Raw genomic sequence first — 55,884 nt, 5'->3', positions numbered from 1 at the left:
TCGATCATTATCAGTACACTCATTCATAATGAGTTTTCACTTGGGGTGGGTGCGATTGTGGGGAGCGCGATTTTTAATCTGCTCGTGATTCCGGCAGCCTCAGCAGCGGTCAGCGAAAAGTTCAGTACGACCAGAGATATCGTTCATAAGGATGCGCAGTTCTACATCATTAGCATCCTTGTGCTATTTTTAACGTTTGCACTCGGTGCGACCTATATTGAAGGCGGAACAGACACAGAAGCAATACTAACCCGTCCGCTCGTTCTCATTCCACTGCTTACCTATGGTGTCTACGTCTTTTTACAGTTTCAAGATACGCGGGATTATGTGTCACCAGTGACACCGGATATTGAACTCAAAAAAGAGTGGGCAACACTGATTGTTGGGCTTGCAGTCATTGCGATCGGTGTTGAAGGAATTGTCCGTGCGGCACTTGGCTTTGGGTCGTTGTTTGGTGCATCCCCATTTCTTTGGGGGCTGACTGTTATCGCAGCCGGAACGAGTCTCCCTGATGCGTTCGTGAGCGTCCGTGCAGCTAAACAAGATGAGGATGTGACAAGCCTGACAAATGTCCTTGGCAGCAATACGTTCAATCTGCTTGTCGCAATTCCTGTCGGCGTTCTCATCGTGGGGACAACAACGGTGAATTTTGCGCTTGCGATCCCGATGTTAGGCTTTTTGGCATTTGCAACGATCGTCTTTGTTGTCTTCACTCGCACTGATCTTGAGATTACCAACGCAGAGGCGGCGACATTTATTGGCCTCTATCTGTTGTTTTTGTTGTGGATGTTCCTCGAAACTGCTGGGATAGTTAATACCGTTCAAGGAATTTAGCGCTGCCAGTGCAGCGGTGTATTTGGCTTCTCACCGATCGTATTCGTTAATGTTCCAACACCGTCATACGTAATCTCGATCGTATCACCGGGCACAACAAGCCCCGGATTTGCCGGACTCCCAAATGCAATCGCGTCCCCCGGCTGAAACACGAACCGCTCGGAGAGATAAGAGACGATCTCGAACGGATCAAACAGCATGAGTTCAGTGTTTGCTTCTTGGCGACGCTCACTGTTAATATCAGTGTGCATGTCGATCGAAGTTGGATCCAACTCAGTTTCGATCCACGGCCCAAGCGGCCCTGAGCCGGTGAACGCTTTTCGAGCAGTCCGACCCTGCTGATCTAGCGCATCAAGATCGTTCATAATCGTGTAGCCACGGATCACATCTTTTGCGTCCGCTGGCGAGACTCGATGGCACTGCTCATCAATCACCGCGACAAGTTCGCCAGCGTATGTGAGTTCGTCGGTGAACGACGGATACGCAATCGTTGTATTCGGCCCGGTAAGCGATGCGGACGGCTTGATAAAGAAATCAGGCTCCTCCGGGCGATCGTACGACATCTGCTCCAGCGTTTCCGCGTAGTTCCGCCCGACACAGTAGATTGCGGTCGGATCGCATGGCGAAAGCAGTGTTGCCTCTGCTCCAAGCTCATACGTCCCATCCTCGGTGTGGACCTGCGTCTCGCTTAGTTCGCCTGTCTGTATCCCATCCGCTGTTTCGACCCGTGCAATGCGCATACCACCTATTATATAGAACGTTCAAAAATGATACTGGTCTCTGCTCAGTTCAATCGACTACATGATTTAACACGATTAATAACAAGGTTTACTGCATGGCTGTCGAGCACGCTCCGACTGAGCACATACACGTTGATACCACACCGTCACCAGCGTGGGACGATGCTGCTGCAGCACTCAACACGGAGCTTTCCGGCGAGGTTCGATTTGATGAGTATGCACGCGTGTTATATGCCACTGATGGGAGCATCTATGGTGCCCAACCCGCAGGTGTTGTCTTTCCACACGATACCGCGGATGTGCAATGCGCACTAAAAATCGCCGATCGGTTCGGTCTCCCTGTCCTTGCCCGTGGTGCAGGAACATCGCTTGCAGGACAAGCCGTCGGTCCCGGCTGTTTGGTGCTTGATCTCTCACGGCATCTCAACGACATTATCTCGATCGACCCGAAAAACAGACGGGTAACAGTCCAACCGGGAGTGGTTCAAGATGATCTAGACGCGGCACTCGCGCCGCATGGACTCAAATTTGCGCCGGATCCGGCATCTTCAGCGCGAGCAACCGTTGGTGGCGGTATCGGGAATAACTCAACAGGCGCACATTCGGTTCGGTATGGGATCACTGACGCCTACACCGAGTCGTTGACAGTCGTTCTTGCAGATGGCTCTGTCATCGAAACAAGGGAGGTGATCTTGGATAGCGACGAGTGGGAGTCGATCGTCTCACAATCCACGTTGGAAGCCCAGCTATATCAGACGGTCAGAGAGCTTGTTGAGTCAAATCAAGCGGAGATTGATGCCCGCTATCCAACGCTGAAGCGATCGGTCTCCGGCTACAACCTCCACAAAGTGGTATATGAAACCGAGTCAGGCGATCGCGCAATCAACCTCTCAAAACTCTTTGTTGGCGCGGAAGGAACGCTTGGCGTCGTTGTTGAAGCGGAGCTCTCACTTGTCACAAAACCTGAACACACTGCGCTTGCGCTGTACTGTTTTGATGATCTAATTGCCGCCATGGCTGCGGTTCCAGTCGCGCTGGAGCATCCGGTAAGCGGTGTTGAGTTGATGGATGAGGAGGTGTTTGCGCTTGCAGAAGACTCCACTGCGTATCGTGAGTATGCCGCACAGATTCCAGATGGGACTGCCGCGTCCTTGCTAATCGAGTTTGACAATGAGGTCATTGGTTCCGGCGATCGATCGGCATTTTCGGATGCGATCGATGCACTCAGTGCGGAGCTGCTTGTTTCCGGCGATGCATTCGATGTGGTTGAGGCATACGACGACGCCGAACAGACCGATCTGTGGAATCTGCGAAAGGCTGCAATCCCACTTCTGATGAGTCTCGAAGGTGATGCCAAGCCGTATCCGTTCATTGAGGATGCATCAGTTCCTCCTGAAGAGCTCGCAACGTACGTAGCTGAATTCCGCGATATTCTCGAAGACCACGGTACATCTGCAGCGTATTTCGCGCATGCTGGAAGCGGGACGCTTCATATCCGTCCGATCCTCTCGTTGAAAGAGACTGATGGGATCGAAACGATGCATTCGATTACTGATGCCGTAACCGATCTTGTGTTAGAACACCATGGCGCGTTCTCAGGTGAGCATGGCGATGGGCTTGCCCGTACGGAGTTCAACCCCAAAATGTACGGTGACACGCTATGGACTGCGTTCCAAGATCTCAAAACAGCATTTGATCCGGAGTGGCGAATGAACCCAGGAAAAGTTGTCTACACCGACTCGGACCCGACAGATATGCGGGAGCATCTTCGATACGGCTCCGAGTATAAGACTGTGGGCTGGGAGACAACGCTTGATTTCTCCGAGGAGGGTGGCTTCTCACACCTTGTCGAACTCTGCAACGGCTGTGGAACCTGTAGACAGACCGGCTCCGGAACGATGTGTCCGACCTACCGAGCGACCAAGGATGAACAGCAAACAACGCGCGGTCGGGCAAATATGATTCGAGCCGCAATCAGTGGGGAGCTTCCGTCGGATGCGCTTCATTCAGCGGAATTTCACGATACCATTTTGGATATGTGCATCGGCTGTAAGGGCTGTAAACGAGACTGTCCAACTGGTGTGGATCTGGCTAAACTTAAAGCCGAAATCAAACACAAAACACACGAAGAACGAAGTCCATCGATCCGCGATCGACTCTTTGCAGATATCGAACGCTTCTCGAACCTTGCAAGTACGCTTGCACCGCTCTCTAATATCGGTCCGAAGCTCCCCGGCGCTCGCTGGGTCATGGAACAGACACTGGGCATTGCACGCGAGCGTGAGCTGCCATCGTTTACCCAAACCACGCTTGTGGATTGGTTTGAGACTCGAGGTGGATCCACGGTCTCAACGTCGGATGCAACCGATCGTGTACTGCTGTTTCCGGATACCTACACAAACTACAGCTATCCGGAGCCAGGAAAAGCAGCGGTCCGGGTGCTTGAAGCCGCAGGCGTCTACGTCGAGATTCCAACGCATCTCGAAGTAAGCGGTCGTGCTGCGTACTCACTGGGCTTTTTGGACCGCGCACAAGCTGCTGCGCAGACGAATGTTGAGCTGCTCCGCCCGTTTGTTGAAGATGGCAGGTCGATCGTCTTTGTCGAACCATCGGACGCAGTTATGTTCCAAGATGAGTACCAGTCACTCGTTTCAGGTGAAGACACCCAATTGGTCGGGGCAAACGCCTACGGTGTTTTGGAGTACCTTGATATCTACAGACGAGATGAAAACGTCTCCGTGACTCCACCAGCGGAATCTATCGCCTATCATGGTCACTGCAACCAGAAAGCGCTCTCAAAAGATCACCACGCACCTGCGGTGCTCGATCGGCTCGGATTTGACGTATCAGTGCTCGATTCGGGCTGCTGTGGGATGGCGGGCTCGTTCGGCTACGAAACAGAGCACTATGAACTCTCACAGTCCATCGGGTCAATACTGTTTGCGCAGGTCGAAGAAAACGGTGCAACAACAGTGACTGCCCCGGGCGGATCGTGTCGATCACAGCTTGGCGATCGAGGACAGGAAGCGATGCCACCGCACCCGATCGAACTTATCGATCGTCACATCTCGCTGTAGGATGGGCCCAGTTATATAATCTGAGAATCGGTGCATATCATATTAATATGCGATGCAGTCTACCCGATGATATACACTGCCGTGGTTTCGCTATCTATGAATTCGGGTCAACAGCTGATGGAGAACGATGAACGTGGGATGCTATCGACGACAGCAGTTGTAATCTTGTTTATCATTTGTATTTCGATCGCCTTTGTCGTCGCTATTCACATCTTTTTTTAACAGCGTTAGATCCAGCCTTCTTCAACAAGCAGCTCACCGTTGAGCACGCTTGCACCGGCTGCGCCGCGAACTGTGTTATGTGCTAAACAGTTGTATTTGAGGCCTTGTGGCGTCTCCGTAATGCCCCCTGCGGAGATCTGCATTCCGTTCTCTCGATCGCGATCGAGTCGTGGCTGTGGGCGATCCGGTTGATCCTCACCAAAGACATGAATAAGCTGTTCAGGTGCGCTTGGAAGATCAATTCCGGGATAGTTCTCCATTGCGTTGCGAGCATCTTCCGGTGTGACGTCGTCTGCAAGATCAACAAAGACGCTTTCGAGATGGCCATCAAGCGTTGGGATTCGGTTACAGGAGGCGTTTACTTCTGCACCGTGCATCGACAGCTCTGCACCATCGAAGGATCCAAGCAGCTTGCGCGATTCCGTCTCCATCTTTGGCTCCTCGCCACCGATATGTGGAATTGCGTTATCAATGATCTCCATTGACGTTACGCCTGAGTAGCCTGCACCAGAGACTGCCTGAAGCGTTGTGACGTGCACGCGATCGAGCCCAAACTCATCAAGCGCTGCAAGCGTCGGCACCATCGTGATCGTTGAGCAGTTTGGGTTTTTAATGAGTGCGCCATCCCAGCCACGGTTATCGCGCTGGACTTCAATGAGGCCGAGGTGATCACCGTTAATTTCTGGGATCGTCAACGGAACATCTTCGGCCATTCGATCGTTCGAAGAGTTCGATGAAATAACAAATCCTTCTTCGAGGAACTGCGGTTCAACCTCTGCGGCAACACCTGATGGAAGCGAGGAAAACAGCAGATCAATATCATCCGGAACGTCAGCAGGGTCTGTTCGTCCGACCACAATCTCTGCGACATCCTCCGGGATTGGCGTGCTCACGCGCCATTTTGCCGCTTCTTTGTAGGTTTTACCTGCACTTGCTTTGCTTGCAGTGAGCGCTCCGATTTCAAACGTTGGGTGCCCGTCGAGGAGCTGGATGAACCGCTGTCCGACTGCGCCCGTTGCACCGAGAATACCGACTCGTACTGTCATTGTATGTGGATGGGTGGCATGGGATAAGTGGGTTCGGATTCGCGCCTTTTTCACCAAAAAATCGGGAAGGTTGACAGAATCATCGGCATCTACCGCTCAAAATATTACATTTTATATCGAAGGCCGATTCGCGCTGATAAACTAACGGCAAGTGGTACGTTTTTCTGAATTGACTGTATTGCTTTGCTGAAAAAGTGTTACCACGAAACACAGTGACATAGTCAGCATGTCTGAGTTTGGCGCACTATCGTTGGTACCACCGCTGTTGGCAATTATACTGGCGATCGTCACCCGAAAAGCGATCCTTGCACTCTTTTTAGGTGTCTGGTCAGGAGGTGTGATCTTCACTGGGAGTGTGGGACTGGTACAGACGTTTGACTGGATCGTTGCGGCGATCGCTGACGAGTTCCACGTTCAAATTCTCATGTTCACCCTCTTTTTGGGCGCTGGCGTGGCGTTTTTGTGGCGATTGGGTGGCTCCTATGCGATCCGCGATTGGGCGATCGATCGGCTTGATTCCCAACGGAAGGTTGGGCTTGCGGCATGGGTTCTCGGTATTGCAATGTTCTTTGATGATTACGCAAATACGGCGATCGTTGGCTCTTCAATTAAAGATGTCTCAGATCACATGCGCGTCTCTCGCGAAAAGCTCTCATATATTGTCGATTCTACGGCTGCCCCGGTTGCAACCCTTGGAATCTCCTCGTGGGTTGCCTTTCAGCTCTCGTTGATCGGTGATGGGTATGCGGAAGCAGGCTTCGAACCTGGCGAGCATCCAGCAGCGTTTGAGGTATTTATTCAGTCGATCCCGTTCAATGCGTATTCGCTGCTTGCGATCTTTATGGTCGCTCTAATTGTCATCTCGCGGCGTGATTTTGGTGAGATGCTGACCGCAGAACACCGATCCTGGCAGTCCGGTAATGTGAACCGTGAGGGTGCACGGCCAATGCAGGATGTTGAAGCAGAGCTTGGAGAGCCGAATATTGAGAATCCGATGCTCCGATCGTTCTTTGTCCCGATTGGTGTCTTGCTCGTCGTAACACTCTCAACCGCAGTCTGGACTGGCTATGCTGCCGGTGCTGCTGACCTGCAGGGGGCGATCGTTGATGCAGATTACGCTGCTGCGTTGGTGTATGGCTCATTTGCAATGATTGTCAGTGCAATCGTGATTGGGCTTGTGTATGGGTTGCTTTCGATCGGAGATGCAGTCGAGACCGTTGTTGATGGCTTTGGCCTCATGCTGACTGCAGTGACGATTTTGGTACTTGCGTGGTCGATCGGTGAGGTTGTCTCCGCACTAGAGACTGGTGCGTATGTTGCAGCCATTGCAGATGAGACGCTGCCACCGGCGCTGTTACCCGCTGTTGTGTTGCTCCTTGCGGCGTTTATTGCGTTTTCAACTGGCACTTCGTGGGGAACAATGGGGATTTTGACACCGATCGCAATTCCAGTGGCATGGTCACTTACTGGAGACCATACAATGGTTGCAGCAGTTGTTGGAACGATCTTCTCTGGCGCAATCTTCGGCGATCACACATCTCCGATTTCAGACACGACAGTGCTATCGTCAACCTTTACCGGTGCAGATCTGATCGATCACGTCCGCACACAGATGTATTACGCGGTGACCGTCGCGGTTGTGGCGATCGGACTGCTTATTGTATGGGGCACAACGGGGATTTCGATGTTCATCCTGTTGCCGATCGGTGTGGTGCTGCTCGTTGGGCTTGTGTATGGACTCTCGACAGTAGATGCACGGCGAAAAGGAGTGACACCAGTCGCAGTTGCTGCCGACCGCACCGAGCAGAATGAAGACAGTCGGTGACGGAAATGATATACACCGTCACCGTCAACGTACGTTTGCGTGCCCTAGTCCCCGGCGTAGTAGTCCCAGATGGGAGCGATGACCGCACGGAGAACCCAGGCGCGCAACAGACGGCCGTTGCACCGTAACGCAACTACCTGGCACGAGGGTTTCCCGGCTGACGCGGCATGCCGCCTCGGGATGATGCTGGACGTTAGTGTCCTGGGTAACATTTTAGACTGAAGTCACCAGAGTAAAAAAGTACGTTTAGCAACCGGAGTGTCTCAGTTGCTTACAACAGGACTGCCTGCGCCAGTCCGAGGAAGACGAAAAAGCCAAGCACATCAGTGGCGGTGGTTATAAAGATCGTCGCAGACGTGGCGGGATCGTATCCTATTCGATCGAGTATCAGTGGGGTGAGTGCACCGAAGAAGCCCGCAATAACAAGGTTTGCGACCATTGAGATGCCGATAACTGCCCCGAGTAAGAGACCAAACTCGCCGAAGGAAAAAGCGATTGCGATCACAGCAACGAGCAACCCAGTGATCATACCATTGACGGCACCAGCAACAACTTCATTGAAGATGACACGCTTGCCAGTGTTGAGCGATACTTCACCGAGTGAAACCCCACGAACAGTGACCGCCATCGCTTGTGTGCCTGCATTACCACCCATTCCCGCAACAACTGGCATGTATGCTGCCAAGATTGCGACCGCCGCGATCGTTGACTCGAACAAACCAACTACCGCTGCGGCCATGAACGCGGTTCCGAGGTTGAGGATCAACCATTTATATCGTCGGCGCACCTTCGCTCCCGGACCGTCAAGAACGCTTTCTTCTTCAGCGACGCCCGTGAACTCATACAGCGTCTCACCCCGTGCCTGTTCGACCATCCGTAACAGGTCTTCGGCATGAATTACACCGAGAATATCTTCGTCTTCATCGAGTACAGCAACGGCACGCTCAGGGTTTTGTTTGAACACTTCAATGACTTCCTCGTCATCACGATCGTAGCGGATGTGCGGTGTCTCTCGGACATAGTCGGTGAGCGTCTCAGTTTCGTCGTCGGCCACGGACAGCACTGCACCGGGAAGTTCGCCTTGTAATTTTCCATCGGCAGTCACAAAGATCGTCGGAACCTCGCCCGTTCTGTCTTCGAATCGACGAACGCGTTCAATCACTTCGGAGAATTCCTGTTTTTCATCGACAGTGACGTAGTCGAGGCTCATCAACCCGGCCGCACTTTCGGGGCTAAAAGAGAGCAAAAAATCGACTTTTTCACGGCGTGTATTATCAAGGGTGGCCAGCAGCGCTTCACGTGTCTCTTCATCAGTAAACCAAAGAACTGCAGTCACCTCGTCCGGATCGAGCCGGTCGATAAACGTCTCCAACTCAGACTGGCTCATGTCAACGACAAGATGTTCTTGTACCTCTTCAGGGAGTGCAAAGAATACGTTCCGCCACTCGCTTGGTGGTAACTCTGTGAACGGATTCGATGGCTCCGAAGACATCGCAATTGTCTCCTGTATGTCCGGTGCGTGCGGAGTCATGTGCATGGCAAACAACGGAAGCAATAAAATATGACTGATAACGGTATAATATGAGTATCGGCAGACAACATTCTGTAGTCAACTAATCTATATTTACTACTTACAGACAGATTAATACCAACTACTCACAACATTTTGGAGCAATTTTGGAATAAACTCGGAGGTACTTGGGTTGAAGTTGGGAAATATGTCATATATGTGTCAACCGTATCGATAGGTGACCGTTATGGTTGATATAAAACGACGTGCAGTACTTACTGCTAGTGGTGTGGTTCTCGTTGGAACGCTTGCTGGATGTAGCGGTGCAGACAATGGGAATGGATCTGGAAACGGTGATACCGAGCCAGAGCCGACAGAAACTGAGACGCCCGAAGAGACGCCCGAGCCCGAAGAGGAGGCAACGGTTCGCGTCGCGCATCTCTCACCGGATGCGCCGGACGTCGATGTCTACGTTGATGGCGACGCCATCCTCGAGGATGTTCCGTTCCGTGCAGTGAGTGAGTATCTCGATCTTCCTGTCGGAAGCTATGAGGTGACAATCACCGCTGCAGGCGACCCTGATACGGTTGCATTCGAGGATACACTAGACGTACCGGAAGGCGACTTTACGGTTGCCGCGATCGGTGAGCTTTCTGAGGAGAATCATCCGTTCTCCCCACTGGTTCTTGAGGACGATCTCTCCGATCCAGGCGATGAAGCACGAGTACGTGTCGTTCACGCATCTCCAGATGCACCAGCAGTCGACGTGACCGTCGAAGAGACGGGTGACGTACTTGTCGAAGATGCAGCCTTCGGTGATGCAGCCACAGTAACGGTCCCAGAAGGCGAATACACGCTTGAGGTGAGACCTGCAACCGAAGACAACGACGGTGACGTTGTTGCAACGTTCGATGTTGCAGTTGCAGAGGGAAGTGTGTACACCGCCTTTGCAGTTGGCTACCTTGACCCTGACAGTGCCCCCGCTGACGAGGCCTTCGATCTCGAAATCACGCTTGACGCTGGTTCAGGTGGTGAGCCAGCGGAAGATGCAGACGCATCACTCCGAGCAGCACATATGTCCCCTGACGCACCAAATGTGGATGTGTACGTCGATGGAGATGCCGTCTTAGAGGATGTTCCATTCCGAGCAGTGAGCGACTACCTCTCACTCGAAAGTGGCGAGTATGAGGTGAAGATCACCGCTGCCGGAGATACGGATACGGTTGTCTTTGATTCGGATGTCCCGCTTGAAAGTGGAATGGCATACACTGCTGCAGCGATCGGTGAGCTGTCCGAGGAGAACCAACCGTTCGAGGTTGCGTTACTTGAGGACGATCTCTCCGATCCTGGTGAAATGGCACGGGTCCGTGTGGTCCATGCATCACCGGATGCACCAGCAGTTGACGTGACCGTCGAAGAGACAGGCGACGTGCTTGTCGAAGATGCGGCCTTCGGTGACGTGGCAACTGTCGAAGTACCAGAAGGAGCGTACACACTTGAGATCCGACCTGCAACCGAGGACAACGATGGTGACGTTGTTGCAACATTCGATGTTGAACTGAGTGCTGGGTGGGTGTACACAGCATTCGCAGCAGGCTATCTCGAGCCTGAAGATGCTCCTGCTGATGAGGCGTTTGATCTTGAGATTGCTGTCGATCTGGAGCCGGACAACGAATAGCAATCAGTCTCAAAGTAGTCTGTCATGTGTGCTGTCGTGTTCGAACGGTAATTGTTCCGTTCACACAAGCGTTTAGGTTGTTCCCCCTCGTTTGTTGAAATGAATGGAGGGTGTACTGTGGTACCTGCTTGCAAGCTCACGAGGGGCAAAAACCCGAGTCCGACTGCTTCGTGCGCTGGAACACCGACCACAGAATGCAAATCAGCTCTCGAACGCGCTTGAGATGGATTATAGCACAATTCGACACCATCTCAAGATCCTCGTCGAGAATAATATTCTCCAGTCGGCTGGGAACGGTTATGGTGAAGTGTATCTGTTCACTGAACAAGCAAAACAGAACTGGGACACAGTTGAGCGGATACTCAACACAGTGGAAGGTGAGGAGTAATGGGTGGGGAAAGACGCAATACAGCGGTTGATGGTGGTAGGTACGTATGAGTCTCTTACTGGATATTGCGCGTGTTGCAGCGATCGTCAATATCGTACTGTTGCTCTCGTTAGTGTACGTTTGGCTGCCAAACTACCGCCGGCATGGCGCACCGCATACGCTTGGCCTGTTGGTGTTTTCGGTGTTTTTGCTCTTGCAAAACAGCCTGTGGATCTATCTGTATGGATTTCACGGAGAGTTCATCGGCTGGTTCCTCCGATCAGACCTCGATATCCAGGTTGGCGTAACACTGCTATGTGCGCTTGAAACGCTCGCCCTACTCTTTTTGGTTCGAATAACGTGGCGGTAACCGGTAACCGGTCGAACTAGCCCCGACGTGTAATCGACCACCCAACAACGGCCATGACCAACACTGTACTCGCCAATCCGAGAATCACCCAGATGCGTGGGCGCTCATAAGGCGATGATTCGTCTGCGCCCGCAACGGCTTCGGTTTGCGTGTCATTTTCTTCGCCGGTTGCCACATCTGTTGGGGTTTCATCCGTTTGTGTCTCTGTGTGAGTCGGAGTTGCCTCCTCAGTTGGCGTTTGAGTGTCTGTCTCGACTGTCTCTGCTAGTTGGAGCACAACAACAACCTGCCCGTGTGAAGCATCCGGCTCGTAGGTCCATCCCCCACCAGCGTCCTCGTATGAGACCGCATCGTCGATCGGATGAACATCCGTGTTCCATGCACTGTGTGCGTGTTGAATGTAGCCTACGACTTCGATCTGATCTGAGTATGGTCCATCAATTTCAACCTCGCCGTAGCTAACTGTTCCATCTTCTGGGAGACCATGGAACTCAATACAGTGACTATCGAGATAGCCATCACCTTGTGGGAGATCATCAGCTGTACCGAACTGATCTGCATCAAGAGGCCGTGAGTACTGCTCTGTCAGGGGATACTGAACAGTCATTGGATCCGCAGCACTGTGCCATGACAGGGAGTCGCCTGTTGGAACTGTCACCGTTGTACCGGGGACTGACTCGCCAACGATCGGCTCACCTGCCTGATTGTAGAGCGCGACACAGATCTTTCCGGACCCATCTCCAAGATACGGGCTTCGGTATTCATCACGCGGGTTGACGTAGCTAACCCAACTACCATCGCTGGCTGCGGCTTCAAAATACGGTTCACCACGTTCTGGAACCTCCTCATAGTATCCGTCTTCCGAAACGGACTCATTCTCTGTCATCTGTTGCGTTACTGGTGTAGCGGAGTCTGCTGCACCACCGACTGTTGTAACACCCAGCAGGCAGACCAGCAGCACAACAACGAGTACACCAACGTAACTCGGGTTTCGCAATCGTGTCTTGGTTATGGGTTGTTCTTCAGTCATGTCGTTTTATGTAGAGGTGCAATCCGATGCCGCAAACAAGCCCAAGCAACCCAAAAGTAGGTAGTAGGCCAGTGGTCCGATCGATCTCGGTTGAAAGTGGTTCACTGTCTTGTGACTCCTCAGTGGCGGATTGCTTAGCGATGTCGTCTGTGGGTTTATCTTCTTGATTTGAGTGCGACATATATTGGATATGGGCACAGATCCCCTGTGTCCCGGAAGTTCAGTTAGCGAACGCACACTCACGCGTACGTTCACCGACGATTCGAACTGAATCGATCCTCAACAGGTAGGTAGATAGGTATAAATTAACTACTATAACTGTAGGAACTGACTGTGAACAATATGTATCTGAGTAGTAACTAGCTACAACGTACCAGCCTATCCAAAACGGTCGTTTCAACGGGGTGCGTCCCTAAGCCACAGCGGAACGTTCATCACGTTCTCACGCCGAACTGTGGCATGGACCGGAGCCGCTTCGTCACACTTGCGCTCGCTTCATTCGGGCTCATTTTTCTGAGTTTCATCATTCGGGGGACAACCCGGATTTTCCTCCCATATTCTATCTCGCTCGCGCTTGCTGCGCCGATCGTACTCCTCGCGTTTGGACTGATGTGTTATCTGTTTATCTGGGGCCTTCTCGACATCACCGGAATCAGATCAATTGACTAAGTAATGTGATGGAAACGGTTTTTCGACGCCCTCTCCAAGCGAGTGTATGAACGTTACGACGATTGCTGATCTGTCTCCATCCGAACGGAGCGCGTTTTTTGAGCGTGATGCAGGTATTGATGCCGTTCGGGGAGATGTTCGCGATATTATCGATCGCGTTCGAACGGAGGGTGATGTTGCGGTTCGACAGTTTTCTCGGGAGTTTGATGGCGTCGAGGTTGGCAATATTGATGTGACTGACCAGGCCGAACGCGCATATACTGAAATTGATACGGAAACTCGAGCAGCGATCGAACACGCCGCCGCAAACATCCGCGAGTTTCACGAACGACAACGGCCAGCAGACTGGCGAGAATCGTTTGACGGTCGGGAGTTAGGCCGACGCTATCGACCGCTTGAACGTGTGGGTGTGTATGCCCCGGGTGGGACCGCAGCATACCCATCCAGCGCGCTGATGGGTGTTATTCCAGCGAAGGTTGCAGGGGTTGAACACGTTGCTGTCGCCACCCCGCCAGCTGAGCCAATAAATCCGGTCACGCTTGCAGCGATTCACGTTGCGGGTGCTGATGCAGTGTATCAGGTTGGTGGCGCACAGGCGATCGGTGCGCTTGCATACGGAACCGAAACCGTGACTGCAGCGCAGAAAGTTGTTGGGCCAGGGAACAAATGGGTGACTGCCGCGAAGGCAGCGGTTCGAGGCGATGTCGAGATTGACTTCCTTGCAGGCCCATCTGAGGGACTGGTACTTGCTGATGAGACTGCTGATGCGACGACCGTTGCTTCAGATCTGGTTGCCCAAGCCGAACACGACCCAAACTCCTCGGTTGTTGCAGTGACAGATGATGCGTCGCTTGCAGCCGAGATTGCCACTGAGGCCGATCGCCAAGCAGGCGAGCGTGACCGATCAGAGACGATTCGAGCAGCGCTGACAAACGATGCAAGCGGTGTGTTGCTTGCCCGATCGATGTCAGAAGCGGTGCTGTTTGCTGAAGAGTATGCCGCGGAGCACCTCTCGATTCAGGCAGCGGATGATGAAGCCCTACTCGACCGGATCGACTCTGCGGGCAGTGTCTTTTTAGGGCCGTTTACGCCGATCGCCGCCGGCGACTATGCATCCGGCACAAACCACGTACTGCCAACGAACGGTGGTGCGAAACGGTTCGGTGGGCTGTCAGTTGATACGTTTATGCGATCGACAACGGTCCAACGGCTGTCCGAAGATGCGCTCGCAGAGCTGACAGAGACAATCACAACGCTCGCAGAGGCAGAGGGGCTTGACGCACACGCCGAAAGTGTCCGCGTACGCTTTTCGGACGAATCGTAACCACCGTTGGTTTCGCTGTGTGTGGCTCGGCGTCACAGTTAACATCCTTGAGCCGATATCTGTCTGTATGAGTACTGAATCGATCGACGGAACGTCGAGTACCGCCGTCGAAGTGACACCAGCAGCAGCCGACAAGGCACTTGCGCTGTTGGAGAGCGAAAATATGGACACCGATGTGAGTGGCCTCCGGCTGTTTGTTCAACAAGGCGGCTGTGCGGGACTCTCGTACGGAATGCGATTTGACACCGAGCCCGAGGAGAACGATACGGTGACTGAACACCATGGGCTCCGTGTATTTGTCGATCCTGCAAGTCTGAACTATATTGGCGGCAGCCGGCTTGAATACGAAGATGGGCTACAGGCTGCAGGGTTCACTGTTGAGAATCCAAATATCACCGCAGAATGTGGCTGTGGTGAAAGTTTCAGAACGTAAGAGCAGAACAGGACCCGCTTTTTCACCTACAAAATTAAATCGCCGCTGAGCGATACAACTAGTATGGCACTTGAATCTGCAACAACTGAACGCGGCGAGTCTGTCTTTATTGATCGATCGGACGCAGAGCGTGGCAGCGAAGCACCATTTTATGCGGTCTACTCCAGCAAAGACAGCAGTAACCGTTGGGGCTATGTCTGTTCAAACTGCGAAAGTTTTGATAATGCGATGGATACCATGGGTAAGATAGAGTGCAATAACTGTGGGAATATCCGGAAGCCCGAAGAGTGGGACGCAGCACACGAATAATTTCACTATTGGTGATATTCCTCCAGAGAAACTGATTTGTGCGAACCTTTATCACCCAACGGTCGCAATCTGAGTCTAGATGGCAACTGTTACCATGCCACCAAGCGAGGAGGCGAGAACCGTATTCAAACGCCTCGGATACGCCATAGACGAGGAGGAAATGCAATTTATTGCAGAACGCAAATGGCGGCGCGTGCTTGTCACACCAATGTGTGAAAGCGACGTGGAATCACCCGAACGACTTCTTGAAGGTGAGGATACAACAGACTATCCACGGCTTCGGTGTTTCGTTACATGGAAACAGTCAGCAGAAACACTTCTCACATATCTTCGGTCAGCAAAGCCACCGTATGATTGGGCAATAATCGGCGTCGACAGAGACGGCGACTTTGAAGTTGTCTACCCACATAGTTGGGCCTGATCGCAGCGACACCACGGACCTGTCACTGTTGTACCACCTACGTTTTTACCACTGTGCCGCGAGATAGCATGTGCAATGGTATATAAGAAAGTTACACTGATTGGTAAAAGCACAGAAAGCTTCGATGACGCAGCGGACGATGCGATCGATCGAGCAACTGAGACGCTCGATAACGTCCACTGGATTGAAGTCAAAGAGCTCGGTGTTGAACTCGCAACCGTTGAAAATAGAGAGTATCAGGCGGAAGTCGAGGTTGCATTTAAACTCGAAGATTAGGTGCTGCGCGCCGAGCAGAAGCCGACGGTTTGAAGCAGCCACCAGCACCACTCTGTCATATGGTTCGGCTTCTCCACTATTCTGATATCGAGAATGTTTACGACGATCCGACACGAGTTGGCCGGTTTGCAGGACTTATTTCCTCGCTGAGCGACGCGAATTCGCTCGTTGTTGGAACTGGTGATAACACCGCACCTGGTGTTACATCACTCGTCAGCGATGGGCGGCAGGCACTTGATCTGTATCGACAGATCGGTACCGATGTTGCAACGTTTGGGAACCACGATTTTGATTATGGGCTTGCTGCAACGATCGATCTGGTTGCAGATGCACCACAGACGTGGGTGAATGCAAATATCCGTGATTCGGACGGGGATCGATTCGGTGCAGATGTCGGTGTGGTTCCAACCACAACTCGGACGGTGAATGGCTCTACTGTCGGGTTTTTTGGTGTTACCGATCCTGCAACACCCTCAATAAACCCAACTGCTGCTGATCTTGTCTTCGATGATCCAATAGATGCCGCAGCACGCGCAGTGGCAGAGCTCCGCTCAAAAGATGTTGATTACATTGTTGCCCTGTCGCATCTGGGCGCTGGAGATGATGCGCTTGCAGAAGCGATCGATATTGATGTAATTCTTGGTGGGCATGTCCATCGCGAACGAATTGATCAAATCAATGGGACCGTTCTTACACGGCCAGGTGTGAATGGCCACGCAGTGCTTGAGGTTACACTGAGCGGTGACGATGTCACGGTTAAGCGCCACGACGTTGCTGGCGCTCCTGTTATCGAGTCAGTGAAACGTTCGCTCCAGCATCGCCTTGAGTCAGCTGGTGTCGATACGGTTGTTGGTCATGTTGAGACGCCGATCGTTCGCGATCCAGAGACGGTTCATGGTGGTGAATGTCGAATCGGGAACTTCGTCGCGGATGCATATCGGTGGGCCGCAGATGCAGACGTTGGACTGCAAAATAGCGGTGGAATTCGATCGGGGCCGCCACTCAACGGTGATGTCACGGTTGCAGATTTTATCAGCGTTATTCCGTTCGAGGAGCCGATTGTCACCGCAGCAGTAACTGGTGAAGAGCTGTGGGAACTGTTTGAACAGCTTGCGGTATCAACCGTTGATTTCGGTGAGGATGAGTGGTGGCACGGCCACATCAGTAATGCAACCGTAACGTGGGATGCCGCAGGGGAAACGCTTCTCGATGCAGCAGTTAATGGCGAACCAGTTGCTGAAGATCGGACATACACTGTCGCCACCGCAGAGTATCTGCTCCACTCCGATCATGAGTTCCCAGCGATCGATACACACCATCACGTTTCTGACCATGGTGTACAACATGAGGTACTCGCAGAATATGCGAGGCAGTTCGGGATTACCCCAACAGTAAGCGATCGGATCCGCTTCACCGAGCCATAGTGCCTATAGTCCATCTATGTGTTGATTGGTAACATAAGCCTTCCATCAGCAGTGTTGCTTTTACCTTCACGCAGCGAGAGTTGTATGTAATGACGCTTGTCGTGGTTCCAGTTCGATATCCCTTAACCAAACATTCAGAGGCAACTGTTGGAGAGGCGATTCGCGTTGCCGAGGACCGGGATGCAGAGCTGACCATTCTCCATGTTGATCTTTATCAGAATAGTACGCATGCAACTCGGACCGAACTCAAACGCGCAGTTGAGCGGCGGTTTGGGCGAATTCCTACTGCACGATACGTCGTTAGAAAAGGGTTTCTTGTCGAAGAGACGATTCTCGAAGAGGTGGCAGCGGAAGGTGCAGATGTCGTTGTGATTGGTTCAAAACAGGCCGGTCGCTGGCGGCGAATGGTGCGAAAGTTCCTCTCAGACCCAGATATTGACTCGTTCCTTCGTGAAAAATTGGACTGTACCGTCATTACCGTGAGTGCAGCCGGAAAAGTTTCCTCTTAGTTTACACACCGAGGGTTGCACGGAGGAAATCACGGGTCCCCGGTCCAAGCCCGACTGCAAGTACCGCAATCAATAACACCCACGAGTATCGCGGACTTTCCTCAAACATTTCGGGTTCAAACAGCCAGACAACGAACAGTGCTGCACCAACCTTCACAAAGAGGAACGGCCATGCGGTTCCGATTGCTGCAGAGACTGATGCCGGTTGTACAGCACTCATTAGATCAATGATCGCCCCGTTGACGACGTGTTTTGGCGAGTAGTTTGGAATGCCAAGCTGACTCGACCAGTCCAAACTCAGAACGTTTGCAACACCGTCAACTGTGTGGCCCCAGACAACGATCGCACCGGCAAATCCAGTTCCAGCATTGATGTGTGGTGCATAGTTTTGTGTCACATACCATGTGATTGCCGTAATTACTGTCGCTCCGCCGAGCGTGATGATTGGAACAGCCCAGACAACATTGATCACCTCTGTTGTCGCCGCAACATACCCGTAGTAGACGAGTGTTGCACCGAACGCAAGTGAACCGATCGCTGCAAGTGGATACTCATATCGGCTTACAAGCTCTTGTCGCTCCGCACCGACAGAAATCAGTAGTGCGATAAGCGTGATTAAAAAGACAGTGAAGTAGATAAACGGACTAATTAGAAACGCGCTCCATGGGAACGGAATCAGTGCTTCGGCACCGCCACCAAGTGCAATGCCGACATCTTCAACGGTTCGAAGCGATCCACCAAAGAGCATGAACGGAAACAGTGCAAAAAAGAGGCCAGGTTCGTCACCAATATCGAGGCGACGGATAAGGAACACAATACCAACCAGCATTAACACCAAAATAAGCGCGTAGCTCAGTGTCGAAATTGTAGTGTATCCAGGCTCCGCAACCACGCCGGTTGCAGTTGCACAGTCGTTTAGACTGAATAGCAGTGACGTTTCCCCACCAGATCGGACCGCACAGGACGCACCTGCACCATCTGCAACAACGGGGCCCCAGAAATATTTCCACACAAATCCATCATACACAGTCTGTGGGAACAGTGCAGATCCTCCAATGAGCGCTGCAAGGAGGGCAAGCACTGTTCCACCCCAGAGTGCTTCTGGATCTTCAGACAGTCGATCGGAGACAGCAGCCATATTCACATACGAGAGGACGAGGGAATTTAGTATTGCGGTCGTGTGCGCTGAAAGAGCACACCGAACTAAATCGGCGGCCCGGCTGATTCGTAATCCGTTCCAAGAATAATCATCGTCTGCGATCGTGAGAAGCCATCCATTGCAGCAACGTTATCAAACATCAGATCTCGAAGTGCGTCTGTATCTTTTGCATACACACGAAGCATGACATCCCACTCACCAGTTGTCAGATGGATTGCTTGGACACCGTCGATCTCACGGAGTCGAGACAGGGCATCTTCCTCTCTTCCTTGTTCAACACGGAGTCCGACAAGCGCCGAGACGCCGTACCCAACTTTTTTCGCGTCGACATCTGCGTGATACCCGTTGATCACGCCTGCGTCTTCGAGTCGGCCAACACGATCGTGGACGGTCGCGCTTGACATTTCAATCCGGCGTGCAATCTCGCTAAACGGTGTTCGCGCGTTTTCTTGGAGAATACGGAGGATCGCTCGATCCGTGTCATCTAGTTCCATATCGGACATTTGCGTATACCATTATTTGAGCCTCCAAACTGAAAACCTTGCTCAGTCATCCAGTTGTTCAATCGCACGGGTCGCTTGCAATACTTCGCCGTGGATAGCCCCACTTGATGCAACAAGGCCAGTGGAATCGTGTCTCCACCGATCGCCATGAATGTCAGTCACCATGCCACCTGCGGAACGAATAAGGTGGACTCCAGCAACGGTATCCCACGGATTTGGCTGGATGTTCGTATTCACACCATCAAGCGATCCGGATGCGACAAGCGATAATGCCGCTTGCGCACAGCCATATCGCCGCAAATCGCCGAATTGGTGGACGATCGCACTCGTTGCCCGAGCATACTCATCTCTGTTGTCGAAATCCCACCAGATAGTTGGACAGACTGCACATCGCTGTGGATCCTCTTCTGTTGAAACTGCAATTGGCTCGCCGTTTCTGTAGGCTTGTGTCTCATCTGCGGTGTAGGTGTCACCAAGCGCGGGGAACACGTTCGCAGCTGCGACCGGCTCGCCATCGATAACGGCCGCTACAGCAGTCCCCCACAGTCTAATATTTCGGACATAGTTGTTTGTTCCATCAATCGGGTCAATAACCCACGCGGGACCGTTATCTGGGACTGATTTGAGTTCATCATCTTCCTCACCGACGATCGCATCGTCTGGAAATGATTCTTTGATTACCTTGATGACTTCTCGTTGGGCCAGTCGATCGGCTTCGGTGACGACATCCGTCTTCCCGTCTTTTGTCTCAATATCGATTCCGGTGCGAAATCGGTCCATCGCAACTGCTGCACCAGCGTTGGCTGCCGCAGCCGCAACAGTCGATCGACGCGGCGATGTTGTCATGTGCATACTCTCTCAGTCGCGGTGGTATAGACTCCGGTTTCGATCGTTTTTGTAGCTTTTTTGTTCTCCTCGCGTCTACCGACTGCCGTGAGTGACGACCTTCCTGAAGACGTGTCTGATACGCTGGTCCAACTGCTTTCGGAAGCCGAATCAAGCGCACGAACGGGAAACCGATCGGACGTACTACCACTTCTCAACACTGTCGAGACGGTTGTGACTAACAAACTCCCACCCGGACAGACTCGAGAACAACTCTTACATGGGTGTGATACTGTCCGGCCACTACTCGGTCACGAACCGCTTGTTGCCGCTGAATATCTCCGATCGATGTGTCGAACGATCGATCGTTCGCGAGAGTAATTTACTCAATTCCGAATCAGAGTAAATTTATAAGGAACGCTATGGAATGTACGAGTATGCACCCGGAGGAAGCGGTGAAACAAGTACGATACGTGATTGATGCAAGCCTTGATGAAGAAGGCAACCGGACAGCTCCAATGTATGGACAAACGTTCGAACGCGTCGCCACGGAAGGCACCGGTCAAGACGTAACTGTGCTTGCAGACCGGATTGGTCGCGCCTGCCGCGATGGCAACCGACCGCTCCCGGCTGAAGCAAATATGCTTGCTGATGAGGTCCTCTCACAGCGGACCCTCACTGACGGCGGTAAAGACCAGTAGTCAATCGTCAATCACTCTTCTCTTATCGCTGCATTTGGAGTCGGGACTGTATTTTCAGCATAGATATTCTCAAGTAATACCACTAACATATATTTGGGTGTACTGACCTCTCTTCAGATAGGATGAGTTTCAGTACACAGCTTCTCACCGCTGGCGAGGACATTTGGACCGCACAAAAATCACATCCGTTTGTTGTCGAGTTAGCCGCAGGAACGCTCGATGAAGATGCATTTCTCCACTGGGTCAAACAGGATTACCGCTATTTGTTGGATTACGCCCGGGTGTTTGCGATCGCGAGTTCAAAAGCAGATACAGAAGCGGATATGACACATCTGATGGACGTTGCACACACGATACTGGATTACGAGATGGATCTTCATCGGGAGTTTGCGTCGGAATGGGGGCTGACACCAGCGGATTTGGAATCGGTCACAAAAGTCCCAACGTGTGTCGCATACACGAACTTCCTCGTTCGAACCGCATACGAGGGGTCAATCGCAGAAATTAGTGCGGCAATCTACCCATGTGGACAAGGATATCTCGATATTGCCGATCACATGGCCGAACAGGCGGACACAACGCACAAATACACCGCGTTTATTGAAAAGTATACGAGCGATGAGTTTCGAGATGCTGTTGCGTGGATGCGCGAGTTTGTCGATCGGTGTGCAGAACAGTATCCGGGTGAACACGACGCAATGACTGAGGCGTTCCTCACCAGCGCTCGATTGGAGCACCAGTTTTGGGAGATGTGTTATACAGAAGAGACGTGGGCAGTGTGAGTATCAGTGAACTGTGACAGGTAGGTTTTCATCGATCACCGACAACAGTCCTGTATGTCGGTCACGCCTGCGCCGCTTCGGCTCCGAACACCTGCATTCCTCGTTGATCAGCTAGTTGTCTTGGTCGCTGTGTGTCTTCCAGTAGTTCTCTCTGGTGTTTCATTTTCTGCACTCTTGACGCCGGGAGACACACGTACGATCGTTTTCCTGCTGCTCATGGCGGCTGCATTTTTGTATCATTTTTTGTTTGAGTGGCAGACTGGGGAGACGATCGGTAAGCGGCTATTCGGCCTCACTGTGGTTTCTGATGACGGCACTGCGCTTGGGTTTCGCGGCTCATTTCTTCGGAATGCGCTTCGCCTCATTGATGGGCTCGGCTACTGGAGCGTTGCGGTCGCAGTGATTCTGTATCGTGGTGATGGCAAACGAATTGGTGACGTTGTCGGACGGACGATCGTTGTTCGTCGGTGAACTTACCTATCCATATGAACGCTGCACAAAGTATGAAGTCCAGTGACTGTGATTGACATACATTGTATGGCTACCGATCGATTGCGTAGTATTGTCCCAATGTTCGGTGGGGCGACGAACTACGTTGAGACACTTGATGCAGTGCTGGAGTGCGTTGAAACACACAATCCAACGACTGACGAACTTGTTGGCTGGCATCGAGGCACATTTCGGAATGTTTCAAGCCGTGAGTCAATCCTTCGTCGGGTAACATACATCCAGAACGTGGGGTTTATCAAAAAAGACGAGTCAAGATGGGTGCTTGGAGATGCTGGCAGAAAGTATGTTGCAACAAAAGATACGGCGACGTTATTCTGTATAATGTGCGATCGGACCATTGGACTTCGAAGCCTGATGTACGAGTTAGCAGCTACCCCGCTTACGATTGCGGAAATAAGCGAGCAACAGTTGAAGACACACCCAGAACTCGGATGGAGCCATGGTGAGACCGATATGGCACTCCAACGAGCAAACTGGCTTCGAAGTATGGGGTTGGTCACAAAAAACGAACAGTTGTATGAGCTAACGGAGCAGGGTCATCAGTTTGTTACCAATGCTGTCGAAGAGTGGGGAGGCGGTGACTGGAACCCACTCATCGCTGATAAGATTTCTGCAGGAACGTATACAACATCTGTGCATGCCCGATCGCTTGATCCTGAATTTCGTGCTACTGCCCTCACCCAATATAATCAAACATGTCCCGTATCAGGTGTCGATCATCCCGGGCTCTTAGACATTGCACATGTGCTATCATGGAGTGAATTTGAAGCGCATCGAGCAGACCTCTCCAACGTAGTTCCACTGAGCAAAACACATCATGCGGCCTTCGACCTTGGATTATTCACGATCGATTGTGAGTACTGTCTACGGGTCGATCCGGAACTTAGCACAGAAAGCGATATTCTTCACACAACGCTGATTGACCAGGAAGGATGTTACATCGAAGCCATGGAAGGTCGGGCTAATCCAGAATATCTCAAAAAACACAATACGTCGATTGCATGGGTGTAAGCAGTCACCGATCTCTTGGCTGATCTTGAATACGGACCTTCCTATTAGCTCAAACAGAACTCGATAAGCAAATGAGTTTTCTTACAATACGGACGCTGAAAACATTTCACAACACGTTGGTTTCTACTCACTCAGAGAGACACAGGCGAACTGCATCAGCCATTGCATTAACGCGAGCGGCATGTTCGTATGACTCCTCTCGAATACCGTTTGTCACGTACGCAAACCCAACGTTGAGCTCTGGATCTCCCCACCCGAAGATACTACCTAATCCGGCATGTCCGAACTGGCGCTCGCGGCTCACTGTTCCGAACATATCATTTGCGAGGCCGCCGGTCCAAAAGCCAAGCCCATATCGAGCCGGACGAGAGAGTGTCCCATCCGAATCCGTTTCAGCGTGCGTTTGCGTCGCATAGTCAACGGTCTCTGTCGAAAGGAGCTCCGTTCCGTCGATCGAACCGCCGTTTGCGATGCACGCATAGAAACGAGCCATATCGCGGGCCGTTCCGATACCGTTCGCGGCAGGGATAACCGCCCGGTGAATCCGTTCTTCATTGAATGCTGCGGCCGAGTCTGCCGCGGGAATGCCTAACCCCTCACCAACATCTCGACATCGATCGGACATCTCGAACCCGGACAGTACTGCGACTGAGTCCGGCTCATCAGGATCGAGTCCGATCGACGTATCGTCCATTCCAAGCGGCTCGAATACCCGCTCTTTGACGGCCTCGCGTACCGGTTGTTCAAGAACCCGATGGATCAGTTCGCCTGTGAGCCAGCCATAGTTGAATGCGTGATACGCAGGTTGCTCACCCGGTGAATAGACCGGTTCAATGTCTTCCATTGCCGCGACAGCCGCATCCCAATCGTCCCACTTGTCTCCCTGCTCGTCGAACGGGCCATATGGGATCCCTGCAGTGTGCGAAAGCACTTGTTCAACAGTGATTGTTGCCTTCTCTGTACCCTGCTCTGCGAACGATGGCCAGTACTCAACAAGGCGATCGCCGTATGCAATCTGTCCTTCTTCGACGAGCTGGTGGATAACGACACCAACGTACGGCTTTGTGCACGAGAAAATCAGATGCTTCGTCTCACTCGTTGTTTCGTCGCCCTCTGGAGCAGCAGTGCCACCTGCAAAATCAACGGCCAACGATCCGTCAACATACACCGCACACTGTGCCCCATGGTGGAGGCCAACATCGAGATGTCGATCGAATACACCGCGGAGTCTTTCTACGTCATCCGTTGTAAGTGAAGACATACCATAGACACGGTGGACAGACTACAAAAAAGCCGTTGTCGCCATGGAGAATATTCATCGCAGGACAGTAGTTTGGTGTGAGATCCGTGCGTGATGAACGGTTTTGTGTTGTTTCGATCGAGTCACGTCAAGCCCACAGCGTGAGAGACTACTGATCCATCCGCAGAATCGGTTTGATGACTTCGCCTGATTCGGAATCCGCAACTGCCTGCTGAATATCATCGAAATCGTAGTATGTGACAAATTCATCAAATGGGAACTTCCCTTGTTGGTATAGTTCAACAAGATCCGGGATGAACTCCTTTGGATGGGAATCTCCCTCAATAATTCCCTGAACGGTCCGTCCGAATAGAATCGTGTTTACATCGAGCGATACTTCGGTCCCCAGCGGTGGTGCACCAATTACGCCGCATGTGCCTCCTTGTCGAAGCACATCGACTGCTTGTCGGAGTACCGATGGCTGGCCGGTCGTCTCTAATGAGTAGTCTGCGCCGCCACCGAGTTCGTCTTGAATCGCACTGTTTGTGTCATCCACTGCTTCAGGGTTTATCGTCATCGTTGCACCAAGCTCTTCGGCTTTTTTTAGGCGACTGTCGACGAGGTCGATCTGAATGATGTCCGTACACCCTTTGATGTTCGCACCCAGCAAGGCACTCAATCCAACCGAACCGGCTCCAAAAATAACCATTGATGAGCCTGCCTGTGGATCGAGCGAATTTATGACGCCACCAGCACCGGTTTGAATCCCACACCCAAGCGGTCCAAGCAGTTCCAACGGTGCATCATCAGGAACAACGACAACGTTTCGTTCTTTTGCGATCGCTGTCGTTGCAAATGATGACTGCCCGAAGAATAGCCCCGAGATCTCGTTTCCGTTCTGCGAAATTGGTGAGGAGCCGTCCTCGACACGTCGTCCAGTGAAGTTATGCTCAAAAAATTCGTTGCAGTATGCAACGTCTCCGTTTCGACAATTGCTACAGGTCGTATCGTAATCAAACGAGAGCACAACATGATCGCCGGGAGAAACCCCGGTGACATCCTCACCAACTGCTTCGACAACGCCGGACCCTTCATGTCCCAAAACTGCTGGTAGTGGTGTCGGATAATACTGATCTCTCACAGAAAGATCAGTATGGCAAACACCCACGGCAGTCATATCGATCAGTACCTCATCTGCACGTGGCTCCTCAAGTTCCACTGATTCGATCTCAAAGGAACCGCCTTTCTCATGAACAACCGCGGCCTTGATTTCCATAGGGTATGTTATTTAGTGCCACTATTCAATGTTGTTTCAGATACACAATATGTAGGCGTTTAATAGAGTATCTTGACAACGTGCTGAGAAGTATTTTGATGTGTGGAGTCTGTTTCAATTGGGGCCTGTATTCGACAACTTCAACAGGCGCAGTTGGATATCTACTTCGTTCTCCCACTCTGCTTGCTATTGGCCCCATCCATGATCGTTGATTTTCACCACCACCGGCTGAAAGCATCGGGACATTCGAGGCTAGTAGCCTCTCAGCCAACGCTGATGCGGTTCAGGTTTCTGAATCCAATTTGAGCAACTCCCGGTACCGAGTTCGTATCGTGACTTCACTTACGTTTGCAGCAGCAGCAATCTCTGATTGTGTGATTGGATCGTCTGTCATTTTTGCTCCAGCATAAATCGAGCTAGCCGCGATACTGACAGGGCTTTTACCTACGTGTACACCAGAGCGGACTGCTTTATCAATGAGTGCTCGGGCCTGTTGTTCTGTCTGCATTGTGCAACTGGTTTCTGACGCAATGCGGGTCATGTACTCACGAGGGTCCGTGAGAGGGACGCTTAGTGATAGCTCACGCTTCATATACCGGTATGCACGTTCGATTCGCTGTTGGTCTACTCGACTAACAACTGCGACTTCTTCAAGCGTTCGTGGAACGCCATCAATTCGTGCCGCAGCGTATACGCTTGCGGTCGCAATTCCCTCGATCGATCGCCCTGGAAGCAAATTGTCATCAGCAGCACGCCGGTATATTTGTGCAGCAATCTGCCGTGTTGGTTTTGGTAACCCCAATGCAGAAGACATGCGCTCGATTTCACCGAGTGCATGCTTCAATCCCCGTTCTTCGGGCGATCGCGCATTTGCACGTTGATCCCAGCGTCGTAAACGATTGAATTTGCGTTGTTTTTGATAGCTAAGTCCGTTTCCTCTCGCGTCTTTATTTTGCCAGCTAATTTGCGTTGAAAGGCCCTTGTCATGTCGTAAGTTCGTTAGCGGACTCCCTACTCGCGAACGACTATCGCCATCATCATTTGATCGCCACTCGGGACCATGATCAATGGTATACTCTCCAACAACGAGGCCACAAAGCTGACAAATAGACTCTCCACGGACTTCATCACGACGTATCTCGCCGTCACACTCTGGGCATGTTTGTAGTACGCCCGTTTTTTCCGATTTTGTTTGGGATTGTTCCCTGATTCTCTCTGTGGACGGCATCATTGAGTTACCCCTCCTGCGTTTGACGAGGGACGTTTTGTTTCAGTAGTGAGTGCGTCAAACGGAACGGTTGTGTGTATCACCATGTGCGTCGATTTTACTATGTCGCTATGTGAACGTAAGTTTATCTAGTCATAATTTTAGTTTATTTTATACAAAGTAAACAAAATTATTTACGAATTAATTTTCACCAGGTCAAAGCTTATCTGTTATAGAATGAAGAACATAGTAATGAGTTCCGAAGAACACCTAAAACAGACAGACACCGAAGCCCGCTTCGAATTTAAAAAGGAGCAGAAATCGGCGTTCCAGGCCGAAAAAGGCCTCAATGAGGAAACGATTCGCGTCATCTCCGAAGACAAAGATGAGCCCGAATGGATGCTACAGCGCCGTCTCCGCGCCCTTAAGCACTTCCAGAAAATGCCGATGCCGACTGGCTGGCCGGAAGCCCCGGATCTCAGCGAAGTCGACGTTGATGCCATCGTCCCATACATCCGTCCGGACGTCGATGTCCGCGGTGGGGTTGACGACTGGCGTGATCTCCCAGACGAGATCAAAGACACGTTCGACAAACTGGGCATTCCAGAGGCAGAAAAGAACGCACTCTCGGGTGTCGGTGCACAGTACGAATCCGAGATCGTGTATCAGAACATGCAAGAGCAGTGGCAAGAGAAAGGCGTTGTCTTCTGTGACATGGACAAAGCAGTCCAAGAGCACGAAGAGATCGTCAAAGAGTACTTCATGACGAAGTGCGTGCCGCCGAGCGACAACAAGTTCGCTGCACTCCACGGGGCAATCTGGTCCGGTGGATCGTTCGTCTACGTCCCAGAGGATGTCACGGTTAATATGCCAATTCAGGCATACTTCCGCATGAACTCCGAAGGAATGGGACAGTTTGAGCACACGCTCATCATCGCAGAGAAAGGCTCGGAGGTCCACTATATTGAGGGCTGTTCCGCACCGAAGTACTCCGCATTCAACCTCCACTCCGGTGGCGTCGAAGTCTTCGTCAAAGAAGACGCGCACGTGCAGTACTCCACCGTCCAGAACTGGTCGAAAAACACCTACAACCTCAACACCAAACGTGCAATCGTTGAGAAGAACGGCCGGATGGAGTGGATCTCCGGCTCGATGGGGTCGAAAGCAACGATGCTCTACCCAGCATCGATCCTCAAAGGCCGTGGTGCATCCGACAACCACATTACGATCGCGTTCGCGGGAAAAGGCCAGAACATCGACACTGGTGCAAAAGTCTACCACAACGCACCCGAGACAAAATCGACGATCGAGTCAAAATCGATCTCGAAAGACGGTGGCCGAACGAACTACCGTGGATTGGTCCACATTGCAGACGGAGCGTACAACTCCTCAACAGCAGTCGAGTGTGACGCACTGATGTTCGATAACGAATCGACATCGGATACGATGCCATACATGGAGATCAACGAATCACGTGTTGACGTTGCACACGAGGCAACCGTCGGCAAGATCGGCGACGAGGATATCTTCTACCTGCAAAGCCGTGGCCTCGATGATGACGATGCAAAACAGATGATTGTGTCAGGATTCATCGAACCAATCACAGAAGAGCTACCGATCGAATACGCAGTCGAACTTAACCGCTTGGTTGAACTCGAAATGGAGGGTAGTCTCGGATAATTACAACACTCTGTTGAGTTGTTGTGACATATTTACCAAATCAGTATGACAATAGTAGAATTGCAGTGCTTCAATTGTATGGAGGCATACACATACATTGGGTCAGACCTACACAATGGCCACTGCCCGGCATGTAAAAAACACTGTGTCCCACCAGCAGGCAAACTGCTTGTCCAAGGACAGACAACTTGGCAGAGTCCAAATGGACTTGGACGGCTTTGGGTCTACACCTATGATGAGCGTGGCAGACCGTTCGAATTTGAAGTAAGTGTATTGAACACAGTTGGAAAACTGACAGGTATAAAAATGGATGGCATTCAGGTTGATCCGAATCGATTCGTGTCTCTGTTGGGTCTCCCAGAGGTCATAGTCGAAGAAATCACCGCTGCGGGCGTGACAGAAATACAAGAGCCAGACAAATCCTATTCTAATCGATCGAAAGACCGATCAGCTTGAATCAATCACCAATGCCAAAAGTATCTTACTGAGAATCCAGTGTATGAAGCAGCTCATTTTCACACACGAACTCGAAAAGTGTGATCAGCTCTTTTTTACATAATCCCGCAGCTGACCGAGCGGGACGTAATGGGTTCTATTGTTATCACGGTGCTGAAGTGTCTGGTATCGTTGAGAACAGGAGTGGATTCGTCTGTTCGAACTGTGATGAGCTCCACGACATTTCGAATCGGTGGCGGACAGAAGTTTGCGCGCACCGTGTTGAGTTGTCTCCCACTTGGTTCTGCCATCAGTGACTGCCGAAACTGGCGGTCCGATCGTGGTGAGTGGAATAACCATCAGTGAACTAACTCGTGGTCTCGCGATTGGTATCCTAAATCACATTGGATAGTGTCAACGGTATTCGCATACAACTCACGTGGACATTGCCGTGAGTGAGCGGAGCGAAGGTAACGAGAGACGTTGTCTCTCGAAGCACTTGACCCCGAGGTAGTTGACCCGACACTCACAAATACGATTTATCGATGCCTGCACCGATGGTGTAGTTTGGATCGACCATATTGCCTAAGCGGACGTGTCCGACCTGTGTGAGGAGCATATATGCCTCCATTTTGTCAAATCCATAGTCGTCAACCATCCAGTGGACCAAGTCTGTATACGCTGCCCGGGCGGCATCTTCCATCGGACGAACGCTCCCAATGCTCATAATGTACTCATCGGATTCCAGCCGCGGCCATTCAAGTTCCCAATCTTTGATTAGATCGACTGTAATAGTTGTAACAGTCGGGTGCTCGATCGCGACACCACAGAGCTCACCATCTCCTTGTGCAGCGTGGCAGTCTCCAAGATAGACGTATCCACCTTCCACCTCAACTGGGAGATAGATTGTATTGCCCGGACGCACATTAGGCAGGTCCATGTTGCCACCGTGCTTGAATGGTGTCAGCGCGTTCACTGAATCAATCTTTGGCGACGTACTCACCGTTCCGATGAACGGGTCATACGGAATTGTAATATCTTCGTTCCAGACAGTGCCCTCCGTCGTGACTTCCAATTTCTTCACGATCTCTGGGAGCGGATCGTGGAGCATTGCCGTTCGATCTGTCGCAGTAAGCCCACCAAAGTAGGGGACTGTACAGGTTGTTCCCCTCGGCTGGGGCCCGCGGGGTTGGATGTCGTTGATCTGTATCGCCAGTGCATCGCCTTCCTCTGCACCATCAACGTAGATTGGACCATTCTGTGGATTTAGGTAGTCACCGAGAACCTCACTTGGCAAATCATCCTCTGTCTCGATAGCTCCCTCAAATGCATCGTGCGTTTCGACCTCGACAGTGTCACCGGGCTCGATTTCAAGAACAGGATCTGGATACGGACCGACTGTATAATGGTACTCTCCCTGCTTGTCAGTTGTTAACTTGTGTGTTGTCATACAGGCCGTCTTTACCACGTGGTGCGATCTTATTAAAGATTCCCGCGATTTATTTATATTCGTGCGGTTTGAAGCGTTATTCGCTGATTATATGGATTTGTCTACCGGATCAATTCGATGAGTAAACAGAACAAATATTGCCGCTCTACATCTTTAGTGGGCACACTGTTTCGGCCCATATCTACGCCTGGCCGGATCGAGGTTGCCTGTTTACGATCAATTCCTCATATCGATCGAATCGAATTGTCCAATGACATGGTTGGATAGACTCCTCATTCACTGGTGAAGATCGCGTGACGGCGGTGAGAAATGAGTGCTCCGACGGGGATTTGAACCCCGGTCATTGCCGTATGGAAACTCTGCAGTCGAAGAGCGAAGGCAGACATTGAATAAGACTCGTGAGAAAACAAAAATGGCTGCATCAAATCCGGATTACAATCCATACGATAATAAAAAAGGTATGCCAGAACCTCATGAGAGTCCTCAAACAGACACAGATCAACTGATTACGTCGATTGACGGTAACATTGTGCGTATCAAGACCGAGATTCTGGATATATAAAAATGGAAACATATCGGAAATAGATCAACTAATTCTGTTGAAATCCTTAATAGGTGACAGGTTTCAGTCGTCGTGCTACATACAGAGCGCGAGTGTGGCATATCTCGAGCTATGGTGTTCTCTGTAGTGGTCAGTCAAATCCACAAAATTAACTCCCCCCACTGTCACGATTACGCGTGCATCCGTCGTGGAAACGAGCAGAGTGGTCGTTCGTCGGGGTACTCCTGGCAAACCTCGCATCGCTGGCCGTGATTTGGTGGTCCGACTGGCAAGTCCATGCACTCCTGATAGCCTACTGGCTTGAGGCTGGTGTTGTCGGGGGTATCTACGTTCAAAAGATTTCCCGAGCAGAGGGAACCGATGACCCCGAGTCCATTCGGGCGTTTTGGAATATTGCCGGCGAGCCCCCTCGTTCGTACATCGGCAAGCCGAAAGGAGACATTCTGGGCGCGCTCCTTGAGCAGTACGTACTCATTTGGCTCCTGCTGGGTTTGTATGTGGCTGGTCCGCTCGTTGGTGCTCTAGAGATCGAGCCTGCGAGTCCACTTACCGTGGTTCTCATCGCCGTTAGCCTCGTTGTCTCCCACATCTATTCATACTGGGCCGAGTATCTCGGCAACCGAGAGTACGAACGCCGCGGCCCTGTCTCGTTGCTGGTCGAACCGGCGGCCCGGTTCGTGGCGCTGTTTGGTGTGGTCTTTATTGGGGGACTCGCCGCCAACCTCACCCAAGAACCGCTTGGCGTGGTCGTCGTTCTGATCTTTTTCAAGACCTGTGCCGATCTGTTCCAGCACCGCCGCGAGCGAAAACGGGTGCTGCGGACTCATGAACACTAGCTGTTCAGTCTCCGCCACATACGCAGTCAACCATCTAGGCCTCACAAATCCCAGCAGGGATGAGTAAACGACGAGATTGCTGAATACATCCTCTGTATCTTGCACCCCGTTCCTATCAACTACAGAGGATTTTAACAGAGCCAATAAATCCAATTAACCTATCCGATCAAGTGCGTTCCGTCGGTCCTCTACAGGTGTTTGGTCATATTTCATGGTTGTCTCTGGACTTGTATGCCGTAGTTGGGTTTGGGCTGCTGCCAAATCTTCCTCACGTGTCATGTACGTGCCTGTGGAGTGTCGTATTGTATACCAACTCATTGTCCGATTATCGGTGTCGATCTCAGCAAGATCGCATAGCCGGTGCAACACATACCTCAACGCTGACGATTTGTACGGGTTACTCTCTCTTGTGAGCCATAGTGCGTCTGTGTCATCGTACTTGTCGATGGTTGATCGTTGGTCGATCCAATATCCAAGCATCTCTGCAGTCTTGTTTTGTAAACCAACAATCCAATGCTCTTCATTTTTTGAGCTCTCTTCGCGCGGGATGCGTAGTACACTATTATCAACATCAACCCATGCGACCGTTGCTCTTGCAACTTCGATCGGTCTCAAACCAGCGTCAAGGCTTGTCCAGACTAGGCTGGGGATTTTCCAATCATTTGCTCGCTCCCAGTCCTGTTTTGTTATTGTTGATTTTGGCTTTTCAAACCGTTGTGCCAAGTACGTTCTCCACTGATCTCGTTCTGCACCATAGGTGCGATCAAAATCCGGCACGGAACCATATTCCAGCGATGCTTCTCTCACTTTCACTCGCTCCTCTCTAGTCAAATAATCTCGTGGGGTTGTCGACTGGTTACGACGAGAGAATGTGATTTTTGGAGTCCACTTGTCATTTCCGCGTCTATGATGTCTCCATTTGTATAGCATCATAATTGCCTTCCGACAAGCGGACTTGTGAGCATTCGATAATTCTTCTTTTGCCAAGTACATGAGATACTCATCTGCGTGCTCATGTGTGATATGGGATGTATACTTTCCTTCAGTTGTCCAGACCCACCGATAGAATTTATCCATCCGATACGCTCGCGTCGATACAGTTGTACGAGCATATCCTTCAGCACGGTCTGGATTTTTCCCGAACGTGAGTAACCATTCAAGACACTGTTCGCGCTCGGTACGATAGTCGATTAATTGCCGTTTGTTAAGTGCATTTTCTGCTGGTTTAGTGACTACCTTGATGCCTTCCAAGGGGGTGGTTGCCGCTTCCGATTTAGTCATTGCCTGCTCCTGAGTAGGGCCCCACTTTGTTGCCCACCTCTATTTTGTAATCGCAAGACAACGGCTGAATAACCCTCCTGAGCTTTCTTGCCTCATTATTTTTTGTAATCGCAAGACTGCGGCGACTTCGGTACTCCGATCGAATCGAATTGTCCAATGACATGGTTGGATAGACTCCTCATTCACTGGTGAAGATCGCGTGACGGCGGTGAGAAATGAGTGCTCCGACGGGGATTTGAACCCCGGTCATTGCCGTGAGAGGGCAATATGATTGGCCGGACTACACCATCGGAGCATATCCGACGTTCGTTTGAGTTGAACGTACTCACAAGTAGATGTAGCCTAAGTAAAACAGTTGCGTTTTGCGTTACTTGTGTGTCTCAACCCCGTGTGAAAACTACGCATACACGGGCTGTGCTACTCCGTTTCAAGTACTTCAATTAGTGTCCCATCTGGATCGCGAAGAAACAGAATACTCGTTCCCGTTTCTGTCGTCTGTGGCTCACTAAGCGGCTCAACGTCAGCGGGGAGTTCAGTGTAAAATCGATCGAGGTCGGTCACCGAGAATCCGATATGAACTGCACCAGCGTCGTTTAGTTGTGAATCCAACCGATCGGCACCGGAGGGTGTATACGAGACTAATTCGAGCCGTATACCATCGGCATCAAGGTGTGCAAAATCAGCGCGAGCATCCGGCACAGCGACTGCAGTTTCGAACGCCTCACCACTCACTGAAAACCGCGCGCTAACGGCAAACCCAAACAGCGACTGATAGAATGCGATCGATCGTTCCAGATCTGTGACAGTGACACCAACGTGATGAGCACCAACAACAGGGGATTCCATACAGAATAGTTAGTTGTTGTGTCAAAAATACCTCCGATTGAACGGATTTTGGGCCGACTCAGTACGTACGATTGCCATCACCAAAAAGAATATAAACCTAATGCGTATTCACCCCATCATGTCCCCGTACACAGCAGGCGATCGAGTGAGAATTGAAATCCCGGATCCACAGGATCCGGATTTCAGTCGGCTCCATGGTGAGTCAGGTATTTTGTACGAGATTGAAGGCGGCGAGTTCGAAGAAACAGCGCGAAAATACCGAGTCATGCTTGATACTGGTGCGGTTGTTGATGTGTTCGAGCAGGATCTTCGCCCGTGGTCAATCTCTGATGAGACAACTTGGTACGTCGATCGGTTCCTCCTCCGAAACTAGTCAACCAGGTTTGACACGTCGTTAGACGACCTGTACACCAGCTGTGTACACCTGTTCTGGATCCCACCATGCGCTTGCGCTCTCATTTGGATTTTCCGCAAGCACAACAAGATCCGCAACGTACCCCGATTCGACCATTCCGACGTCATCCAACCCAAGTAGCTCTGCCCCATTAACAGTCGCTGCGGTGAGCGCCTCGTTTGGCGTCATGCCACGGTCGGTCATCTGTTTGATCTCCTGTGGGATTTCATCAAAGAAATTGAACGGTGTCCCAGCATCAGTTCCCATTGCAACTCGAACGTCTGCGTCAAGCGCGTGTTCGAATGCTTCCTCGAAGCGATCGGCTGCATCTTCTGCTTTTGTGACCGCATCTTCTGGAATGCCTGCCTCAACACCGTTTTCGACAATGCCGTGGAGTGCGCTTGCAGTTGGGACCCAAAACGTCCCTGCATCAGCCATCATTTCGGCGGCTTCCTCGTCCATGAACGTCCCGTGTTCGACGCTTGTGATTCCTGCTTTGACGGCGTTTTTAATGCCAACTTCGCTGTGTGCGTGTGTGGCTGTTGGCGTCCCAGTCGGAACCGCAGCCTCGACAAGCGCAGTCATCTCTTCAACGGTTAGCTCAGGAGCGCCGGTAACAGCACCCTCCGTAAGCACACCGCCGGTAGCCATACATTTCAGGACGTCCGCACCAGCCTTCAGCTGTTCTCTCGCTGCTTTTGTCACCTCATCATATCCGTCTGCTTCGCGCCCGAACCAATGCCCATGGCCGCCAGTCATAATGATATTCTGACCGCACGCATGGACTCGTGGCCCCTCAAGTACACCGTTGGAAACTGCATCACGAGCATCAAGTGCAATCTCATAGCCGGCACCCAAATCGCGAACTGTCGTGACACCTTGTGAGATTGCTTTTTGAAGGTTTGCTGCGGCACGATAGCTCAATGTTGCAATACTATCATTGTGAACGGTCGAAACATCTGCTCTGCCGTCCATCGTGAGATGAACATGTGCATCAATTAGCCCTGGCGCAATGAATTTGCCACTTACATCGGTTTCTGTGTCACCGGAAAGGGAGTCTCCGACCGCCACGATCTGTCCGTTTTCAATTCCAACGTCCGCTTCCATTGTGCCATCCGCATCAGCGACCGAACCACCAGAAAGTACATGCATACTGTTCTCATTCGGAGCCGCAAGCAAATAGTTGCGGTTGCCGGTGGTCTGTGATTATGTCACGATTGAGACACAAACACTAACATGGTATTGGCTGTATTCGATCGTATGGGATCACTCACTGATAAAACGATATTACTCACCGGTGCAAGTGCAGGTATTGGCGAAGCAACCGCACATGCGTGTGCAGATGACGGTGCAAATATCGCACTGCTTGCACGACGGCGAGAGCGATTGGAGTCGATCGCAGACGAACTTGAAACCGCACATGGAATTGAAACGCTTGTTTGCCCAACTGATGTTCGGGATGATGCTGCGATCGATGCTGCTATCGAAGAGACAGTCTCCACATTTGGTCAGATAGACGTTGTTATCGCGAATGCGGGCTTAGGACGAGGTTCTGCGGTTGCGGAGATGACAACCGAGGAGTATCGTGCAATGATGGACACGAATGTAGACGGCTGTTTCTTTCTGACCCGATCGGTGATTCCACACCTCACAGAGACTGCTGGGAACCTAATCTTCGTTGGAAGCTTCGCAGGAAAGTACCCACGACCGTTCAATCCGGTGTATGCAGCAACAAAATGGTGGGTTCGCGGGTTTGCGATGAGTGTTGCCGGACAGGTCGGGGATGACAACGTTGGGGTCTCGATCGTTAACCCGTCTGAAGTTCGAACAGAGTTTGGTTCAGAAGATGGCACTGCATTCGAGGATCGGTTCGCAGAGGGAGAGGTAACTGAGCCGGAGGAGATTGCGGATGCAATCGTCTTTGCAGCAAGTCAAGAACACTCAACCGTGAACGAACTCGACCTGTATCGGAGAGATAAATTTAGCGGGTTTTGAGATCGTCTGTTGGGACGGAATCACCAATAACAACGTGATCTCCAACACTGAGCTGCGATCCAATAGCTTCGTCTGTGACTGCGGTATTCACCATCAGCCGAAAGTCATGATCAAACCAGTCACCGCCGCTCCACGGCGGCATCGTCTCTCGTCGTTTTGTCGCAAACTGTGTGTTGAAATTTGGATACTCCGCTCCGGTATCGGGATCGCGACTCGGAACAACACAGCGCTGGCATGGATTACGCCCATAGAGCGTGGTGTCACCGATCGTAAACGAAACGTAGTGGTCTCGGTCAGTAAAGAGGCGGTCTTCCCAGAACGGTTCAACACCGCCAATCTCGATGTTTGCACGCAGCCGACGACGCATTGAGTCGGCCGAAATTCCGTCAAACCATCCGGCAACCGTTTCGATCGTCGCTGTGGAGATAATCGTGGGTCCTGAAGCAACGGTATCGTCTGGGAACCCTCCGGAATCGTTGTGTTCGAGTGTTACTGGGTACCCGAGATACGACTCAAGAAATCGGCACAGTGACTGCCGACCCTCAGCCGTTGTAACCGAAACAGTCTGTTCGGGCTGTGTCGGCGTCTCGATCGTAACGGATTCAATACGCTCCTGCGGCCCAGTGTACGTCGTTCGAACGCGGTGGGTCTGTTTTTCGCGCTTTCCGTTTACGTAGTTGTCATCGAGATCAACAACTGCGTACGCGCGGTCACCAGCAAGCCCACCGCTTCCAACGATTGGGACTCGATCAACCGATCGAGAATCAAACGATTTGATCGGATATGTGTAGATGCCTGTAACGTGTGGTGTCGTCTCACTCATTATCAAACGATTACTTCCGAAATAAAAAACACTCGTGCTCTATCTGCGATCGGTTGTGTGAGTTATGTACCGGTTGAGAGACCCTTACTCTTCCTCGCCTTCCGCTTCCTCGTCTTCTGCTTCGTCGTCCTCATCCGGATCAGTCTCGATACCGAGCGAATCAAACGCCGCCTCGATCTCTTCGGCTGTGAGATCAACATACCCATCATCATCGGTCACGGTTGCGACACTGATCTCCCCTGGGAGGAGTTCATCGTTTGCAGCTCTGAGTGCTTTGACTGCAAGTTCGACACCTTCTTCGACGGTAAGTTCGTCGTGCCACTCCTCTTCGAGGAGCGCTTGGATATCAGCACTGCCCCCACCGATCACGGTTGCTTTCCACTCGTTTGGTGTCCCCGATGGGTCAGCCCCGAAGAGTCGAGGTGTGCCGCCGTTGTCAATTCCTGCAACAAGGAGTGCTGCACCGTATGGGCGAGTCCCGCCGCGCTGGGTATTCTCCTGAATGTGGTCGGTGACGTATTTGGTAAGCGTCTCAACGCCGACTGGCTCTCCGTAGCGGAGCCGGTTCATCTGTGACATCCGCCGAGCGAAATCAATCAACTGGCGGGCGTCAGCAACATGGCCTGCGCTTGCAGTCCCGACATGCGTATCGAGTTTGTGGAGTTTCTCAATACTCTCTGGAACCATAAGCGACGATGCTGCTCTGCTCTGCGCAGCCAACACGACACCGTCCTCTGTTCGAATCCCAACTGACGGTGCACCACGCGAGACAGCCTCACGTGCATATTCGACCTGGTAGATCCGTCCGTCAGGGGAGAAAAGTGATGTCCCTCGATCGTATGCCTGTTGATCGTTTCCTCTCATTGGGTCCCTCCGAACAACTGACCGACTGCGAACTGATTCATCAGTACGGTATATGAACCCCTGTGGGAAAAACCCTTGTTAAGCGGGTTAATTATCTGTTTCGACGATCGATGCATCCGGCGCATTCTGTTTGACGCTTTTGATGCCTTGTTCTGCCTTCTGTTTTGAGGCATACCCCTCACCGCTGTCAGCAATGATATTTCCATTCTGATGGACCAACCGCCAGCGGAACTTGTCTTCTGCGTCGGTATACAGTTCAAATTGTGCCTTACTCATATCCATATTGTTAGCAAAGAGGATGATAACTGTTTGGGCGACCGCTCCTGCTAGAGTCGCGACAGCATCTCATCCCAGCGATCGGCGACAACTGCGCCATCACATGCAGTCGGGTCGCTGTATGGCTGTTTGAACAAGCCGCCTGCCATTCCCTCCTCAATCGCATTTTGGACGTTCAGGTGATAATCATCGACAAGTAAGTCGCCGTCAAGCAACCCTTTGTTTCGCGGCACATCCTGAATAATCTCGTCGTATGGTATGCCATGTTCTGAGAGCCACTGTTCGGTTACGTCATGTGTTGTCGCTGGCCGATGCGTTGCTATCTTGACTGTATGGCCCTGTGCTTGGAACCAGCCAGCCGCATCTTTTGCCCCATCGATCGGGTCCATTCCTAACAAGAACCACTCTGGCTTCGTCGTGAGTGCCTCATCAATGAGTTCGCCAATATGGCGATCAATCGCATCAATCTGATATGACCATTCCGTAATATCTGCTCGCGTCAACGAAACACCATACTCCGCCTCTGTGTACTCAAGTAATCGTGGCGTATTGTCACACAGTGTGCCATCAACGTCCAACAACACGGTTGCGTGCTCTGTGTGGGAAAGTCCCGTACTCATTACATACCATATGTCCCGCAAACGTGTGAACGTATCCCTTCCCTTCCTTTTTTGTCTCTACTTACGTCTCGGTATTTTTTCGAACGTACTCAACAAATGAGAAGCCGTCTCGATCGTCACGATCGGCTTCGACCCACACAGTATGGTCCCATGTCGGGAATGTCGTGTCACCGTCATAGGCTGTTTCGAGTTCGGTCAATACGAGTCGATCGGCGTGCGGTAAGAACTGCTCGTAGACCGTAGCCCCACCGATGACGAAGATCCGATCGTCATCATGCTCTCTCGCCACATCGATCGCCGTAGAGATACCGTCAACAACAATCACACCGTCATGCACTGTTGGATCGCTTCGGCTCAACACAATGTTTGTCCGACCTGGGAGTGGCCCATTGATCGCAGACGTGATGCTCTCGTAGGTTTTTCGCCCCATAATCACCGGATGGCCCATTGTGGTCTGTTTGAAATGTGTGAGATCTTCGGGGAGATGCCATGGCATCTCGTTGTCTGCACCGATGACACCGTTTTCTGCAACGGCAGCAATGAGTGCAATCTCTGGCTGTGTCTCTGTGTTGCTCATTTATTCTGCAACACCGAAATCAAGTCCCGCGGCGGAATCATACGATCGAAGCTGAATACTATCGAATGTCAGATCCGAGAGCGGGACATCCTCAATCTCAATCGTTGGTCGATCGCGCGGTGCTCTTGAACACTGCAAGAGGAGGTTTGGGACGTGATCGTATGGCTTGCCCCGTGGATCTGTCTCCCCAGCTGGAACCTCCTCGCGTAGCCAATCCCGAACCTCGACATACTCTTCGGGTGCGTCTACAGCGGTAACACGGGATCGAAGCTCCTCAAGATTGTCTCCATACCATTGGCCTCGCGCTCCGGTGCCACAGTAAATGTGTGCATCGACGATCGTATGCCCAAACGTTCCAACCTCAAATCCGGTCTCTTGTGCAATCACATGTGTCAGCAACGAGTATGCCGCAATATTGAACGGAATCCCGAGTGCGGTGTCTCCCGATCGCTGCGTGAGATGGCAGTTGAGCCGATCGCCTTGGACATTACATACAAATGTATAGTGACACGGTGGGAGCGTTGACACCGTTGCATTCGCTGGATGCCATGCGTTCACAACAAGTCGGCGAGAGTGTGGATTCTCCTTGAGCGTATCAATAACGTACTGTAGCTGGTCAAATGTCCCGTCCGAATTGCACCATCGGTGTGACTCATCGGGCCACGTTTCACCCTCGAACCGATGGTCATCCTTCGGAAGCGGATACCGCCGCCAGAACCGGCCGTATGCGGTATCTAGTCGTCCATCGTCATCCGCCCACGCATCCCAGATGCTCGTCTCTTTTTGCAGCGATCGGATGTGCTCGTCACCGGAGAGATACCAGAGAAACTCGTGGATGAGTGAGTTCCAGCGGAATCCCGAGAGATCTTTTGTCGTTAGTAGTGGGAATCCCTGCTGGAGATCGATCCGGTAGTGTTGACTAAATGATGACAACGTGTCAACCCCGGTCCGATTCGGCTTGTACGTCGCATCAGTGAGGACGTTGTCGATGAGATCCAGATATTGGCGCATGGAATTGTCTACCTGTGTATTCGAGAGGGAAATCTAAATGTTGGTGTTTTTCGAATCCAAGCGTACATGACGGCGTGGCACCTGTGAATTCACAATGGCCCCAATACACAATCTCGCCGCAGGTGTCCAGGCATTCACAGCAAATGCGTTCTTGGTACAGGGCGATCGGACCGTCCTCGTTGATACAGGCGCGAACTTTGATATCGTCTCACGAATTGAAGATCGAACGGACTCACTTGATGCGATCGTCCTCACGCACACTCATCCGGACCATATTGGGAATGTCAAGGCGGTCAAAACTGCATTCGACGTTGAGACGTGGGGCTCTGATACTGGCCAGTCAGCAACCGACAATCCAATCGCAGACGAAGAAAGGCTTACAATCGGATCACATAGCTACCGTGCATTCCACACACCAGGGCACAAAAACGACCATCTCTGTTTGTATGCTGCCGAGCCCGGGATTCTCTTCGCTGGTGACCTTGTGTTTCAAAACGGATCGTTCGGTCGAACCGATCTCGAAGAGGGCGATCGAGCGCGGTTGATCGAGAGCATTGATCGACTCTGTACTGTGGTCTCTCCGGACCTTTCGGAGATGCATGTCGGACATGGACAAAGTGTACTGACAGATCCATACGCACACATCGAACTCGCTGGACAGATGGCGAGACGATAGCGATCGTTACGACTGGGCAGCTGTGAGAAGCCCACTGTATGCATCTTCGTACGCGGTTGCGATCGCTTCTGGGTCCGCCCGCATGCTGCTTGTGAGTGCTGGCAATTCGTGCACCGACAGCGGTTCAATAAACTCAAGGACTCGATCGACCCGCTCTTCTAACTGTCCTTCCTGTGCACTGCCGCTCGCAACCGATCGAGCCGTCTCGTATCGGTCGCCAGCGTAGATTCGCGCTCTGGTTGGTTCAACAACGGCAACTGCATCAAAATCGATCGACTGAACTGGGGTTGCGATATCGCCGTACGATTCAACAACAACGGGGTCTGTTTCGTTGATTTGGGACTCAACGCGATCGAACGCCGGAACATACAGTTCGGCCATTAGCTCGTTAAATTCCGGAATCGATCGTACACGCGGTGCATTGGATAGTGGCAGTGATTCGTATACTGCGTCGGGGACCAACCCTGCATCTTCCGCATCACCATTCATAATAAACCGATCGCCATCGGCTGTCCGAACCCGATCGACGAGGAACGTCCGACCGTTCTCACCGAGTAACCCTCGTCTGTCCGGCGTTGGCCGCCACAGCCGATGGACCGGATTCTGCAACTCTTCGGGCTCGGGTGTCGCGCTGACCGCAGTCAGTGTGTGAACGTCTTTTCCATAGAGTCGCCCCTCACCGATCGATCGCTGTACGTCGTCGTGATCGAACCAGTAGTCGTTTCCTGCCCGTGGTTTGAACCCCACTGCATCCTCGATCGAGTCAATAAGTCCCGCTGAGAACGTGGTCTTTCCGGCATCAACACGAGCACTCCCTGCAACAAGCAGCTTCATTTCACTCGTCGGTCTCGGTTTTCAGGCCGTAGTATCCGGGCTCCTCCTCAGTTGGTGGCTCTGCAATGAGCAACTCGTCTGCGTTTCGCATAATCCACGGAATTGCCCAATCTAGGAGGATATCCTCGACACCTTCGTCGATCGACGCATCCGGATCGAGTCCCTGCAAGAGCCGTGCAATCTCATAGACGGTGTACATCTGTTCATTTTCGAGTAACTCTTCAGGTGTGTAGAAATCACATGGATAGAGCGACTCAAAGTCCGATTTTGGTCGTGGCATATCCATCGATTGGCGATCGATCGCGTAAATAGTGACGATTAGATCGGTGAAACTGCGAGTTTACTTATGAATGTCGATAGATTCATATCTGATCGAGTATGCGTGTCAATCACAATGACGATGTCGGAGTTGAAGTTGAAGGTTGTTTCACTGTGTGAATCATTTGCCGGAGACGCACTTCGAGATGTATGGACGTTTGATGCAGAAACGGAGGAGTCACTGTTTGTTCGGCCAGATGTACACGAACAGATTGAGGCAGTTTCTGTTGAACGGTTTATTGATGCAGAACGATATGACTACATCACCCACGATACCTATGAGGCTCTCTACTATACGGAGTATGAGTTTACTGTCCGTGGGATGTCGGAATTTGAGCAGTACCGAGTGTTTGTTGGCCCACGCGACGATCGGATCGGATTGCTAATCAGTTTTGATCCGAACGATGATGGCTACAACTACCGCAAACTGACACAACTCCTGACTGAAACAGTAACGTCCGGTACGATCGATCAACTGCATCCTACCGTAGACTCCTGATCGCCGCTGTTGGTTTCTATTAGTGCTGCAAAAAATACAGATCGGAGAGACTCGTGTCTACTCGAAGAGTTCGACGGCCTGTTCGTAGCGTGCTGCTGGTTCGTTCCAGTCGACGACGTTGAAGAATGCTTCAACGAAGTCGCCACGTGCTGGGCCGTAGTCGTGGTAGTAGGAGTGCTCCCAGACGTCGAGTGCGAGAATTGGGTGACCGCCCCAGATTGCACCTTGGTCGTGTTTGTCAACGACGACGTTTCGAAGCTGGTTCGAGAACGTATCGTACACCAAGAGCGCCCAGCCGGATGCACCACTGGCTGCGGCTTCGAACTCGCCTTTCCAGGCGTCATACGAGCCGAAATCCTCCGCAATTCGGTCTGCGAGTGCACCCTCTGGCTCGTCGCCGCCCTCTGGGGACATGTTCTGCCAGAACAGATCGTGTAGAATGTGTCCTGAAGAGTTGTGCGTTACCGATCGGATCGCACCGGCGGATGAACCAAAGTCGCCTGCGTCACGGTTTGCTTCGAGGGTCTCTTCGGCACTGTTCCAGCCGTTCACGTAGCTCTGATGGTGCGTGTCGTGGTGCCACGTAAGCACCTGCTCGGAGAGGTGTGGTTCAAGTGCGTCGTAGTCATATGGTAGTGGATCAAGTTCGTAGTCGCTCATATTGCATCTTTATATCTGATCGACAGACACATCAAGATTTTCTGTAATAGATTTCAGTAGCACTGATCGATCGGTATTCACTGCTTGCCGAATGGTTATTTTTCTCAAAGACAAACCTGTGTTATGGATCTCTCTATCGTCGATCTTTCTCCGGTTCCCGCTGGTCAAACCGCAACGGACGCGTTCAAGAATACGGTTACCGCTGCACAACAAGCAGAGGAACTTGGCTACTCCAGATTTTGGGTTGCAGAACACCATGGGATGGGGAATATCCTTGCGGGAACAACCCCAGAGGTGCTGCTTGGGCATCTTGCAGCAAAGACTGACTCAATCAGACTCGGATCCGGAGCCATTCTGCTAAACAACTATAGTGCGTTCAAAGTTGCCGAAGTGCTTGGGACGCTTGATGGACTTGCACCCGGTCGTATTGATGCCGGACTCGGCAGAGCAAACGGTTCGGAGGCAGTGGATCAAGCGCTTGAGACACAGCGATATGTCTCAAATCCTGACGAAGAACACAGCGAGAAAATCAAAGCCGTACTCAACCATCTCCATCACGAGTTCCCAGACGGCCATCCGTATAGTGGCCTTTCCGTCCCTCGATCGGACGACAACGCACCGGTTCCGTGGGTACTCGGATCAAGCTCGGCAAGCGCTAAAATTGCAGCCGCTCTCGGCCTTCGGTTCTGCTTTGCAGCCTTCATCCGGCCACAGTTTGCAACACACGCATTTGAGACCTACCGCCGAGAGTTTGAGCCATCGACGCTCCCCGGTGGACTTTCTAAACCGTATTCGATGGTTGCGCTCAACGCAATCTGTGCTGAGACTGACGAGGCGGCTGCGGAACTTCGATCGGTTGCGGAAGCAACATACAAACGGATGCAACGCGGTGTGATTGGGACGACGCCAACCGTCGAGACTGCAATTGATGAACTTGGCGGGATTCCCAAACCAACGCCTGCAACGCTAGCCGCTGATGAGTGGCCTCGATCGATCTCAGGCAGCCCTGACACAGTTCAGAAACTGATTACCCAACTTGCCGATCGAGTAGGGGCGGATGAGGTTATGATCCAACACGCGGTTGGTGATCATGCTGATGGGCTCCGATCGCACGAATTGATTGCAGACGTGGTTGGATTATAATTATTTTCCACACATTTTTTCACGCAGCAATCGTGATAAATATAAGCAACAAACAATGATGCGAAACTAATGAACATCCCGCTATTCAATTACTCCATCACTCGTGTGACACACAATGGTTGATACACTGTTTGCACTCCTTCCGTTACTCATTGTTGTATCGCTTCTCGTTGGGTTGCTGTGGCCTGCCTCGCGTGTGATGCCGCTCGCGTGGGCAACTGCCGCCGCCGTCGCGTTTGTTGTCTGGGAGATGCCGCTCAACTACATCGCTGCAGCGAGCATCACGGGTGTTATGGCCGCGATCGAAATTCTGTGGATCGTCTTTGGAGCGCTTGTCCTGTTATATACGCTGATGGCCTCCGGTGCGGTCGATCGAATCAACAGCGGATTCGCACAGATCAGTGACGATCGACGTGTGCAAGTGATTCTGCTTGGCTTCTTCCTCGCAACCTTTATTGAAGGTGTTGCTGGGTTTGGAACGCCTGCTGCAGTTGTTGCCCCATTGCTTCTTGCCCTTGGTTTTCCTGCATTAGCTGCGGTTGTCGCTGCCTTGATCGGCCATGCTGTTGCAACTGTATTCGGGGCTGTTGGGACGCCCGTTATTGTTGGGTTTGAAACACCACTCAATGCTGTCGAGGCACAAATTGCACAAGGTACTGGGCAGACGGTCTCCCAATTTTCTGCGGAGGCTGCGGTGTATGCTGCGCTTTTCAACGGCCTGCTTGGGATATTGATGCCGTTGGTTGCTGTGTCAATGATTGTCTACTTCTTTGGCGAAGACCGATCGCTCAAACCTGCACTTGACGTTGCACCGCTTGCGCTTCTCTCCGGTGTCTTGTTTGCCGTTCCGTACGTGCTCTCTGCATATCTTATCGGCCCGGAACTGCCATCGATCTTTGCTGCGATGATCGGTGGTGCGGTTGTCGTCGGCCTCCTCAAAGCAGGCTACTTTGTGCCTGACTCTGAGTGGGAGTTCCCGCCTCGTGAGTCATGGCCGTCGCATTGGGTTGGGACGATCGAACCAGGCACCGACGATGCTACTACTGGCACTGAGACCCAACCGCAGTCAATGAGTTTGCTTCGAGCATGGTCACCATATCTTATCCTGGTCGTGCTGCTCATCGGAACCCGTGTCATTGGTCCAATCGCCGCATTCTTGGAAGACGGGCCGCTGATGGCGATCGAGTGGAACGTGTTTGGTACTGGCCTTGTTGGTGAAATCGCGTGGGCATATGTGCCTGGAACGTGGCTTCTTCTCAGTGCAGTCATTGCAATTCCGCTGTTTGGAATGCGGCGCCCTGAGATTTCAAGCGCCTGGAAAGAGGCTGCTGGAAAGATTGTCTCACCGGCAGTTGCGCTCGTCTTTGTCATCGCAATGGTTGAGATTATGCTCGAAACAACAGCTCACGGGACGGCACCAGTTGACGGGAGCATGATTGTTGTCCTTGCTGATGCAACAGCTTCACTGACCGGTGCTGCATATCCGTTCTTCGCACCGATCGTTGGGATGGTCGGGGCGTTTGTTGCTGGGTCAATCACCGTCAGCAACATTACCTTCACAGCATTCCAATTTGAAGTCGGAACAACCCTTGGACTCTCTACAACGCTCCTCATCGCGGCCCAGTCGATCGGTGCTGCAATCGGGAATCTGATTGCGATTCATAATGTTATTGCAGCACTTGCAACCGTCGGCATGGCCGGTGCAACTGGCCGTGTAATTCGGCTCAATCTTATTCCAGTCGCGTACTATCTGATCGGTGGCGGGATCTTGACGACGATCGCCGTCTACGTTGTGTTCCCAACACTGTTTTGAGCTTCAGCTCCTCGCTTTCCCGACGCTGACTTGATTTGGTATGAACAGTATTATCACTGGTGCATGCACGCAAAATAGAGGGCTTCTTCAGATCGCGTGGTTACTACCCATGTATGTACTCCGTCGGAATTGTTGGTTGTGGGGTTATTGGATCGCGTCTTGCAGAGGCGTTCAACGAACACGAACAGACTACTATTCGGGCCGTTTGTGATCGGATTGAAAACAAAGCTGTCTCGATGGCAAACACGTACGACTGTGAGCCGGTCACTTCGGTTGACGAACTTGTTTCGATCGACACACTCGATATCGTCTACGTCGGTGTCCCACCGAAACACCATGCGAGCGTTGTCCGTGCTGCACTTGCTGCGGACAAACACGTTATTTGTGAAAAGCCGATCGCAGAGAACGCAAAAATTGGGAATGAACTGGTTGCGCTTGCCAAAGGAAGCGATCGAACAACTGCAATTAATTTTCCGTTCCGATACACGCCTGGATTCATTGCGATGCGCGATCGAATTGCTGCCGGAGAGATCGGCACCCCAAAACGTGTGTCCCTTCGCTTTCGCTTTCCAACGTGGCCCCGCGAGTGGCAAGATGTTGCATGGCTAACCGATCGAGAACAGGGTGGTCCACTGCGTGAAGTCGGGAGCCACTTTGTGTTCGCAACGCAGGAACTGTTCGGTGAGATTTCCGATATTACTGCGGCTGTCGAATACACTGCCCCAGAAAAATATGAAGCATCAATTGTCGGCACATTCGGTGCTGGAGACCGTGATGAGTCTGGGACTGCACACGTCTATGGAACGATCGACTTGCTCTGTAACTGCGCCGGTAGCGAAGAAAATAGTATTACCGTTGAAGGAACTGATGGATCGATATCACTGCAGGCATGGCGCCGCTTGGTTGCAAATCCTGGCGAGGAAAATGAACAGGTTATCACTGAAGAGCCAGGTGCAACAACAGCCGACCTTATTGATGAGTTTGTAACAACACTTGCGGGCAATGCTGGGAATCTCGTCTCATTCGGAGACGCAACTCGTGTGCAAGCAGTTCTCGACACCATTTTTTACGGTGTGGAAGCCGATGAAGTAGCGAAATAGCTTCGTATATAATTACAAAAATAGCCGACAAATACGCATGCAATCTACCAACCGATTCGATCGTTAATTTATAACTGCAACATCTCTGATTTCAAACCGTGCACTGTCAGTCGCAGTCTCTGTAACCTGCAGCTCCCACCCATGTGCGTCAACGATTCGTTTGACAATCCCGAGGCCTAGTCCGGTCCCATTTTGGCGCGTTGAGTAGCCAGTTTCAAATATCAACTCTCGATCTTCTGACGGAATACCTGGACCGTCGTCCTCGATATAGAACCCATCCTCGAGATCTCCAACAGAGATTACCGCATCATCTTGACCGTGGTCGATCGCATTTCTGAATATATTCTCCAGTAACTGTATCAGTTGCAGTCGGTCGGCGTTGATTAGCTGTGTTGTTTTTATTTCAAGTGTTGCATCTTTGGTGATCGTGTTTGCCCAACAAACGTTACAAATATCCGTAAGATCAACCATTTCGAGACTCACTTGTTGTGTCTCTATCCGTGTACTAGTTAACAAACTATCAATTAGTGCCTCCATCCGATCGAGCGCATCATCGATAGCAGAAAAATATTCATTTGGGTACTCTTCTTGGGCCAATTTTAGATACCCTCGTGCCACCCCAAGGGGGTTTCGGAGATCATGCGAGACAATTCCTGCAAACGCTTCGAGTCGCTCATTCGCACGTTCAAGCTCGTCTTGTTGCCGTTTTTGTTTTGAGATATCTCGTGTATTGATAACGTAGTACCCGTTTGGTGTTGGATTCGAGGAGGCGACGGACTCAACCCAAACATACGTTCCATCCGCCTTGAGATGCCGATACTCGATCGCTTCGACAACAAACTCCGTACTCAAGGCCACGTTTTCGAACGCATTGTACACTCTGTCGCGGTCGTCTGGATGGAAACAATCCATGCATAACTCACCAACCAATGCTTCTTGGCTAAAACCTAACAGGCGCTCAATTGATGGACTTTGATACCGGATCGTGCCGTCTATATCAAGCAACGAAAGAAGATTTGTTGAATGGAGTGGTATCTCTTGAAGTGGAATCGTCCCCGCAGAATGAGACTGTGATTGTGGGTTATTGCCCCTCTCGTTACCCATGCGTAGTACAGTCTCTAGTGGGTTAATATTTTTTCGTGCGGCCAACCAGCTTGAGAGTAACCTATTTTATATAAATAATAGACCGGGTTGCAGGGGATCACGCTTCGTGCAGCCGCTGTGTGACTTCTGACGCTTGGTCAGTTAGCCGATCAGTTAGCTGTACGCGGCAACACGCCCGTTGCTGGTCTGTTGTGGATGGTGGTACTGTCACTGTAATTTCGACTTCTATGCTTTTGTTCTGTACTGTGCGCTCGACTACCACCTCTGTCGCATCTGCACAATCTATCCATGAGAGCACCCAGTCTGCAATCCATGATTCGTGCGCTTCGTTTGACTCTTCGACTGTATATGTAGTCACATACTCATGTGTAGCCGTGGACATTGCCAACGACCTCCTGTTAGTTCTGTAATGGAAACGGTGATAACTGCAGCCAACACCCACTGTGGTAGCTGCAAGCGGGGCATAGACCGGTATTTGTTATCGGTGTGTCACCCGAGGAAGTACCGTGCACGCGGGTACTTCTCGATGAGTGGTTCGCCGCCGATTTCGACCTGTTCGATGTATTTGTCCGCGCCGAGGATTCGGCCTGCGGCGAACGCGCCGATCGCGAGGAAGACGATCGCGTAGATGAGGGTGGAGTCGAAGGCTGCGAGGATGTCTCCTTCCCAGCCGCCGAGGTAGAACATCGACATTTGGAGTGCACCACCGAGGGCGGCGAGTCGGACGAAGCCGCCGAAGATGAGGGCAACGCCGATGAGGACTTGGGTGACCGGGACGATGATGTTGATGAGTTCCATGAGGGCGGGGCTTGCGGCCATGGCACCGAAGAGGCCGCTGACCGGGCTGGCTGGATCGACGTTTGCGAGATAGCCACTTGCGTTGAATGCTTCTCCGCTGACGAAGGCGAACTTATCGAGGCCAGCGAAGAGAATCATCCCACCCATGACAAGGCGAAGGGTGACGACGAACCAGGCTGACAGCGAGTGGGGTTCGCCTTCGAGGGTAATTCCAGCGAGGCTGCTTTCGAACTTGTTGGTAGCTTTCGTGGACATTGGGAGTTCCTCCTACAGATAGACAAACGGGTGAGAAACCCGTATAAATCGGGGCCAATTCCCGGTTTGTGCATATATCATGGTTTGTTCCCCCTGCATTTGGGGCTTTTATATGTGGGTGTGCGTATTTGCGAACTTATTTCTCCTGTTCCCCTAGATACGTTGATATATCTGTCTTAAAATGTCAACAACACCCTCCTCACCGACCCCATCGACTGATTCAACAGAGCCAAATACATCCAGTGAGCACCCCCGGCCAACGGCACCGTCCGATCGCATTCTCAGCCTTGATGTACTCCGAGGGTTTGCGCTGCTTGGTATTCTTGTGATCAATATCTGGGCATTTGGATTACCACTTATTGGGTGGATAAACCCAACGCTGTACGGTGATTTTTCGGGCATCAACTACGCAGCATGGTTTGTGAGCCATGTCTTCTTTGAGCAGAAGTTTGTCACACTGTTCAGTATGCTCTTTGGGGCTGGAATTGTTCTCTTTATGGAATCTAAAGAGCGCAAAGACCAGCCAGCACGACGACTACATTTCAAACGAAGTTTCTGGCTCCTTGCGATCGGCTTACTGCATGCGTACCTCCTGTGGTACGGTGATATCCTTGTTGCGTACGCGATGTGTGGGTTTATTCTCGTCTTCGTCCGCCGATGGTCTGCAAAACGGCTTCTCATCATTGGTCTAATTATGTTCTTGCTTCCTGTGTTGTTCTACGTGGCTGCCGGTGTTGGATATGTTGTCTCCGATCCCGGAATGCAAGCCGAAATTGAAGCCTCGATTCTTGCAGGCTTTGGCGCAGATCAGGGCGCTGTAGATGAAGAGATTGCAGCGTATCAAGGGAGTTGGCTCGAACAGATCGAATACCGAGCACCAACACTGTTTGCGATGCAGACTGTTGGCTTCCTTTTTGAATCTTTCTGGACGCTTGGCGGGTTGATGGTCATCGGGATGGCACTGTACAAATGGGGGTTGCTAACAAACGATCGAAGCCCGCAGTTCTACCTAAAACTGCTCGTAACTGCCGGTTTGATCGGTTTCACGCTAATACTCGTTGGCGTCTGGTACCGCGAGGCTGTGGCGTGGGATACCGCACAAGTGCTGCTAATTGGGCGAAGTTTCAATTATATTGGATCGCTCTTCGTGTCACTTGCATATCTCTCCGGGATTATGCTGCTCTGCCGAAGCGCTGCCGATGGCCTCATTGCAACGGCCCTCTCGGCAGTTGGGAGAACTGCCTTTTCGAACTATCTACTACAGACTCTCATTGCAACAACCATTTTTTATGGACACGGGTTGGGACTATTTGCGACACTAACCCGAGCCGAACTGCTTGCCATCGTTGTCCTACTCTGGTCAATTCAAATACCCCTGTCGATCGCATGGCTCAACCGGTTCCAATACGGCCCTGTGGAGTGGGTCTGGCGAACGCTCACATATGGTACACGGCAACGATTACAGCGTTGAATTAACCCCGTTGAGAACGTAGCATCCTACAATAATGATGTCCGACCGTCATCCATACGACATCCCAAAGCGCAGACAAGCGGCGCTTGATGCACTTTGTGAGCATCTGATCGCTACTGGTGAGCAACCGATCGATCCAGCAACAAACCGATGGCTTGCGGAAGCAGAGGCCGTTGCTCGTGATGCCGCGAGTGATGGTATCTCCCCTGACGCACAGACTAAGCGAATTCAACAAGTGCAGATGCTATTGGAATCTGCCGATGAGATCTCTGAGCCGACTGCAGCCGCGCACGTGGCGGCCGCAGTTGATTGTTGTGTGCAACTCCTTTCAGAAAACGACTCAGAGTGAATTGATAAGAGCGTATTCTATCTTGCATGCGAATAAATCTAAATCTACATTCGTAGTGTAAAAGTAGAATTTCATATCTGGATGTTTCAGTCTATTCCACAACCTAATATGATCTTAATATATTTCCACACTTGCTATCTGTATGTCCAAAAGCTATTTACACTATTTCCCTGTATGATATGTTGACGTATGACAGAACCGATGTACAAATTCGTCGAACCGGTTGGAGGATTCGATGAGGATGATATTGCATCCGTAACCGCCCGATTCGGAGATTGGCACCTGTACGATCTTCGCTTGACGTCGGCAAGCAATCACCTCACTACCTCGGTTGAACTGACTGAAGCAACGCTTGAACTGGTTACAGAGCCAGTCACACAAACGGAGGGATCATAAGATCCGGAACATATCAACGCTGCGCGAACCTCGAGCCAAGTCAGTATTGTCTCAGCTTTCGGTTATGGTTCCACAAACCTAACCATCACAGACAGACACAGAGGCGATCCACCTTCACTAGTCCGTCTGTCTGTTCTTCATGTTCGGTGTGAATTTCACACCATATCGTACAACACCTTCTTGTTCGTATATCCGGCGGATTGTCGATCGAACAGTGTCTCCGATCTCAATCGCGACCTCATCAGTATCGATATCTGTGAGCTGTGCAGGCACTCGAACTGATTGATCACCAACAGGTAGCTCAACGATCACAGCAGCGTACCTCCCACTCCGTTGCTGATATGTGGTAAACTCCGGTGGTGCACCGCCATGTCCAATGACAGAGGCTGCGACGATCGTTCCCTCACGTTCGGCAGGTACGTGTTCAAACGAAACCCGCTCATGGCAGGTCTGACAGGCCCCATCCGGTGGAAATGAGATCGAATCACACAGCGGACAGCGACCTGCAACGAGCCGATACCGTGAATCAAGCGACCGCTGCCATGTTGGAAGACTTACATTTGCACCTCCACCCGTGATCTGTTCAGTGCCGAGGTACCCTCGCTGTCGGAGATATGTCGCGTATGTGAGAGACTCTGTCTCATCAAAATCGAGGAGTCCACTCACATTTAGCGATCCCGTACAATTGAATGCAGCAGCGGTTCCACCACCATAGAATACGGCGAGGGTGTCTTCTCCCGTAGTTGCTTCGCTGAGTGCCTTGAGCAGTCCGATCGCAACAGTAGCTGTGCCTGCATCACCGATGGTCTTGACGACCAGTCCGTGGGAGAGCTTTTTTGTATCAATCGATAGCGATCGTGCAATCCGATATGGGAGTGTTCCGTTCGGTTGGTGTAATACGGCATAATCGATGCTGCGATCGGTAGCCGTGTTCTCCATTGCAGCAGTTACCGCAGTGATGATTGTCTCTCTCTCATAGTTGGTTATCCCGAGCGACTGCACCGAGTCAGCAGTCCGAAATCGAATCCCTGGTGCATCAAGGCTGTACCAGCCAACCGAAGACACTGCAGTCCTTGCATCCTCACCAATGAGCATTGCTGCGGCACCTGCTCCAAGGGGATGGTCCGTTGTTGCTGGTATCCCAACTGGATAATCGCTGCAGACGACGATCGACAACCCATCCCTGTCGATTGCAGTTGCAAGTGCCTCTGCGCCACTGGCAGTGTGTTGGGTCAGGGTTGCTGTTCGCACATTGGCTGGCAGCCCAGTTGCAGTACGGAGTTTGGCTACCAGGTCACCTTCAGCAAGCGGTGGTGTGGTCGTTGCAACTGCAACGTGATCAACGTCATTTCGATCGGCTGTCGAGTTTGAAAAGAGACGTTCAACGGCTTCGATTGCCATCGTCAACGTGTCTTCATCAGCCGCTGGCACGGCTTTCTCATCAATGCCTTTGGCTGTCGACTGCCCCCACGTCTCAGAAATGTTTGCCGTTTTAAGCCGCCAACGTGGGACGTATATCGCGGCTTCAAGAATACCTCTCATCGTCTCCCCTCCACTCGCTCAAGAATTGCCACAGTTGCACCGCCTCCGCTTCCACCGACATTGTGTGCCAATCCGTACGTTGGATCTGAAACCTGAACCGCTGCGGTTCCTCTGAGCTGCGATACCAATTCGACAATCTGGCCAGTCCCAGTTGCGCCGATCGGATGTCCTTTTGATTTGAGGCCACCGCTCGTGTTCGTTGGAAGCGATCCATCTGGGTTCGTCTCACCAGCCCGAATGAATGCCCCTGCGTCGCCACGCTCACAAAACCCTAAATCCTCATATGCGAGCAGTTCAGCAATCGCAAAACAGTCGTGCAGCTCTGCAACGTCGATCGAATCCGGATCCACCCCTGCCTCAGCATACGCATCTGTGGCCGCTCGAACAGTTGCGGGGATACGTGTGAGAGTTTCTCGTTGGAATAGCCCCACCCGACCGCTTGAGGCACCGGTTCCTGCAACACGAATCATCGGTACAGACAGCTCACGAGCAACCTCCGATGTAGCGACGAGTACCGCGCTTGCGCCATCGCTTGTTGGACAGCAATGATAGAGATTTAACGGGTCAGCAACCAGTGGTGCATTCACTGCGTCATCAAGTGTACAGTCAAATTGGAGGTGCGCCTTCTCATTCTTTGCACCGTTGGCATGATTCTTGACCGCAACCCGGCTCAGGTCTTCTACTGTCGTGCCATGTTTTTTCATATGTGCGCTTGCCATCTGTGCATAGACACCAGCAAACGTTGTTCCACTCATCCGTTCGTACTCCATCTCACCGCTGACGCCGAGCCACCATTTTGTCTGATCTGCGCTCGTATCTGTCATCACTTCATACCCCCCAGCAAGTGCCACATCTGCCATCCCCGATCGAACAGCAGCCACTGCTTGTCTGAACGCATAGCCGCTCGCTGCACAGGCATTTTCAATCCGTGTTGTCGGTATTCCATGTAGACCAACATATTCCGTTACTGCTGGTGCGCTGAGTCCAATCTGGCGACCACCAACGCCGAGCGTCCCTAGGTATGCCTCATCTATCTGCCCGGGAGAAAATCCGTCACCGACACTTCTAAGAAGCGAATCAAACGCAGTATCAAACAGTGAGAGATACGTTTCGTCGGGAAAAGAGCCATATGGTGACTGACCTGCCCCGATCACGTAGACGTCTTTCATGATTATCTATGAAAAGCCCGATGTGAAAAAGATACAGATGCTCCGTTTTTGATCTCTGCTCTGTTGAAAGTTGGTAAGACGCCCGTGCAAGATTGCGACCGCGATCCTTGTTTTAGATTCCTTCAGATTTTATCGGTTCCCATTCTGAGCTGATTGTTGATACCCCTTACGTAGTTCAGTGATAACAATCAGTGCTATCGAAATCCCTACCAAACCCCAGATGACGGTCAACTCTGTTCCAGTGACTTCACTTGAAAACCCCGCAGCAAGTATGACTAACACGAGTGTGACAACACCTAACCGTGAACTTGTCGAGACAGATTGATCGGTTTTTATCAAATACAGTTGTGGGAGAATGCTCCCAAACAAGACTAAGAGGAGAAACATGACGACAAAACCCCACTGCCCCGGCAACCCGATAACGGTCTCAATAATGCCGAGAAGCACAAAACCACATAAGCCCGCCAGAAGGGTGGCAGCGATGATTTTATTCTCAGATGAAATCATATTCATTGGTCTCATCCTGAACACAAAAATTGTCGTGTCGTTGGTGCTACTATTTTTAATCTGCGTCTTTAGTCAAATTTGACAACTTCCGAAGATATCTGGCCAACCTGTGCAAAATACAGCCATTATGTTCAGTACGCCCAGAAAAACATATCACTCTTAGTGACATCCTCCCCGTGGTAAACGACGTCACAAGACGCTGAGCGTCTTGTTGGCCAATCAGAACACATGTGTTCTGATGACGGGGCTTCCCACACGGTGGGAATACCAGTTAATCGTCGTCACCAGAACCGTAGGTTCTGGTTGGCCCACGAGACATAGT

61 protein-coding genes and 1 tRNA gene (1 of these 62 only partly in view) are annotated in these 55,884 nt (G+C 51.6%); 32 read left to right on the top strand and 30 right to left on the bottom strand.

What is annotated here, in order from left to right:
• A protein-coding gene (locus AArcSt2_RS04550) for a sodium:calcium antiporter (protein ID WP_250583244.1) crosses the window boundary here: on the top strand, positions 1-834 show its 3' portion. 171 nt of this gene lie to the left of the window's left edge; only the last 834 of its 1,005 coding nucleotides appear in the window; the start codon falls outside the window, past its left edge; the stop codon is at positions 832-834.
• Here the strand turns inward: AArcSt2_RS04550 and AArcSt2_RS04545 are convergent.
• Positions 831-1,574: a fumarylacetoacetate hydrolase family protein gene (locus AArcSt2_RS04545; RefSeq protein WP_250583242.1), complete on the bottom strand. Its 744-nt coding sequence runs from the start codon at positions 1,572-1,574 to the stop codon at positions 831-833. The genes AArcSt2_RS04550 and AArcSt2_RS04545 overlap by 4 nt on opposite strands.
• A 95-nt stretch (positions 1,575-1,669) precedes the next feature.
• Between AArcSt2_RS04545 and AArcSt2_RS04540 the strand changes: the two genes are divergently transcribed.
• On the top strand, positions 1,670-4,651 hold the full coding sequence (locus AArcSt2_RS04540; RefSeq protein WP_250583240.1) for an FAD-binding and (Fe-S)-binding domain-containing protein: 2,982 nt from the start codon (positions 1,670-1,672) through the stop codon (positions 4,649-4,651).
• A 227-nt stretch (positions 4,652-4,878) separates the two neighbouring features.
• Here AArcSt2_RS04540 and asd read toward each other — a convergent pair whose 3' ends face one another.
• The gene (asd, locus tag AArcSt2_RS04535) at positions 4,879-5,919 is read right to left on the bottom strand and encodes an aspartate-semialdehyde dehydrogenase (RefSeq protein WP_174654200.1); all 1,041 of its coding nucleotides are present in this window, start codon (positions 5,917-5,919) and stop codon (positions 4,879-4,881) included.
• A gap of 226 nt (positions 5,920-6,145) precedes the next feature.
• Here asd and AArcSt2_RS04530 point away from each other — a divergent pair, with 226 nt between their 5' ends.
• Positions 6,146-7,744, top strand: coding sequence for a Na+/H+ antiporter NhaC family protein (locus AArcSt2_RS04530; RefSeq protein ID WP_250583238.1), 1,599 nt, complete (start codon positions 6,146-6,148; stop codon positions 7,742-7,744).
• A gap of 271 nt (positions 7,745-8,015) precedes the next feature.
• Here AArcSt2_RS04530 and AArcSt2_RS04525 read toward each other — a convergent pair whose 3' ends face one another.
• Positions 8,016-9,275 (bottom strand): magnesium transporter, encoded by a 1,260-nt coding sequence (locus AArcSt2_RS04525; protein ID WP_250583236.1) that lies wholly within the window; start codon positions 9,273-9,275, stop codon positions 8,016-8,018.
• 226 nt (positions 9,276-9,501) lie between these two features.
• Here AArcSt2_RS04525 and AArcSt2_RS04520 point away from each other — a divergent pair, with 226 nt between their 5' ends.
• The 3 genes from AArcSt2_RS04520 to AArcSt2_RS04510 all read left to right on the top strand — a co-directional run bounded on the left by AArcSt2_RS04520 (position 9,502) and on the right by AArcSt2_RS04510 (position 11,669).
• Positions 9,502-10,932, top strand: coding sequence for a DUF4397 domain-containing protein (locus AArcSt2_RS04520; protein ID WP_250583234.1), 1,431 nt, complete (start codon positions 9,502-9,504; stop codon positions 10,930-10,932).
• Between the two features lie 103 nt (positions 10,933-11,035).
• The gene (locus tag AArcSt2_RS04515; RefSeq protein WP_250583232.1) at positions 11,036-11,320 is read left to right on the top strand and encodes a winged helix-turn-helix domain-containing protein; all 285 of its coding nucleotides are present in this window, start codon (positions 11,036-11,038) and stop codon (positions 11,318-11,320) included.
• 46 nt (positions 11,321-11,366) lie between these two features.
• The gene (locus AArcSt2_RS04510; protein ID WP_174654197.1) at positions 11,367-11,669 is read left to right on the top strand and encodes a DUF8036 family membrane protein; all 303 of its coding nucleotides are present in this window, start codon (positions 11,367-11,369) and stop codon (positions 11,667-11,669) included.
• 16 nt (positions 11,670-11,685) lie between these two features.
• Here AArcSt2_RS04510 and AArcSt2_RS04505 read toward each other — a convergent pair whose 3' ends face one another.
• On the bottom strand, positions 11,686-12,699 hold the full coding sequence (locus AArcSt2_RS04505; RefSeq protein WP_425493645.1) for a PGF-CTERM sorting domain-containing protein: 1,014 nt from the start codon (positions 12,697-12,699) through the stop codon (positions 11,686-11,688).
• Positions 12,700-13,158: 459 nt separating this feature from the next.
• Between AArcSt2_RS04505 and AArcSt2_RS04500 the strand changes: the two genes are divergently transcribed.
• From AArcSt2_RS04500 to AArcSt2_RS04465, 8 genes are all read left to right on the top strand, one after another.
• Complete coding sequence (locus AArcSt2_RS04500; protein WP_250583228.1) at positions 13,159-13,368, top strand: hypothetical protein; 210 nt, start codon at positions 13,159-13,161, stop codon at positions 13,366-13,368.
• 46 nt (positions 13,369-13,414) lie between these two features.
• Entirely contained in the window at positions 13,415-14,692 is a 1,278-nt protein-coding gene (hisD, locus tag AArcSt2_RS04495; protein ID WP_250583226.1) for a histidinol dehydrogenase, read from the top strand.
• Between the two features lie 67 nt (positions 14,693-14,759).
• Positions 14,760-15,125, top strand: coding sequence for a HesB/IscA family protein (locus AArcSt2_RS04490; RefSeq protein WP_174654193.1), 366 nt, complete (start codon positions 14,760-14,762; stop codon positions 15,123-15,125).
• Positions 15,126-15,188: 63 nt separating this feature from the next.
• Complete coding sequence (locus AArcSt2_RS04485; RefSeq protein WP_174654192.1) at positions 15,189-15,434, top strand: DUF5816 domain-containing protein; 246 nt, start codon at positions 15,189-15,191, stop codon at positions 15,432-15,434.
• A gap of 79 nt (positions 15,435-15,513) precedes the next feature.
• On the top strand, positions 15,514-15,855 hold the full coding sequence (locus tag AArcSt2_RS04480) for a DUF7116 family protein (protein ID WP_250583224.1): 342 nt from the start codon (positions 15,514-15,516) through the stop codon (positions 15,853-15,855).
• A gap of 75 nt (positions 15,856-15,930) precedes the next feature.
• Positions 15,931-16,131: a dodecin gene (locus AArcSt2_RS04475; RefSeq protein ID WP_174654190.1), complete on the top strand. Its 201-nt coding sequence runs from the start codon at positions 15,931-15,933 to the stop codon at positions 16,129-16,131.
• Between the two features lie 59 nt (positions 16,132-16,190).
• Complete coding sequence (locus tag AArcSt2_RS04470) at positions 16,191-17,555, top strand: bifunctional metallophosphatase/5'-nucleotidase (RefSeq protein WP_250583222.1); 1,365 nt, start codon at positions 16,191-16,193, stop codon at positions 17,553-17,555.
• An 89-nt stretch (positions 17,556-17,644) separates the two neighbouring features.
• Positions 17,645-18,064, top strand: coding sequence for a universal stress protein (locus tag AArcSt2_RS04465; protein ID WP_174654188.1), 420 nt, complete (start codon positions 17,645-17,647; stop codon positions 18,062-18,064).
• A gap of 1 nt (position 18,065) precedes the next feature.
• On the opposite strand, the gene AArcSt2_RS04460 is transcribed toward AArcSt2_RS04465, so the two are convergent.
• The 3 genes from AArcSt2_RS04460 to AArcSt2_RS04450 form a co-directional block, all read right to left on the bottom strand.
• Entirely contained in the window at positions 18,066-19,202 is a 1,137-nt protein-coding gene (locus tag AArcSt2_RS04460; protein WP_250583220.1) for a DUF63 family protein, read from the bottom strand.
• Positions 19,203-19,267: 65 nt separating this feature from the next.
• Positions 19,268-19,717, bottom strand: coding sequence for an Lrp/AsnC family transcriptional regulator (locus AArcSt2_RS04455; protein ID WP_174654186.1), 450 nt, complete (start codon positions 19,715-19,717; stop codon positions 19,268-19,270).
• Between the two features lie 51 nt (positions 19,718-19,768).
• A complete protein-coding gene (locus AArcSt2_RS04450; protein ID WP_250583218.1) occupies positions 19,769-20,572 on the bottom strand; it encodes an inositol monophosphatase family protein in 804 nt (267 codons plus the stop codon).
• 87 nt (positions 20,573-20,659) lie between these two features.
• Here AArcSt2_RS04450 and AArcSt2_RS04445 point away from each other — a divergent pair, with 87 nt between their 5' ends.
• The 5 genes from AArcSt2_RS04445 (at position 20,660) to AArcSt2_RS04425 (ending at position 23,555) form a co-directional block, all read left to right on the top strand.
• Positions 20,660-20,932, top strand: coding sequence for a DUF8101 family protein (locus AArcSt2_RS04445; RefSeq protein WP_250583216.1), 273 nt, complete (start codon positions 20,660-20,662; stop codon positions 20,930-20,932).
• 56 nt (positions 20,933-20,988) lie between these two features.
• The gene (locus AArcSt2_RS04440) at positions 20,989-21,252 is read left to right on the top strand and encodes a hypothetical protein (protein WP_174654183.1); all 264 of its coding nucleotides are present in this window, start codon (positions 20,989-20,991) and stop codon (positions 21,250-21,252) included.
• A 122-nt stretch (positions 21,253-21,374) separates the two neighbouring features.
• Positions 21,375-22,034 (top strand): thiaminase II, encoded by a 660-nt coding sequence (gene tenA / locus AArcSt2_RS04435; RefSeq protein ID WP_250583214.1) that lies wholly within the window; start codon positions 21,375-21,377, stop codon positions 22,032-22,034.
• Positions 22,035-22,088: 54 nt separating this feature from the next.
• The gene (locus AArcSt2_RS04430) at positions 22,089-22,505 is read left to right on the top strand and encodes an RDD family protein (protein ID WP_250583212.1); all 417 of its coding nucleotides are present in this window, start codon (positions 22,089-22,091) and stop codon (positions 22,503-22,505) included.
• A gap of 66 nt (positions 22,506-22,571) precedes the next feature.
• Positions 22,572-23,555 (top strand): HNH endonuclease, encoded by a 984-nt coding sequence (locus AArcSt2_RS04425; protein WP_250583210.1) that lies wholly within the window; start codon positions 22,572-22,574, stop codon positions 23,553-23,555.
• A gap of 127 nt (positions 23,556-23,682) precedes the next feature.
• Here the strand turns inward: AArcSt2_RS04425 and AArcSt2_RS04420 are convergent, their stop codons facing one another.
• From AArcSt2_RS04420 to AArcSt2_RS04410, 3 genes are all read right to left on the bottom strand, one after another.
• Entirely contained in the window at positions 23,683-24,816 is a 1,134-nt protein-coding gene (locus tag AArcSt2_RS04420) for a serine hydrolase domain-containing protein (protein ID WP_250583208.1), read from the bottom strand.
• Positions 24,817-24,964: 148 nt separating this feature from the next.
• On the bottom strand, positions 24,965-26,071 hold the full coding sequence (locus AArcSt2_RS04415; protein ID WP_174654179.1) for an NAD(P)-dependent alcohol dehydrogenase: 1,107 nt from the start codon (positions 26,069-26,071) through the stop codon (positions 24,965-24,967).
• Between the two features lie 283 nt (positions 26,072-26,354).
• On the bottom strand, positions 26,355-27,302 hold the full coding sequence (locus tag AArcSt2_RS04410; protein ID WP_250583206.1) for a transcription initiation factor IIB: 948 nt from the start codon (positions 27,300-27,302) through the stop codon (positions 26,355-26,357).
• Positions 27,303-27,530: 228 nt separating this feature from the next.
• Between AArcSt2_RS04410 and sufB the strand changes: the two genes are divergently transcribed.
• The gene (sufB, locus tag AArcSt2_RS04405; protein WP_174654178.1) at positions 27,531-28,958 is read left to right on the top strand and encodes a Fe-S cluster assembly protein SufB; all 1,428 of its coding nucleotides are present in this window, start codon (positions 27,531-27,533) and stop codon (positions 28,956-28,958) included.
• 78 nt (positions 28,959-29,036) lie between these two features.
• The gene (locus tag AArcSt2_RS04400; protein WP_174654177.1) at positions 29,037-29,414 is read left to right on the top strand and encodes a hypothetical protein; all 378 of its coding nucleotides are present in this window, start codon (positions 29,037-29,039) and stop codon (positions 29,412-29,414) included.
• A gap of 505 nt (positions 29,415-29,919) precedes the next feature.
• Here the strand turns inward: AArcSt2_RS04400 and AArcSt2_RS04395 are convergent.
• Positions 29,920-30,843 carry an acetamidase/formamidase family protein gene (locus AArcSt2_RS04395; protein WP_174654176.1) on the bottom strand — a complete coding sequence of 308 codons (924 nt, stop codon included), beginning with the start codon at positions 30,841-30,843 and terminating at the stop codon, positions 29,920-29,922.
• A gap of 738 nt (positions 30,844-31,581) precedes the next feature.
• Here AArcSt2_RS04395 and AArcSt2_RS04390 point away from each other — a divergent pair.
• Entirely contained in the window at positions 31,582-32,241 is a 660-nt protein-coding gene (locus AArcSt2_RS04390; RefSeq protein ID WP_174654175.1) for a DUF6498-containing protein, read from the top strand.
• A 153-nt stretch (positions 32,242-32,394) separates the two neighbouring features.
• On the opposite strand, the gene AArcSt2_RS04385 is transcribed toward AArcSt2_RS04390, so the two are convergent.
• The 3 genes from AArcSt2_RS04385 to AArcSt2_RS04375 form a co-directional block, all read right to left on the bottom strand.
• The gene (locus AArcSt2_RS04385; RefSeq protein WP_174654174.1) at positions 32,395-33,522 is read right to left on the bottom strand and encodes a tyrosine-type recombinase/integrase; all 1,128 of its coding nucleotides are present in this window, start codon (positions 33,520-33,522) and stop codon (positions 32,395-32,397) included.
• 220 nt (positions 33,523-33,742) lie between these two features.
• Positions 33,743-33,817: transfer RNA gene (locus AArcSt2_RS04380), tRNA-Glu, on the bottom strand.
• 122 nt (positions 33,818-33,939) lie between these two features.
• Complete coding sequence (locus AArcSt2_RS04375) at positions 33,940-34,368, bottom strand: VOC family protein (RefSeq protein WP_174654173.1); 429 nt, start codon at positions 34,366-34,368, stop codon at positions 33,940-33,942.
• Between the two features lie 118 nt (positions 34,369-34,486).
• Between AArcSt2_RS04375 and AArcSt2_RS04370 the strand changes: the two genes are divergently transcribed.
• Positions 34,487-34,741, top strand: coding sequence for a DUF8139 family protein (locus AArcSt2_RS04370; protein ID WP_174654172.1), 255 nt, complete (start codon positions 34,487-34,489; stop codon positions 34,739-34,741).
• Between the two features lie 21 nt (positions 34,742-34,762).
• On the opposite strand, the gene AArcSt2_RS04365 is transcribed toward AArcSt2_RS04370, so the two are convergent.
• On the bottom strand, positions 34,763-35,914 hold the full coding sequence (locus tag AArcSt2_RS04365) for a metal-dependent hydrolase family protein (protein WP_174654171.1): 1,152 nt from the start codon (positions 35,912-35,914) through the stop codon (positions 34,763-34,765).
• 108 nt (positions 35,915-36,022) lie between these two features.
• Between AArcSt2_RS04365 and AArcSt2_RS04360 the strand changes: the two genes are divergently transcribed.
• The gene (locus AArcSt2_RS04360) at positions 36,023-36,757 is read left to right on the top strand and encodes an SDR family oxidoreductase (protein ID WP_174654170.1); all 735 of its coding nucleotides are present in this window, start codon (positions 36,023-36,025) and stop codon (positions 36,755-36,757) included.
• On the opposite strand, the gene AArcSt2_RS04355 is transcribed toward AArcSt2_RS04360, so the two are convergent.
• The 6 genes from AArcSt2_RS04355 to thyA form a co-directional block, all read right to left on the bottom strand.
• Positions 36,744-37,580, bottom strand: a complete 837-nt coding sequence (locus tag AArcSt2_RS04355) for an MOSC domain-containing protein (protein ID WP_174654169.1) — start codon at positions 37,578-37,580, stop codon at positions 36,744-36,746. The genes AArcSt2_RS04360 and AArcSt2_RS04355 overlap by 14 nt on opposite strands.
• Positions 37,581-37,664: 84 nt before the next feature.
• Complete coding sequence (psmA, locus tag AArcSt2_RS04350; RefSeq protein ID WP_174654168.1) at positions 37,665-38,444, bottom strand: archaeal proteasome endopeptidase complex subunit alpha; 780 nt, start codon at positions 38,442-38,444, stop codon at positions 37,665-37,667.
• An 87-nt stretch (positions 38,445-38,531) separates the two neighbouring features.
• Positions 38,532-38,720, bottom strand: a complete 189-nt coding sequence (locus AArcSt2_RS04345; RefSeq protein WP_174654167.1) for an HVO_2922 family protein — start codon at positions 38,718-38,720, stop codon at positions 38,532-38,534.
• 50 nt (positions 38,721-38,770) lie between these two features.
• Positions 38,771-39,340, bottom strand: a complete 570-nt coding sequence (locus AArcSt2_RS04340; protein ID WP_174654166.1) for a 5' nucleotidase, NT5C type — start codon at positions 39,338-39,340, stop codon at positions 38,771-38,773.
• A gap of 61 nt (positions 39,341-39,401) precedes the next feature.
• Entirely contained in the window at positions 39,402-39,917 is a 516-nt protein-coding gene (locus AArcSt2_RS04335) for a dihydrofolate reductase (RefSeq protein ID WP_250583204.1), read from the bottom strand.
• Entirely contained in the window at positions 39,918-40,928 is a 1,011-nt protein-coding gene (gene thyA, locus AArcSt2_RS04330) for a thymidylate synthase (RefSeq protein ID WP_250583202.1), read from the bottom strand.
• Positions 40,929-41,022: 94 nt separating this feature from the next.
• Between thyA and AArcSt2_RS04325 the strand changes: the two genes are divergently transcribed.
• Positions 41,023-41,604, top strand: a complete 582-nt coding sequence (locus AArcSt2_RS04325) for an MBL fold metallo-hydrolase (protein WP_250583200.1) — start codon at positions 41,023-41,025, stop codon at positions 41,602-41,604.
• 6 nt (positions 41,605-41,610) lie between these two features.
• On the opposite strand, the gene AArcSt2_RS04320 is transcribed toward AArcSt2_RS04325, so the two are convergent.
• A complete protein-coding gene (locus AArcSt2_RS04320) occupies positions 41,611-42,438 on the bottom strand; it encodes an ATPase (protein ID WP_250583198.1) in 828 nt (275 codons plus the stop codon).
• Between the two features lies 1 nt (position 42,439).
• A complete protein-coding gene (locus tag AArcSt2_RS04315) occupies positions 42,440-42,718 on the bottom strand; it encodes a DUF5827 family protein (protein ID WP_174654161.1) in 279 nt (92 codons plus the stop codon).
• A 114-nt stretch (positions 42,719-42,832) separates the two neighbouring features.
• On the opposite strand from AArcSt2_RS04315, the gene AArcSt2_RS04310 reads away from it, so the two are divergent.
• The gene (locus AArcSt2_RS04310) at positions 42,833-43,255 is read left to right on the top strand and encodes a DUF7522 family protein (protein ID WP_250583196.1); all 423 of its coding nucleotides are present in this window, start codon (positions 42,833-42,835) and stop codon (positions 43,253-43,255) included.
• A gap of 57 nt (positions 43,256-43,312) precedes the next feature.
• On the opposite strand, the gene sod is transcribed toward AArcSt2_RS04310, so the two are convergent.
• The gene (gene sod / locus AArcSt2_RS04305; RefSeq protein WP_250583194.1) at positions 43,313-43,915 is read right to left on the bottom strand and encodes a superoxide dismutase; all 603 of its coding nucleotides are present in this window, start codon (positions 43,913-43,915) and stop codon (positions 43,313-43,315) included.
• A gap of 123 nt (positions 43,916-44,038) precedes the next feature.
• Between sod and AArcSt2_RS04300 the strand changes: the two genes are divergently transcribed.
• The 3 genes from AArcSt2_RS04300 (at position 44,039) to AArcSt2_RS04290 (ending at position 47,971) form a co-directional block, all read left to right on the top strand.
• Positions 44,039-45,058, top strand: a complete 1,020-nt coding sequence (locus tag AArcSt2_RS04300; RefSeq protein WP_250583192.1) for an LLM class flavin-dependent oxidoreductase — start codon at positions 44,039-44,041, stop codon at positions 45,056-45,058.
• A 115-nt stretch (positions 45,059-45,173) separates the two neighbouring features.
• Positions 45,174-46,871, top strand: coding sequence for an L-lactate permease (locus AArcSt2_RS04295; RefSeq protein ID WP_250583190.1), 1,698 nt, complete (start codon positions 45,174-45,176; stop codon positions 46,869-46,871).
• Between the two features lie 113 nt (positions 46,872-46,984).
• A complete protein-coding gene (locus tag AArcSt2_RS04290) occupies positions 46,985-47,971 on the top strand; it encodes a Gfo/Idh/MocA family protein (protein ID WP_250583188.1) in 987 nt (328 codons plus the stop codon).
• A 63-nt stretch (positions 47,972-48,034) separates the two neighbouring features.
• On the opposite strand, the gene AArcSt2_RS04285 is transcribed toward AArcSt2_RS04290, so the two are convergent.
• The 3 genes from AArcSt2_RS04285 to AArcSt2_RS04275 form a co-directional block, all read right to left on the bottom strand.
• Positions 48,035-49,075: a two-component system sensor histidine kinase NtrB gene (locus AArcSt2_RS04285; protein WP_250583186.1), complete on the bottom strand. Its 1,041-nt coding sequence runs from the start codon at positions 49,073-49,075 to the stop codon at positions 48,035-48,037.
• Between the two features lie 97 nt (positions 49,076-49,172).
• On the bottom strand, positions 49,173-49,457 hold the full coding sequence (locus tag AArcSt2_RS04280) for a hypothetical protein (protein WP_250583184.1): 285 nt from the start codon (positions 49,455-49,457) through the stop codon (positions 49,173-49,175).
• Positions 49,458-49,564: 107 nt separating this feature from the next.
• Positions 49,565-50,128, bottom strand: a complete 564-nt coding sequence (locus AArcSt2_RS04275; RefSeq protein WP_250583182.1) for a DoxX family protein — start codon at positions 50,126-50,128, stop codon at positions 49,565-49,567.
• A gap of 181 nt (positions 50,129-50,309) precedes the next feature.
• Here AArcSt2_RS04275 and AArcSt2_RS04270 point away from each other — a divergent pair, with 181 nt between their 5' ends.
• From AArcSt2_RS04270 to AArcSt2_RS04260, 3 genes are all read left to right on the top strand, one after another.
• Positions 50,310-51,599: a DUF418 domain-containing protein gene (locus AArcSt2_RS04270; protein ID WP_250583180.1), complete on the top strand. Its 1,290-nt coding sequence runs from the start codon at positions 50,310-50,312 to the stop codon at positions 51,597-51,599.
• Positions 51,600-51,633: 34 nt separating this feature from the next.
• Complete coding sequence (locus tag AArcSt2_RS04265; protein ID WP_250583178.1) at positions 51,634-51,948, top strand: DUF8152 family protein; 315 nt, start codon at positions 51,634-51,636, stop codon at positions 51,946-51,948.
• A gap of 189 nt (positions 51,949-52,137) precedes the next feature.
• Entirely contained in the window at positions 52,138-52,344 is a 207-nt protein-coding gene (locus AArcSt2_RS04260) for a hypothetical protein (RefSeq protein WP_250583176.1), read from the top strand.
• Between the two features lie 117 nt (positions 52,345-52,461).
• On the opposite strand, the gene AArcSt2_RS04255 is transcribed toward AArcSt2_RS04260, so the two are convergent.
• The 3 genes from AArcSt2_RS04255 to AArcSt2_RS04245 form a co-directional block, all read right to left on the bottom strand.
• Complete coding sequence (locus tag AArcSt2_RS04255) at positions 52,462-53,886, bottom strand: zinc ribbon domain-containing protein (RefSeq protein ID WP_250583174.1); 1,425 nt, start codon at positions 53,884-53,886, stop codon at positions 52,462-52,464.
• Entirely contained in the window at positions 53,883-55,055 is a 1,173-nt protein-coding gene (locus AArcSt2_RS04250; RefSeq protein ID WP_250583172.1) for a thiolase C-terminal domain-containing protein, read from the bottom strand. Before AArcSt2_RS04250 ends, AArcSt2_RS04255 begins: the two co-directional genes overlap by 4 nt.
• Before the next feature lie 129 nt (positions 55,056-55,184).
• Entirely contained in the window at positions 55,185-55,562 is a 378-nt protein-coding gene (locus AArcSt2_RS04245) for a hypothetical protein (RefSeq protein ID WP_250583170.1), read from the bottom strand.
• Positions 55,563-55,884: the final 322 nt, after the last annotated feature.

Origin of the sequence: Natronocalculus amylovorans, assembly GCF_023638035.1 — an archaeon.
Lineage (GTDB): Archaea > Halobacteriota > Halobacteria > Halobacteriales > Haloferacaceae > Natronocalculus > Natronocalculus amylovorans.
The sequence above is the reverse complement of the archived record's forward strand: the minus strand, read 5'-3'. Positions and strand labels throughout refer to the sequence as shown.

Coding starts and splice junctions, on each gene's coding strand:
- AArcSt2_RS04545 (WP_250583242.1), bottom strand. CDS start 1,574: ATGCGCATTGCACGGGTCGAAACAGCGGATGGGATACAGACAGGCGAA.
- AArcSt2_RS04540 (WP_250583240.1), top strand. CDS start 1,670: ATGGCTGTCGAGCACGCTCCGACTGAGCACATACACGTTGATACCACA.
- asd (WP_174654200.1), bottom strand. CDS start 5,919: ATGACAGTACGAGTCGGTATTCTCGGTGCAACGGGCGCAGTCGGACAG.
- AArcSt2_RS04530 (WP_250583238.1), top strand. CDS start 6,146: ATGTCTGAGTTTGGCGCACTATCGTTGGTACCACCGCTGTTGGCAATT.
- AArcSt2_RS04525 (WP_250583236.1), bottom strand. CDS start 9,275: ATGACTCCGCACGCACCGGACATACAGGAGACAATTGCGATGTCTTCG.
- AArcSt2_RS04520 (WP_250583234.1), top strand. CDS start 9,502: ATGGTTGATATAAAACGACGTGCAGTACTTACTGCTAGTGGTGTGGTT.
- AArcSt2_RS04515 (WP_250583232.1), top strand. CDS start 11,036: ATGGAGGGTGTACTGTGGTACCTGCTTGCAAGCTCACGAGGGGCAAAA.
- AArcSt2_RS04510 (WP_174654197.1), top strand. CDS start 11,367: ATGAGTCTCTTACTGGATATTGCGCGTGTTGCAGCGATCGTCAATATC.
- AArcSt2_RS04505 (WP_425493645.1), bottom strand. CDS start 12,699: ATGACTGAAGAACAACCCATAACCAAGACACGATTGCGAAACCCGAGT.
- AArcSt2_RS04500 (WP_250583228.1), top strand. CDS start 13,159: ATGGACCGGAGCCGCTTCGTCACACTTGCGCTCGCTTCATTCGGGCTC.
- hisD (WP_250583226.1), top strand. CDS start 13,415: ATGAACGTTACGACGATTGCTGATCTGTCTCCATCCGAACGGAGCGCG.
- AArcSt2_RS04490 (WP_174654193.1), top strand. CDS start 14,760: ATGAGTACTGAATCGATCGACGGAACGTCGAGTACCGCCGTCGAAGTG.
- AArcSt2_RS04485 (WP_174654192.1), top strand. CDS start 15,189: ATGGCACTTGAATCTGCAACAACTGAACGCGGCGAGTCTGTCTTTATT.
- AArcSt2_RS04480 (WP_250583224.1), top strand. CDS start 15,514: ATGGCAACTGTTACCATGCCACCAAGCGAGGAGGCGAGAACCGTATTC.
- AArcSt2_RS04475 (WP_174654190.1), top strand. CDS start 15,931: ATGGTATATAAGAAAGTTACACTGATTGGTAAAAGCACAGAAAGCTTC.
- AArcSt2_RS04470 (WP_250583222.1), top strand. CDS start 16,191: ATGGTTCGGCTTCTCCACTATTCTGATATCGAGAATGTTTACGACGAT.
- AArcSt2_RS04465 (WP_174654188.1), top strand. CDS start 17,645: ATGACGCTTGTCGTGGTTCCAGTTCGATATCCCTTAACCAAACATTCA.
- AArcSt2_RS04460 (WP_250583220.1), bottom strand. CDS start 19,202: ATGGCTGCTGTCTCCGATCGACTGTCTGAAGATCCAGAAGCACTCTGG.
- AArcSt2_RS04455 (WP_174654186.1), bottom strand. CDS start 19,717: ATGGAACTAGATGACACGGATCGAGCGATCCTCCGTATTCTCCAAGAA.
- AArcSt2_RS04450 (WP_250583218.1), bottom strand. CDS start 20,572: ATGACAACATCGCCGCGTCGATCGACTGTTGCGGCTGCGGCAGCCAAC.
- AArcSt2_RS04440 (WP_174654183.1), top strand. CDS start 20,989: ATGCACCCGGAGGAAGCGGTGAAACAAGTACGATACGTGATTGATGCA.
- tenA (WP_250583214.1), top strand. CDS start 21,375: ATGAGTTTCAGTACACAGCTTCTCACCGCTGGCGAGGACATTTGGACC.
- AArcSt2_RS04430 (WP_250583212.1), top strand. CDS start 22,089: ATGTCGGTCACGCCTGCGCCGCTTCGGCTCCGAACACCTGCATTCCTC.
- AArcSt2_RS04425 (WP_250583210.1), top strand. CDS start 22,572: ATGGCTACCGATCGATTGCGTAGTATTGTCCCAATGTTCGGTGGGGCG.
- AArcSt2_RS04420 (WP_250583208.1), bottom strand. CDS start 24,816: ATGTCTTCACTTACAACGGATGACGTAGAAAGACTCCGCGGTGTATTC.
- AArcSt2_RS04415 (WP_174654179.1), bottom strand. CDS start 26,071: ATGGAAATCAAGGCCGCGGTTGTTCATGAGAAAGGCGGTTCCTTTGAG.
- AArcSt2_RS04410 (WP_250583206.1), bottom strand. CDS start 27,302: ATGATGCCGTCCACAGAGAGAATCAGGGAACAATCCCAAACAAAATCG.
- sufB (WP_174654178.1), top strand. CDS start 27,531: ATGAGTTCCGAAGAACACCTAAAACAGACAGACACCGAAGCCCGCTTC.
- AArcSt2_RS04400 (WP_174654177.1), top strand. CDS start 29,037: ATGGAGGCATACACATACATTGGGTCAGACCTACACAATGGCCACTGC.
- AArcSt2_RS04395 (WP_174654176.1), bottom strand. CDS start 30,843: ATGACAACACACAAGTTAACAACTGACAAGCAGGGAGAGTACCATTAT.
- AArcSt2_RS04385 (WP_174654174.1), bottom strand. CDS start 33,522: ATGACTAAATCGGAAGCGGCAACCACCCCCTTGGAAGGCATCAAGGTA.
- AArcSt2_RS04375 (WP_174654173.1), bottom strand. CDS start 34,368: ATGGAATCCCCTGTTGTTGGTGCTCATCACGTTGGTGTCACTGTCACA.
- AArcSt2_RS04370 (WP_174654172.1), top strand. CDS start 34,487: ATGTCCCCGTACACAGCAGGCGATCGAGTGAGAATTGAAATCCCGGAT.
- AArcSt2_RS04365 (WP_174654171.1), bottom strand. CDS start 35,914: ATGCATGTACTTTCTGGTGGTTCGGTCGCTGATGCGGATGGCACAATG.
- AArcSt2_RS04360 (WP_174654170.1), top strand. CDS start 36,023: ATGGGATCACTCACTGATAAAACGATATTACTCACCGGTGCAAGTGCA.
- AArcSt2_RS04355 (WP_174654169.1), bottom strand. CDS start 37,580: ATGAGTGAGACGACACCACACGTTACAGGCATCTACACATATCCGATC.
- psmA (WP_174654168.1), bottom strand. CDS start 38,444: ATGAGAGGAAACGATCAACAGGCATACGATCGAGGGACATCACTTTTC.
- AArcSt2_RS04345 (WP_174654167.1), bottom strand. CDS start 38,720: ATGAGTAAGGCACAATTTGAACTGTATACCGACGCAGAAGACAAGTTC.
- AArcSt2_RS04340 (WP_174654166.1), bottom strand. CDS start 39,340: ATGAGTACGGGACTTTCCCACACAGAGCACGCAACCGTGTTGTTGGAC.
- AArcSt2_RS04335 (WP_250583204.1), bottom strand. CDS start 39,917: ATGAGCAACACAGAGACACAGCCAGAGATTGCACTCATTGCTGCCGTT.
- thyA (WP_250583202.1), bottom strand. CDS start 40,928: ATGCGCCAATATCTGGATCTCATCGACAACGTCCTCACTGATGCGACG.
- AArcSt2_RS04325 (WP_250583200.1), top strand. CDS start 41,023: ATGGCCCCAATACACAATCTCGCCGCAGGTGTCCAGGCATTCACAGCA.
- AArcSt2_RS04320 (WP_250583198.1), bottom strand. CDS start 42,438: ATGAAGCTGCTTGTTGCAGGGAGTGCTCGTGTTGATGCCGGAAAGACC.
- AArcSt2_RS04315 (WP_174654161.1), bottom strand. CDS start 42,718: ATGCCACGACCAAAATCGGACTTTGAGTCGCTCTATCCATGTGATTTC.
- AArcSt2_RS04310 (WP_250583196.1), top strand. CDS start 42,833: ATGACGATGTCGGAGTTGAAGTTGAAGGTTGTTTCACTGTGTGAATCA.
- sod (WP_250583194.1), bottom strand. CDS start 43,915: ATGAGCGACTACGAACTTGATCCACTACCATATGACTACGACGCACTT.
- AArcSt2_RS04300 (WP_250583192.1), top strand. CDS start 44,039: ATGGATCTCTCTATCGTCGATCTTTCTCCGGTTCCCGCTGGTCAAACC.
- AArcSt2_RS04295 (WP_250583190.1), top strand. CDS start 45,174: ATGGTTGATACACTGTTTGCACTCCTTCCGTTACTCATTGTTGTATCG.
- AArcSt2_RS04290 (WP_250583188.1), top strand. CDS start 46,985: ATGTACTCCGTCGGAATTGTTGGTTGTGGGGTTATTGGATCGCGTCTT.
- AArcSt2_RS04285 (WP_250583186.1), bottom strand. CDS start 49,075: ATGGGTAACGAGAGGGGCAATAACCCACAATCACAGTCTCATTCTGCG.
- AArcSt2_RS04280 (WP_250583184.1), bottom strand. CDS start 49,457: ATGTCCACGGCTACACATGAGTATGTGACTACATATACAGTCGAAGAG.
- AArcSt2_RS04275 (WP_250583182.1), bottom strand. CDS start 50,128: ATGTCCACGAAAGCTACCAACAAGTTCGAAAGCAGCCTCGCTGGAATT.
- AArcSt2_RS04270 (WP_250583180.1), top strand. CDS start 50,310: ATGTCAACAACACCCTCCTCACCGACCCCATCGACTGATTCAACAGAG.
- AArcSt2_RS04265 (WP_250583178.1), top strand. CDS start 51,634: ATGATGTCCGACCGTCATCCATACGACATCCCAAAGCGCAGACAAGCG.
- AArcSt2_RS04260 (WP_250583176.1), top strand. CDS start 52,138: ATGACAGAACCGATGTACAAATTCGTCGAACCGGTTGGAGGATTCGAT.
- AArcSt2_RS04255 (WP_250583174.1), bottom strand. CDS start 53,886: ATGAGAGGTATTCTTGAAGCCGCGATATACGTCCCACGTTGGCGGCTT.
- AArcSt2_RS04250 (WP_250583172.1), bottom strand. CDS start 55,055: ATGAAAGACGTCTACGTGATCGGGGCAGGTCAGTCACCATATGGCTCT.
- AArcSt2_RS04245 (WP_250583170.1), bottom strand. CDS start 55,562: ATGATTTCATCTGAGAATAAAATCATCGCTGCCACCCTTCTGGCGGGC.